Annotated in this window: 35 protein-coding genes, 2 pseudogenes and 1 riboswitch (1 of these 38 cut by a window edge); of the genes and pseudogenes, 24 read left to right on the top strand and 13 right to left on the bottom strand. The window is 42.5% G+C overall.

Going from position 1 to position 48372, the window contains the following annotated elements:
• The 5 genes and pseudogenes from V7K15_RS17480 to V7K15_RS17460 form a co-directional block, all read left to right on the top strand.
• Positions 1–123 (top strand): annotated as a pseudogene (locus tag V7K15_RS17480) (photosystem II D2 protein (photosystem q(a) protein)); the annotation flags it as partial.
• Positions 107–1498, top strand: a complete 1392-nt coding sequence (gene psbC, locus V7K15_RS17475; protein ID WP_292798601.1) for a photosystem II reaction center protein CP43 — start codon at positions 107–109, stop codon at positions 1496–1498. The pseudogene V7K15_RS17480 and the gene psbC, both read left to right, overlap by 17 nt.
• A 121-nt stretch (positions 1499–1619) precedes the next feature.
• The gene (locus V7K15_RS17470) at positions 1620–1805 is read left to right on the top strand and encodes a PCP reductase family protein (protein WP_334907085.1); all 186 of its coding nucleotides are present in this window, start codon (positions 1620–1622) and stop codon (positions 1803–1805) included.
• Positions 1806–1981: 176 nt separating this feature from the next.
• Positions 1982–2134: a hypothetical protein gene (locus V7K15_RS17465; protein ID WP_334907083.1), complete on the top strand. Its 153-nt coding sequence runs from the start codon at positions 1982–1984 to the stop codon at positions 2132–2134.
• Positions 2135–2279: 145 nt separating this feature from the next.
• Positions 2280–3797, top strand: a complete 1518-nt coding sequence (locus tag V7K15_RS17460) for a beta strand repeat-containing protein (protein WP_334907081.1) — start codon at positions 2280–2282, stop codon at positions 3795–3797.
• Between the two features lie 52 nt (positions 3798–3849).
• Here the strand turns inward: V7K15_RS17460 and V7K15_RS17455 are convergent, their stop codons facing one another.
• The 3 genes from V7K15_RS17455 to V7K15_RS17445 all read right to left on the bottom strand — a co-directional run bounded on the left by V7K15_RS17455 (position 3850) and on the right by V7K15_RS17445 (position 10625).
• On the bottom strand, positions 3850–4686 hold the full coding sequence (locus V7K15_RS17455; protein WP_334907080.1) for an SWIM zinc finger family protein: 837 nt from the start codon (positions 4684–4686) through the stop codon (positions 3850–3852).
• Positions 4687–4764: 78 nt separating this feature from the next.
• Positions 4765–9507 carry an SNF2-related protein gene (locus V7K15_RS17450; RefSeq protein WP_334907079.1) on the bottom strand — a complete coding sequence of 1581 codons (4743 nt, stop codon included), beginning with the start codon at positions 9505–9507 and terminating at the stop codon, positions 4765–4767.
• 317 nt (positions 9508–9824) lie between these two features.
• Entirely contained in the window at positions 9825–10625 is an 801-nt protein-coding gene (locus tag V7K15_RS17445) for a transposase family protein (protein ID WP_334907077.1), read from the bottom strand.
• 177 nt (positions 10626–10802) lie between these two features.
• Between V7K15_RS17445 and V7K15_RS17440 the strand changes: the two genes are divergently transcribed.
• The 3 genes from V7K15_RS17440 (at position 10803) to ovoA (ending at position 15318) form a co-directional block, all read left to right on the top strand.
• The gene (locus V7K15_RS17440) at positions 10803–11348 is read left to right on the top strand and encodes a GNAT family N-acetyltransferase (RefSeq protein WP_334907075.1); all 546 of its coding nucleotides are present in this window, start codon (positions 10803–10805) and stop codon (positions 11346–11348) included.
• A gap of 101 nt (positions 11349–11449) precedes the next feature.
• Positions 11450–13606: a polyribonucleotide nucleotidyltransferase gene (locus tag V7K15_RS17435; RefSeq protein ID WP_334907073.1), complete on the top strand. Its 2157-nt coding sequence runs from the start codon at positions 11450–11452 to the stop codon at positions 13604–13606.
• Between the two features lie 347 nt (positions 13607–13953).
• Positions 13954–15318, top strand: coding sequence for a 5-histidylcysteine sulfoxide synthase (ovoA, locus tag V7K15_RS17430; RefSeq protein WP_334907071.1), 1365 nt, complete (start codon positions 13954–13956; stop codon positions 15316–15318).
• Between the two features lie 205 nt (positions 15319–15523).
• Here ovoA and V7K15_RS17425 read toward each other — a convergent pair whose 3' ends face one another.
• A complete protein-coding gene (locus V7K15_RS17425; RefSeq protein WP_334907069.1) occupies positions 15524–16264 on the bottom strand; it encodes a class I SAM-dependent methyltransferase in 741 nt (246 codons plus the stop codon).
• Between the two features lie 260 nt (positions 16265–16524).
• On the opposite strand from V7K15_RS17425, the gene V7K15_RS17420 reads away from it, so the two are divergent.
• Complete coding sequence (locus V7K15_RS17420) at positions 16525–18048, top strand: ABC transporter permease subunit (protein ID WP_334907067.1); 1524 nt, start codon at positions 16525–16527, stop codon at positions 18046–18048.
• Positions 18049–18346: 298 nt separating this feature from the next.
• On the opposite strand, the gene V7K15_RS17415 is transcribed toward V7K15_RS17420, so the two are convergent.
• Positions 18347–19189, bottom strand: coding sequence for a sterol desaturase family protein (locus V7K15_RS17415; protein WP_334907065.1), 843 nt, complete (start codon positions 19187–19189; stop codon positions 18347–18349).
• 234 nt (positions 19190–19423) lie between these two features.
• Positions 19424–20419, bottom strand: a complete 996-nt coding sequence (gene ilvC, locus V7K15_RS17410; RefSeq protein WP_334907063.1) for a ketol-acid reductoisomerase — start codon at positions 20417–20419, stop codon at positions 19424–19426.
• A 719-nt stretch (positions 20420–21138) separates the two neighbouring features.
• Between ilvC and V7K15_RS17405 the strand changes: the two genes are divergently transcribed.
• The 6 genes and pseudogenes from V7K15_RS17405 (at position 21139) to V7K15_RS17375 (ending at position 27700) form a co-directional block, all read left to right on the top strand.
• Entirely contained in the window at positions 21139–21771 is a 633-nt protein-coding gene (locus V7K15_RS17405; RefSeq protein ID WP_334907060.1) for a DUF1003 domain-containing protein, read from the top strand.
• Positions 21772–21882: 111 nt separating this feature from the next.
• Positions 21883–22810 (top strand): annotated as a pseudogene (locus V7K15_RS30005) (DUF4349 domain-containing protein).
• A gap of 234 nt (positions 22811–23044) precedes the next feature.
• Positions 23045–24406, top strand: a complete 1362-nt coding sequence (locus V7K15_RS17390) for an NAD(P)/FAD-dependent oxidoreductase (RefSeq protein WP_334907054.1) — start codon at positions 23045–23047, stop codon at positions 24404–24406.
• Positions 24407–24585: 179 nt separating this feature from the next.
• Complete coding sequence (locus V7K15_RS17385) at positions 24586–25821, top strand: LL-diaminopimelate aminotransferase (protein ID WP_334907052.1); 1236 nt, start codon at positions 24586–24588, stop codon at positions 25819–25821.
• A gap of 122 nt (positions 25822–25943) precedes the next feature.
• Positions 25944–26582 (top strand): Uma2 family endonuclease, encoded by a 639-nt coding sequence (locus V7K15_RS17380; protein ID WP_334907050.1) that lies wholly within the window; start codon positions 25944–25946, stop codon positions 26580–26582.
• A gap of 176 nt (positions 26583–26758) precedes the next feature.
• Positions 26759–27700: a hypothetical protein gene (locus tag V7K15_RS17375; RefSeq protein ID WP_334907048.1), complete on the top strand. Its 942-nt coding sequence runs from the start codon at positions 26759–26761 to the stop codon at positions 27698–27700.
• Between the two features lie 61 nt (positions 27701–27761).
• On the opposite strand, the gene V7K15_RS17370 is transcribed toward V7K15_RS17375, so the two are convergent.
• Together V7K15_RS17370 and V7K15_RS17365 are read right to left on the bottom strand one after the other, a co-directional pair.
• On the bottom strand, positions 27762–28058 hold the full coding sequence (locus V7K15_RS17370) for a hypothetical protein (protein ID WP_334907046.1): 297 nt from the start codon (positions 28056–28058) through the stop codon (positions 27762–27764).
• A gap of 362 nt (positions 28059–28420) precedes the next feature.
• Positions 28421–29761, bottom strand: a complete 1341-nt coding sequence (locus V7K15_RS17365) for a voltage-gated chloride channel family protein (protein WP_334907044.1) — start codon at positions 29759–29761, stop codon at positions 28421–28423.
• A 95-nt stretch (positions 29762–29856) separates the two neighbouring features.
• A riboswitch (Fluoride riboswitch) is annotated at positions 29857–29943 on the bottom strand.
• A gap of 470 nt (positions 29944–30413) precedes the next feature.
• Between V7K15_RS17365 and V7K15_RS17360 the strand changes: the two genes are divergently transcribed.
• Together V7K15_RS17360 and V7K15_RS17355 are read left to right on the top strand one after the other, a co-directional pair.
• Positions 30414–31742 (top strand): M16 family metallopeptidase, encoded by a 1329-nt coding sequence (locus tag V7K15_RS17360; RefSeq protein ID WP_334907042.1) that lies wholly within the window; start codon positions 30414–30416, stop codon positions 31740–31742.
• A gap of 115 nt (positions 31743–31857) precedes the next feature.
• Positions 31858–32721, top strand: a complete 864-nt coding sequence (locus V7K15_RS17355) for a fructosamine kinase family protein (RefSeq protein WP_334907097.1) — start codon at positions 31858–31860, stop codon at positions 32719–32721.
• A 141-nt stretch (positions 32722–32862) separates the two neighbouring features.
• Here V7K15_RS17355 and V7K15_RS17350 read toward each other — a convergent pair whose 3' ends face one another.
• A complete protein-coding gene (locus V7K15_RS17350; RefSeq protein ID WP_334907040.1) occupies positions 32863–33180 on the bottom strand; it encodes a TMEM14 family protein in 318 nt (105 codons plus the stop codon).
• A gap of 86 nt (positions 33181–33266) precedes the next feature.
• Here V7K15_RS17350 and V7K15_RS17345 point away from each other — a divergent pair, with 86 nt between their 5' ends.
• The 3 genes from V7K15_RS17345 (at position 33267) to V7K15_RS17335 (ending at position 37444) form a co-directional block, all read left to right on the top strand.
• The gene (locus tag V7K15_RS17345) at positions 33267–34640 is read left to right on the top strand and encodes an ATP-binding protein (RefSeq protein WP_334907038.1); all 1374 of its coding nucleotides are present in this window, start codon (positions 33267–33269) and stop codon (positions 34638–34640) included.
• A 41-nt stretch (positions 34641–34681) separates the two neighbouring features.
• Positions 34682–36013: a tellurite resistance TerB C-terminal domain-containing protein gene (locus V7K15_RS17340; RefSeq protein WP_334907036.1), complete on the top strand. Its 1332-nt coding sequence runs from the start codon at positions 34682–34684 to the stop codon at positions 36011–36013.
• Between the two features lie 102 nt (positions 36014–36115).
• Positions 36116–37444 carry an ATP-binding protein gene (locus V7K15_RS17335; RefSeq protein ID WP_334907034.1) on the top strand — a complete coding sequence of 443 codons (1329 nt, stop codon included), beginning with the start codon at positions 36116–36118 and terminating at the stop codon, positions 37442–37444.
• A 22-nt stretch (positions 37445–37466) separates the two neighbouring features.
• Here the strand turns inward: V7K15_RS17335 and V7K15_RS17330 are convergent, their stop codons facing one another.
• Both V7K15_RS17330 and V7K15_RS17325 read right to left on the bottom strand, forming a co-directional pair.
• Entirely contained in the window at positions 37467–38141 is a 675-nt protein-coding gene (locus V7K15_RS17330; protein ID WP_334907032.1) for a response regulator transcription factor, read from the bottom strand.
• Positions 38142–38263: 122 nt separating this feature from the next.
• Positions 38264–39340, bottom strand: a complete 1077-nt coding sequence (locus tag V7K15_RS17325) for a sensor histidine kinase (RefSeq protein WP_442949683.1) — start codon at positions 39338–39340, stop codon at positions 38264–38266.
• A 521-nt stretch (positions 39341–39861) separates the two neighbouring features.
• Here V7K15_RS17325 and kdpA point away from each other — a divergent pair.
• The 4 genes from kdpA to V7K15_RS17305 all read left to right on the top strand — a co-directional run bounded on the left by kdpA (position 39862) and on the right by V7K15_RS17305 (position 46160).
• Positions 39862–41547: a potassium-transporting ATPase subunit KdpA gene (gene kdpA / locus V7K15_RS17320; protein WP_334907030.1), complete on the top strand. Its 1686-nt coding sequence runs from the start codon at positions 39862–39864 to the stop codon at positions 41545–41547.
• A gap of 432 nt (positions 41548–41979) precedes the next feature.
• Positions 41980–44085 carry a potassium-transporting ATPase subunit KdpB gene (kdpB, locus tag V7K15_RS17315; protein ID WP_334907093.1) on the top strand — a complete coding sequence of 702 codons (2106 nt, stop codon included), beginning with the start codon at positions 41980–41982 and terminating at the stop codon, positions 44083–44085.
• Positions 44086–44123: 38 nt separating this feature from the next.
• Positions 44124–44723, top strand: a complete 600-nt coding sequence (gene kdpC, locus V7K15_RS17310) for a K(+)-transporting ATPase subunit C (RefSeq protein ID WP_334907028.1) — start codon at positions 44124–44126, stop codon at positions 44721–44723.
• A gap of 249 nt (positions 44724–44972) precedes the next feature.
• Entirely contained in the window at positions 44973–46160 is a 1188-nt protein-coding gene (locus tag V7K15_RS17305) for a universal stress protein (RefSeq protein ID WP_334907026.1), read from the top strand.
• On the opposite strand, the gene V7K15_RS17300 is transcribed toward V7K15_RS17305, so the two are convergent.
• Positions 46132–47658, bottom strand: coding sequence for a carotenoid oxygenase family protein (locus tag V7K15_RS17300; RefSeq protein ID WP_334907024.1), 1527 nt, complete (start codon positions 47656–47658; stop codon positions 46132–46134). The two genes, V7K15_RS17305 and V7K15_RS17300, sit on opposite strands and share 29 nt — an antisense overlap.
• Positions 47659–47792: 134 nt before the next feature.
• Positions 47793–48372, bottom strand: the end of a protein-coding gene (locus V7K15_RS17295; protein WP_334907022.1) for a folate/biopterin family MFS transporter. Its footprint extends 836 nt past the window's final position; 580 of the gene's 1416 nt are visible here — the last part of the coding sequence; the start codon falls outside the window, past its right edge; the stop codon is at positions 47793–47795.

Genomic DNA, 48372 nt, shown 5'->3' with positions numbered 1-48372 from the left:
ACCTTCTATACCAAAAACATTTTGCTGAATGAGGGTATCCGCGCTTGGATGGCTCCTCAAGATCAACCCCACGAACAATTTGTATTCCCTGAGGAGGTATTACCACGTGGTAACGCTCTCTAATAGACCAAATATTTTAGGCGGTACTGGACGCGACCAAGAATCCACTGGATTTGCTTGGTGGTCTGGTAACGCACGCTTAATCAACCTATCTGGCAAACTACTGGGTGCCCACGTTGCCCACGCTGGTTTGATTGTATTCTGGGCTGGAGCGATGACTTTATTTGAAGTCGCTCACTTCATTCCTGAAAAGCCCATGTACGAGCAGGGCTTGATTTTGTTACCTCACCTCGCCACTCAGGGTTGGGGTGTTGGTGCTGGTGGTGAAGTCATCGACACCTTCCCCTACTTTGTTGTCGGTGTACTCCACCTAATTTCCTCAGCCGTCCTTGGCTTTGGCGGTATCTATCATGCAGTCCGTGGTCCAGAAACCTTAGAAGAATACTCTTCTTTCTTTGGTTACGACTGGAAAGATAAGAACAAGATGACCAATATCATCGGGTTCCACCTGATTATTTTGGGATGCGGTGCGCTGCTGTTAGTGCTAAAGGCAATGTTCTTTGGTGGTTTGTATGACACCTGGGCACCAGGCGGTGGTGATGTTCGGATTATTACCAATCCGACATTAAACCCTGCGGTTATCTTCGGTTATGTAATCAAGTCTCCCTTCGGTGGCGAAGGCTGGATTGTCAGCGTCAATAACTTAGAAGATGTGGTCGGTGGTCACATCTGGATTGCCTTTATCTGTATTGCTGGCGGTATTTTCCACATTCTCACCAAGCCATTTGCTTGGTCCCGTCGTGCATCCATCTGGTCTGGTGAGGCTTACCTCTCCTACAGCTTGGGCGCTCTCTCCCTGATGGGCTTCATTGCCTCGCTCTTTGTTTGGTTTAACAACACCGTTTATCCCAGCGAATTTTACGGTCCTACGGGTCCGGAAGCTTCTCAAGCTCAGGCTTTGACCTTCTTGATTCGTGACCAACGCTTGGGTGCTAACGTCGGTTCTGCCCAAGGTCCCACAGGATTGGGTAAATACCTGATGCGCTCTCCCACTGGTGAAATCATTTTCGGTGGTGAAACCATGCGCTTCTGGGATTTCCGCGGCCCTTGGTTGGAGCCTCTACGTGGTCCTAATGGTCTTGACCTGGAAAAAATCAAGAATGATATTCAGCCTTGGCAAGCTCGTCGCGCTGCTGAATACATGACCCACGCTCCTCTGGGTTCTTTGAACTCCGTGGGTGGTGTGGCTACCGAGATTAACTCCTTCAACTACGTATCTCCTCGCGCTTGGTTGGCGACTTCTCACTTCGTACTAGGGTTCTTCTTCCTAGTTGGTCACTTGTGGCACGCTGGTCGCGCACGGGCAGCTGCTGGTGGTTTTGAGAAAGGGATTAACCGTGATACTGAGCCAGTGATGTTTATGGACAACCTCGACTAGGTTGTAAAGTTTATCTCATCACTGACAACTAAATAATTTAGAGGCTCTTGCATAAAAGCAAGGGCTTTTTTTATAGGAAAATTAGTAATCTACTGAGCGACTTACCAAGGTAATTAATACTATGAGCGATTCCAATTTTATTGATGCTTTGCAATGGACATCTGAAGCTAAGGAGAAGTTACAAAATATTCCCTTTTTTGTCCGCAGTCAAGCTAAAGCCCGAATTGAACAGCTGGCTCGTGAAGCAGAGCAAGAGGTTGTGACAGCTGATTTGGTAGAACAGGCTAGGCTTGAGTTTGGACAATAAAAAGGAGTCAGAATACAGAATTCAGAATACTCTACCTATAAAAGATAGAGTTTTAATAACGAACAATGTTTAAACTTTATTTCGCTCATAAGGTTTTAGGTTTTAAGCCAGTATTCCATACAGAATTCTGACTCCTGAGTTCTTCTTTTTTATAAAACATTCTGGAGGTCGTAACAATGACAATCGTCAAGAATCGAGCAGACCGAGTAATTCTGCATGACATCAGCTGGCAACAGTTTGAAAATCTTCTAAAAGACTTAGGACATGGGGCAGCAATGTTAGCTTACAATCGCACGCACTATTTTGGAAAGTATCACACCTTTACCTGAATACGAATATTACCATTTCAAAGATGTAGTATATTAATAGGTTAGTTGAAGAAAAGTAAGTAGTCGCGCTGTCAAAAGGCAAAGCCAAGCAACAATCCAAATGAGCGAACTGACCATACTCATCTAAATTTAGGGAATTTTAATTATGCCTAAATTGACTGTTCCACCCAATTTCACAGGCACTGCTGGTGACGACACTTTAGTTGGGGAAGATTTAAATAAATTTCCAGCAATTGGGATTGATATTTTAACTGGAGGTTTCATTGATACAGGCTTAGGAAAGGACACCATTAAAGGCAACGGCACTGGCGGTAAAGGGGCTGATGGTGCTATCGGTAAGAACGTCAATGGCAGCGAAGGCGGTGCTGGAATCGGCATCAGCAATAATGGCAATCTGAATACTGGGTCGGGCAACGACGCTATCATCGGTAAGGGCATTGGGGGTCGTGGAGGCAACGGTGCAGATGATTTTGCTGCTGGCGGCTCTGGCACTTTTGGCAACAATGGCGGTTCAGGGACAGGCATCAGTAACATTGGCATCCTTAATACTGGGTTGGGCAATGACACTATCATCGGCAATGGCACTAGCGGCAACGGCGGAAGCGGCAACGGTCAATTCTCCGGTGGCGGCAAAGGTGGATATGGGACTGGCATCAGCAACAGTGGCAAACTGAATACTGGGTTGGGCAATGATATTATCACTGGCACTGGTCAGGGCGGCACTGGTGCTTACGGCCGCTATAGCGGCGGCGGTGGATATGGGACTGGCATCAGCAACACTGGGCAACTGGATACCGGAGACGGAAATGACGCGATCGCTGGCATCGGTATGGGCGGCATTGCCGACACTAGAGGGCTTGCATCCGGCGATGGCGGTGTAGGGACTGGCATCAGGAATAATGGCAGTCTCAATACAGGCTCAGGAAATGACACTATAACTGGCACTGGTCAGGGCGGCGGTGGCGGTGGATTTGGGACTGGCATCAGCAACAGTGGGCAACTGGATACCGGAGATGGAAAAGACACGATCACAGGCATCGGTATGGGCGGCAAGGGCGCTAACGGATATTCGTCCGGCGAAGCTGGTGTAGGGACTGGCATCAGCAATAATGGTAGTCTCAAAACTGGGGATGGAAATGACACAATCACAGGCATCGGTATTGGCGCTATTGGCGGCATTGGGGTCTTTGGCGGTACTGCCTATGGCATCTTCAACGACGGAGTAATTGATACTGGGAATGGTTGTGACATTCTTACCGGACAGGCTACAGCAACAATTGGTGGTACTGCCTATGGCATTTATGGAAAAGGAACTATCAAGACTGGCAATGGCAATGACAAAATTACAGCCACTAGTACCATCAATGAAGTTAAACAAAAAGTTACTATTGGTGGTGGTATCAACATTGATCTAGATGCAGGAAATGACTACTTCAAAGGGTTTGGTACTGGGACTGTGGATGGTGGAAAAGGTTTTGATACCTTAGACCTCAGTGCTTTCAATCGCTCTGAACTCACTTTTTCTGGTGTAATTTCAGGTAATGCCCTAAACCCAGCTAACATCAGTTTCAATAACAATAAAAATGTTATTACACTGTCCACAACAGGCTTTGAGAATTTTATCTTTGCAGATGGCTCTTTGTACTACAGCACTTTGGTCTGAAACTAAAATTACAACAATCTCACGAAGAATAATTACGAATTCCGAATTAATATCAACTTCTTCCCACATTCATTGCTGCTAAAAAAGCCTTCTGGCTCACATCTCTGTAAACCGTATTCAAATACTTCATTACCACATCACTCGAAGTTGAATTTACTGCATTTTCCTCTTCCTTTGCTAGGGGGATTGCTCCTAATACATCTAATACCATCTCGCTAGTGGACGGTGCAATCACTACCAAGGATGACTCTAGTGGCTCATTGTATTGCCAGAAAGAGTCAATTTTTACAGAGTATTTGTTATTAGGAATTGACTGTTGAACATCAAGCGTTTCTGGCGTATTGGGTTCAATCTTGGCACTACGTAATTGACGTAAATCGCTGATAATTTGCTCTTTGGTACGTCCGCGCAATTGAAATAGTATAAAAGGGTCTTCACTGAAGCGATCGCCTAACTGATAGTATACCGCACCAACGTGTTTGCAGGGATTTACTTTATCAGGGCAAGAGCATTTACTCTGGATATCAGCAAGGGTAAATGGAAATATGGAAAGACCATTAGCTGTGAACACTTGTTCTATATTTTGTGGCATTTCTCCTGCCAAAAGTTTCGCGGCAAAAATTGCCCTTTGGGACATGGTTTCAATTACATAACCCCACTGTTCATCACTAAAAGGTTCCAGAGAAAGGGAAACTTTATAAGGTTCGATTTCACTACCTTGCACCCTAGCCAATACTTTTGCACCTTTAAACTCAATGCTCAAAACATTTCCTTGACGAGCATAGTTTCTCGCACGTTCTAAACGCTTTTTAAAGCGATAGGAATCTAGCAAATCTAGCCATTGTTGTGACCACCATTCGCGGCTTGCTTGTAATGTGTAATTAGTCATATCTGCTACAGCAATTTTCAGAGGTTTGTAGTGAGTGATTTATCATTCAATTCAAGGACTAAAGTCCTTACTACGAATTTATTCTGCATCATCGTCAATTACTGCACTCCGGTCAAGTATTAGTAAGTTGCGAAGTTGGTCTGTATCCATTTCAGTTAACCACTCTTCACCAGCACCCACAACTTGTTCAGCCAATTGTTTCTTACTTTCAATCATGTCATGAATTTTTTCTTCTAATGTACCAGTGCAAACAAATTTATGTACTTGCACATTCCGGGTTTGACCAATCCGAAATACTCTATCTGTGGCTTGATTTTCCACGGCAGGATTCCACCATCTGTCAAAATGGAATACATGATTTGCTCGTGTTAAATTCAGTCCTACTCCGCCTGCTTTCAGAGAAAGAATCATAATCGGGGGACCTTGGGGATCGTGTTGGAAACGGTCGATCATTTCCTCTCGTTGTTTTTTACTGGTGCTACCATATAAAAAGAATATTTCTCGCCCTAGCTGTTTTTCTAAATAGGGTTTAAGTAACTTACCCCACTCAGCAAATTGTGTAAAGATTAAAGCTCTATCACTTTCTGCTAAAACTTCTTCTAACATTTCTTCTAAGCGCAGAAGTTTGGCTGAGTTATGTTGCTCTAATGTCGCCTGTTTCAAGTATTGGGCTGGGTGATTGCAGATTTGTTTGAGTTTGATTAGTAAAGCCAAAATCATCCCCCGCCGTTGTAATCCTTCAGCAGATTCAATCTCTGCTAAAGATGCTTCTACAACTTGTTGATAAAGTGCAGCTTGTTCGCCAGTTAAACCGCAAAATACGGTCATTTCTTGCTTATCTGGCAAGTCTTGAATGATCTCGCGATCGCTTTTCAATCGCCGCAGTATAAATGGTTGAACTAATGAACGTAACTGAACCAAAGAAGCTGTATCCCCATACTTTTCAATTGGCATCGCAAACCGACGTTGGAAAAATTGCTTATTGCCTAAATATCCTGGATTCAGAAAATCTAAAATAGACCATAATTCTTGCAGTCTATTTTCTACTGGTGTCCCCGTCAATGCAATGCGAAAGGTAGCTGATAATTGCCGCACTGCTTTTGATTGCTTCGCCTCTGGATTTTTCACATTTTGCGCTTCATCTAAAACTATTATCTGCCAAGAGACGCTTTGCAATGACTTGATATCTCGATGCAAAAGTGAGTAGCTAGTAACGATTAAATCATGATTTTTAACCGCTTCTAAAAACGCTTTGCCTTTTGGACGTTTGTCACCGTGATATTGCAAAATTTTCAGGCTTGGTGCAAATTTATTAACTTCCCTTTCCCAGTTACCTAAAACAGAAGTTGGACAAACCAGTAAAGTGGGATTTTCGAGTGCATCTTGTTCTTTCAAGTGCAGCAGAAAAGCGATGAACTGGATAGTGTTATGACAAATAATATTGTTAGCAACGAAATTGTGATGTTTGCTAACTTCAAAGTCGTAAACCCACCCTTCATACTCCACATCTTCAATACCCTCAATCCGGCAATAAAAGACCTCTTGATCGAGAAGACATTGCAAAGACTCTCTCGTTAAGCTCAACTGTTCTACATCTAGGTTGCCATAGGCTGACAAAGTTTGAGTTGTCCACTTGGAAGGTTTTAGTAGCTGATACTGCTCTTGGGCTTCTCCACTAATCATGCGGCTCATCCCAACTATTACTCGCTGTAAACTATCTTTAGAAAATTGCTGTGAGCCATTAATGTAAACAGTGTTGTGCATTCCAAAATGCCGCAATGGTAGTCCCGTTGCTCTGACTGTTTGGGCAACAATATCAGAAGCCGGAATTCCTTCAATATTTGTGTTGCTAACCAGTTGACAAATTTGCTCTAATTTCTGCTGCTTTTCTGAGTTATTAAAACCAATTTTTTGCCAAAATCTGCGGGCAGAATTTCCTCCAATTACACCGATATAGTAGGTGCGAAAAGTACGAGTTCCATTAGTGGCACACTTCAGTTTGGGCGATATTCGCAACCAAATGCCGAAACGACGTAACAGAGTAGAAAGTTGCTGAATTAGTAAAGCCGAAGCTGTAGAAATCTCGATACTCCCCATACTCAAAACCACAGCAGATTCAGCATCAAAATAGTTTTGTAAAAATATCCGCACACTATTCAAGTCTGCCTGCATGATGAAAGGCGGAATAGATTTTTCTGCCGACAGTTTTCCCGAAACATAACCTTTAGCTTCTAAAAATCGCCGATAGGCTTGGCTGTTAACTCGAAGACAAGGAACTCTATTAGGAGAGGTGCAGATATTAGGGCTGTTAATTTTGAGGTTATAGCGCTTTTGAATGCGTTGGCAAGTCTGGAGTAGATCGTCTAGTACTCTGGTGTCTTTTTGAGATATTGTGACTCTTCCTACATCGGGTAGTTCATGCCCTTCGGCAATCTGCCAAGCGAGAAATTTGACTAAATCAGGATCTTGCGGTTGTCCATTCCAAAGCGTTTTACCTGGTACACAAACGTAATCACCTACCTGTAAGTTATTTGTCCAACCTTTGCTTGTCAGCAGCTTGTGACGACGGGTAATGGTGATACTATTACCGTCTTCTAGCGTGACTTTTCGTAATTTCTCGCGGACTTGCTGCCGATATAACCGTCTGACATTAGCTTGGACGATTTTGCCAGTTTTTTCATCTATGGAATTAACTAATAATTGCTCTGTGGGGTTAGCCCAAAATCCTTCGCCGTCAAACTCTGTTTCTCCAGCGTGAGTTGTCCAGATTGTCTCGGCTGTGTGTAACAGTCCGTTTACATCTAGTAATGTATTATTTGCTACGCATTTACCCAATCCCATATCGTCGGCGAGACACGCACCCAAGCCCCAACGTTCCAAGAATGACAGCCAAGCTGCGCCTCGTTCTTGATAAGGTCGCAACTGTCCTTGAAAACCTGTTGGTGTGGGAAAAGGTGCGATCGCCTGATTATTTGTTAGCGCCCCAATCAACTCTTGCAATGCCCCAGAAGCCTCAAAGCTGACCACTGGTAACTTTTCAATTACCTGGGTATCCCCTGTACTGAAACGCAAGGCATCTTCTAAGGAAAGCGCCATTTGGTCTTTGCGGGTGGTAAAAAAAGTTTGGGCTGTCTTGATATCTTGCGATCGCAATTCTACCCACTCGCCGTTAATTTCTACTAGCGGACTATTTAAAGCCACAAGTTTATCAAACTCAGCTTTGGAAATAGTTTGTCCACCAATTGCCAATTGCCATTGAAAATTTAGTAGACTCTGTAACCCTAAACGTCCCTGCTTTGTCTTTGGGGTTTCGGCAGTAATTTTCAAACCCAAACGGTTCGCCCATCCTTCACGGTTCGCTAAACTGGGAGGCAAAATTACACCTAAACCACTGTCTTCCAACCTCCAAGCTACAGCTTTGATAAACTCATAAGCTTGGATGGGAGTGAGACGGCAAGATTGGGGATATTCGGTTTCTAAACTGGGTGCGTAGGCGCTTTGCGCCTTGTCGCCAGACATCGCTGGGTATAATCGGGAAGCTAGCCCTAAACCTCGCAAAAATGTTTCTTGTGGTTGCTCAATTGTCCGATTTTCATAAATTAATTGTTCAACTGGATGATTCCAAATAGTTGCCGCATCTACCAAAAACTTCGGATCGTCAGCCGCTTGCAGGAAATACGCCAATGTCCAATCTGTTTCGCCAGACTCTGGAGAACGCAGTTGAAAACAGGTACGAAATAGACTTTTAAGAGTTAATTGGTATTGTAGCGGCATAGTCCAAGCCTTCAGTGCCGCTTCCAGTCGTTCCACTTCAATTGCATCTGCATTGACTGTACCAGATGCAGTAGTCAAAGCTTGCAACCACTGTCGTACCGCAACTGATAAAGATGCGTAGGTGCTGCCCGTCGTAGACATTGCTTTAGCTTCCATTGGAGGTTGAGAACCCGCCATTTCTCGCACTTGGGCATCTATCGTACTGTTGAGAAATCCCAAAAGTAATTCTTGAGGTTCGGTTGGAAAGTCTACAGAGATTGGGCATTGGGCATTGGGCATTGGGCATTGGGCATTGATTATTAATTCTTCTCCCCCCACTCCTTCTTGATAAGTACGACAAACCAACGGCATATTCGCAGAAAATTTTTCTAGGCGGGTTCCATCTACAGCACTGTCTAGAAGTACTTGCCATTTAGTGGCAAATGCACCATCTGATTCTCGCTGAATTCTTGGTAAAAACTTACACCGCGAGATTAAATCTAAACTCCACCGGGCAACCTGCGACCAAAAGCGTAAATCTCCTCCCAAAAAGGCATCTTCGCCGTTAGTAGCATTTAGGGGAACAGCCGTGAGAAATTTTACTGCTTCGCTGGGGTTGAAACAAAAACCCTCGACTCGCCACGGTTGCAAATATTGCGGGGCGTCTGTGTCTAACCCTAAGCTGGCAGAATGCACCGGGAAAATCGCTGCTGTTCCTTCGCCACTGCCTTCTGGGATATAAGTTGGTAGGGCAATTATTTGGGAATGCGTTGGCAAACTGATCTCAGTAGCAATGGCGGCTTTGCGCGTTAGCGTAGCTCCTCCTTTGGAGGCTCGCCCAGTAGTAGCCAACGCAACTTGGGGTTGGTGGATGAAGTTGGTAATTGCCATGTTTTGCGAACGCAACCACTCACTCAATTCAACTGATGTCATTGCCAATGGATGTAGTGGTATATCTCCAGATCCACTCGGATCGAAATTTACTCGTGGCGATCGCCAAGTTTCTCCCCAAATAAATAAACAACCATTTTGATTTTTTAGTAACCAATTCCCGTGTAAAATCGCCATTTGCTAACTACTCAGATTTTCCAAAAATTAAATAGACTCATCCGCGAATCATGAAAGCTTACCAGGAGAGAGTTACAAGGATTTGCACGGAATGAGCGATCGCCATCTGGCTGTACGAGGAAATGAGGGTTTGAAGGCATCGAGAGAGAAAAAAATGGAATTAGAGCAGAAACGTAGAATCAGAATAAATGAATTTAAAAATCGCAAATTAAGTACTAAGTGTAACAGAAAATAACCGATTAATTCGTAACCTTACCAGCCCACAAACAGCCAGAATTACCTGATTATATCGATGCCGAGCTAGACGGAATCTATCACTAGCTATCTCGTTTTATTTTGACCCGACATATCATGTGTTCAACAGCGATTCGGCGTGACGAGAGTTCTTTATTCTCTTGTTTTTGTAATTCCGAGATTTCTGTATTTTTTCGTTTCTTATGAGGGGTAGTAATGGCATCATCTCCTATATAGGCTTTATCGCCAAGAAACTGTTGTGTGTCAGTAAATTTATGGCGGGTTTCTCGAAATAAATTAATATCGCTTGTCTTCCCTAACATTCCGACACAGACATCGATAATATCTTCCCCTCCAGGTAGAACAATAAATTGATTTTTCAAAGTGTGCATTTTTTTCTTGCCAGAGTAGTATCGTTTTTGCTCTTGATAGTCTACAGGTCTTGCCGTTGCTTGTTCAGCGCTATCGACAATTAATTCGTATTTAGACAGCATTCGCTGTAATTCTTGATATTTTTGACTATCTGTTGATACTTCTTCTATTTGAGATGCTGGTAAAATATCTCGCAAAATATCTACCCAATAATTGAAGGTATCATTGGCTTTAGTTTTGGAAAAGTCAAACAGCAACCCTAAAATCTCAAAAATTGGTTTTTGTCTCAGGTAAACTAGACATAAGCATATTCCTTCTTTGGCTGACATCTCTGGTTTACGCCCGCCTCCAGGAGCGATAATCCGAATTTTCTTTTTTTCAATTTCTGCCTGTTTTTCTATATGCCTTTGCTCTGCCAAGCCGACCAATGCTAAAAACTGGTCATAACTAATTCCAATTAGGCGTTTAGCTTCATGAGGATACGATTCAATTCTTTCTAAAGGACTTGTCATATTCTTTCCACATAATTTTTACTCCAGCTTTTTATTATCTCATGCTATTTATATTAAGGATAAGTCTAATAATTCAAATTGCCAATATTCTACTTTTTACATTTTTTCCGAATATCTTTCCGGCAAATGCATATAATAAGTATTTCCGCAATCAATCCGCATAAAGATTATTAATTAATGGATTTTCCCCTTGTTCAAGTTTTAAAAAGCGGGATACTAGTTGAACTAGATTATATACATCCTCAAGAACAGGAGGTTGTAAGAGCATTACTTAATGTTGTAATTGTTGAAGGTAAAACTTATCCCCAAAAGCAACCTCTATCTCCGGCAGAATTTTCAGCTTACTGGTTGAGTAAGGATGCCTTTGTTATCAGGACATCGGTTGGAGATGCTACACACAAGCCAAAAGAAATATTAGGGGCGTTTTACTTAAAACCAAACTTTCCCGGTCGGTGTAGTCATATTTGCAACGCTGGTTTTATTGTACAACCTGAGTTACGCGGTCAGGGGATAGGGCGATTCATGGGAGAAGCGATGCTTTTGATAGCAGCTAACCTTGGTTATGAGGCAGTAATGTTTAATTTGGTCTTTGAAACTAATATACCTTCAATTACACTTTGGCAGTCGTTAGGATTTGAGATCATTGGGCGGATTGGGCGTGCAGCCAAGCTAGGAGATCAACAAGTGGTAGACGCGCTGATCATGTATCGTGCTTTGGGTTGAACGACTTATCTATCTTTGTATGTACCAGAAGTCAGTCATAGTGCATAAATGTTAGGATTGCCACAGAAAGAGAATAGCGAAAGAGAAGGAAAAAAAACTGAATGGCAGAAGTTGATAAGTCAATATCCTTCGATGGTAGGGATATTCGACTGAAAGTAGGCTTACTAGCTCCCCAGGCTGGTGGGTCGGTGTTGATAGAATCAGGGGACACATCCGTTTTAGTCACGGCTACGCGATCGCAAGCCAGAGAAGGCATTGATTTTCTTCCACTCACAGTAGATTACGAAGAAAGGCTGTATGCAGCTGGTAGGATTCCCGGCGGGATCATGCGCCGAGAAGGTCGTCCCCCAGAAAAAACAATTCTCACCAGCCGTCTTATAGACCGTCCCATGCGTCCCCTGTTTCCCTCATGGCTACGGGATGACCTGCAAATTATTGCGATCACGATGTCGATGGACGAGTTAGTACCACCCGATGTGCTAGCAGTTACAGGTGCTTCGATCGCTACCCTAATTGCCCAGATTCCTTTTAATGGGCCAATGGCAGCAGTGCGGGTTGGTTTAGTGGGAGATGATTTCATTATTAACCCCACATACGCAGAAATTGAAGCTGGAGACTTGGATTTGGTAGTAGCCGGTTCACCACATGGCGTAATCATGGTGGAGGCGGGAGCCAATCAGTTGCCAGAGCGAGATATTATTGAGGCGATTGACTTTGGTTATGAAGCAGTGCGGGACTTAATCAAAGCGCAGCAAGATTTAATCGCAGAACTGGGTCTGGTAATAGTGCAAGCAGCACCACCAGAAGTAGACCAGACGCTAGAAAATTATATCCGCGATCGCGCTAGCAGCCAAATCAAGAAAATCCTCTCTCAATTTCATTTCACCAAACCCGAACGCGATGCAGCTTTAGATGTCGTCAAGGATGAAATTGCCACGACGATCACTGAACTGTCACATGAAGACCCAATTCGAGTTGCCGCAACTGCAAATAGCAAAGCACTTGGGAACACTTTTAAAGATATTACCAAATACTTCATGCGGCGGCAAATCATCGAAGATAACGTTCGCGTTGATGGTCGCAAACTCGATCAAGTGCGTCCTGTTTCTTGTTTAGTTAATGTCTTACCAAAGCGAGTCCACGGGAGCGGTTTATTTAACCGGGAACTAACTCAGGTATTATCCGCTTGTACTCTAGGTACACCTGGGGATGCCCAAAACCTCAACGATGATATGCAGCTAGATCAACACAAGCGTTATCTGCATCATTACAACTTCCCGCCTTTCTCAGTTGGGGAAACCAAGCCATTGCGTACTCCCGGAAGGCGCGAAATTGGTCACGGCGCATTAGCAGAGCGAGCGATAATACCTGTGCTACCGTCAAAAGAAGATTTTCCCTACGTGATTCGGATCGTATCGGAAGTACTTTCCTCCAATGGTTCCACCTCAATGGGTTCAGTGTGCGGTTCCACCCTAGCCCTGATGGATGCTGGTGTGCCAATTCTCAAACCCGTCAGTGGCGCAGCAATGGGTCTGATTAAGGATGGGGACGAAGTGCGAATCCTGACTGACATTCAGGGCATTGAAGACTTTTTGGGGGACATGGACTTCAAAGTTGCCGGCACGGATGTCGGGATTACCGCCTTGCAAATGGATATGAAAATCCCTGGTCTGTCGTTAGACGTTATTTCCCAAGCTGTCCACCAAGCTAAATCAGCCCGGTTACACATTTTGGAGAAAATGCTCGCCTGTATTGACCAGCCGCGTACCGAAACCTCACCTTATGCCCCACGTCTGTTAACAATCAAGATTGATTCAGACATGATTGGTCTGATCATCGGTCCTGGAGGCAAGACTATTAAGGGGATCACCGAGGAAACTGGTGCCAAAATTGACATCGAAGATGATGGTACGGTGACAATTTCTGCTGTAGATGAGAACAAGGCCAAGAGAGCCAAAAACATCATCCAAGGTATGACCCGCAAGCTGAACGAAGGGGATGTCTATGCCGGACGCATCACTCGGATTATACCCATAGGTGCATTTGTGGAATTTCTGCCTGGAAAAGAAGGTATGATCCATATTTCACAACTTGCTGATTACCGCGTTGGCAAAGTTGAGGATGAAGTTGCAGTGGGCGATGAAGTGATTATCAAAGTGCGCGAAATTGATAACAAAGGTCGGATTAATCTCACACGCTTGGGTATTCACCCAGATCAAGCAGCAGCAGCACGGGAAGCTGCGGCGGTGAATCGGTAACTCGATTTGGGATTTTAGATTAGATTAAATCTAAAATCCGCGATGCCTACTGTGAAGGCATCGCCGTATGCTTCTCTAATTAGTTGCACAACTCTTAACTTGATACAACTTTGCGGTCATCAGATATAGTTGTTAGGTTTTTTAGACTCTAGTTAACGTCAATTCATTATTTATATTATTCTGTCAATCCGTAGGTTGAGTATTTTAAAATACATATTTTATCTATTTACAAATTGAGCAAATTGCCCGATCATGGCGACACAGAAAAAATGTGATCAAAAACACTTTTTCTTGTAATCAGTCATAATTTATGTAATTTGTGCAATTAATCTTCGGTCAAAAATATCATGAGTTTAGTTTCAACGATAAATAAACTGAAATCAAATCAAGTTCCCACACTCAATGATTGCAGTTCACAAAGCCTTCTCAACTACTTTGAAAATTCTTGGGAACTTGAAGAAATACTCATGAAAAGTTTGGTCGGGGAAGAAACTTTTTATCTTAACCCTGATCCTTTAAGAAACCGGATAATTTTTTATCTTGGTCACTCAGCAGTTTTTTTGATCAACAAGTTAATTGGCGTTGGTTTAATAAAAGCTCGAATTAATTCCCAATACGAAACCCTATTTGAAATCGGAGTTGATCCAGAAACACCGACGGAACTTGACGCAGCGATGAAAGGGGTTAGCTGGCCTGATGTCGAAAAAGTTTGGCAATATCGGGACAAGGCACGAGAAGCGATCGCAAATCTAATTCAAAATACTTCCCTGGATCTCCCAATTCATCAACAGCATCCCTTCTGGGCTTTGCTGATGGGAATAGAACATAGTCGGATTCACTTTGAAACCTCTTCGATGCTAGTGCGTCAATTGCCTAGCGATCGTCTAAAACGTCCCTCAGGCTGGAATTACGCACCTAGTAACGGGAACATTCCCAACAATGAAATGCGCCGGGTTCCAGGTGGTGTGGTGAAACTAGGAAAACCCCAGGATGATCTTACCTATGGTTGGGATAGCGAATATGGCGATCGCACTGTTGAAGTTAAACCGTTTTTAGCTAGTCAACATCTAATCACTAACGGAGAATATCTGAAATTTGTTCAAGCTGGTGGTTACAAAAATTCCGACTATTGGGATAGTGAATCTGGGAATTGGAAGCAACTCTACAACGTAGAACATCCCAAATTCTGGATACCCTTCGAGGATGGCTACCGTTATCGAGCCACATTCAACGAGATAGACTTACCCCTAGACTGGCCTGTGGAAGTTAATTACTACGAAGCGATCGCATTTTGTCGCTCTCAAGGCTCAGAAATACGCTTGATGACTGAAGCAGAATGGAATCAAGCCTTACTTACCTGTGAGGATAACCACTCATCAACTAACTATAATCTCAACTTACAATTCATTTCCCCTAGCCCAGTGGGAATGTTCAAACCAGCTAATAGTAGTTGTGGGCTTTATGATCTTAGAGGAAATGTTTGGGAATGGCTAGGGGACACTTTCAACGCCCTACCAGGATTTGAACCTCATCCGCTTTACGAAGACCAAGCAGCACCCTTTTTTGATGGCAAACATCAGATGATGCTCGGCGGTTCATGGGCAACTAATGGTTCAATGGCATTACCAACCTATCGCAACTGGTTTCGTCCCTACTTTCATCAACACGCTGGTTTTAGAATTGCTCAAGATTTGAAAGGAGATTATCGGTAGTCTAGGAACAATGGGGTGCTAATTTTTCAAACAGAATTCAGGAGTTAGGAATAAAAATTAAATAACATATAATTTATATCCCTGGCTTACCTCACCCTCAATCCCTCTCCTTATAAAGGAGAGGGAAGCTAGAGACAGGATGAAGTTTTGCATTTTATTTAATCCACATTCCTTAGGAGTCAGATGACTCACCACTCAGGACTCTTCATTTGCTTGCTACGACAATCATTCGGCGGCTATCAAGTGCGAACGGTTCCCCATCGTAACCATAGCCCTCTACTTCGCAAAAGCCCGTTTGCAGGAGCCAATCCCGCATTTCGGGAAAGGTAAAATTACGAACAAAATATTGACCGCGCCGCACTTGTCCATCACGAATGATAATCCGCTCGGTATGGGTACGATTAGTCAGCGCATCGTAGTGCGTGCGTGCAAGCATATAATTCCCCTCACGCTCAGTAATTAACTCCGGCCTAAATTCTTGCAAGACGCGGCTAAAATTCTGAACATCAATTAGTAATTTGCCACCTACTTTTAGAGCGCGATACGCTTGGGTTAAGACCGATCTATTTTCATTGTCATCGAAGTAACCGAAGGCTGTGAAGCAGTTTATGATGCAGTTGAAGCGATCGCTAAAGGGTAAAGAACGCATGTCGCCTTGCAGGTACTCTACCTTAACACCGTTGCTAACCGCATCTTGATTTGCTTTTTCTAAGAAGAAAGCTGTTGCATCAAGTCCAATTACATGATAGCCACGAGCCGCTAGCTGATTAGCAATCCGTCCATGCCCACAAGCTAAATCTAAAATACTCATCCCTGCTTCTAAATGTAGCAATCGGCAAATGAGGTCAACTTCGTGTTGAGTACGTTCTGGTGTCAACAACGTTTCATAAAAGTAAAGATAATCTTCCTCGAACACACTGTTAATATCAAATGTATTTGCAATCATTTTTAATCTAATTTATAAAGTGAATTTTCAATATGAATGGGATGATACTTTTGAAGCGGATTTACTGAAGTTGCGAGCATCAGTTGCCAACGCATTCACAGAAGTGTCTTTGGACAACTCTTTACCGCAACAAAGTGTCCATTGTTCTACGATTTACTATTATTACAGTAATATTACAGGAATTGTGCTTAACTGGATTTTTGATTTTGGAAAACCAGTCATAGTCTAAGCTTGGGTATTTTTGGAGAAGTCTAAAGAATATGACTGGATTAACTGTTGTCCTTTGGTTACGTCAGCTAGTTTTTGGCTTAAGCTTAAGCTGTCTACTTTTACTTTCAGGTTGTATTACAGGTGGTTCCACTGCTGGTAACACACTTACGGTTGCTACAGAACCTACGTTTGCGCCTTTTGAGTTTCAATCTGCCAGTGGTGAGTTGCAAGGCTTTGACATTGATTTGATGAATGCGATGGCCCAATCTGCTGGCTTTAAAGTTAAGTATCAAAATATGCCCTTTGCGGGGATGATTCCAGCATTGCAAGGGCAAACTGTAGATGCTGCCGTTGCGGCAATGACGATTACTGCCGAACGGGCGAAGACAATTTCCTTCTCGCGTCCTTACTTCAAATCAGGGCTAGCGATCGTCACCCGCACAGATAATCAAAACATTACCAATTTCGATCATCTTAAGAACAAAATTATTGGCGTGCAAATTGGGACAACTGGCGCACAGAAGGCTAAAAGTATTCCAGGATCGGAAATTCGCACTTTTAATGATTCACCTTTAACCCTTCAAGCATTAATCAATGGTAATGTCGATGCCGTTCTTAATGATCAGGTCGTTATGTTATATGGCATAAAGAGCGGCAACCTTAAAAAACTCAAAGTGGTCAGCAGTCTGCTCACAGAAGAATTTTATGGCATTCCTACACCTAAAGGATCGCCCAACTTGCAAGCGATTAACCAAGGTCTAGAAACGGTGCTGAAAAATGGTATTTACGCCAAAATCTACCAAAAGTGGTTTGGTATCCAACCGCCACAACTACCAGAAAAATCACCCATCGAAAACCAGGCTGCCGAAAAAGGCGTATCCCAACTATTTACCTCACTAAGCATTATTTTTAAGTCCCTACCCACCTTGCTAAGTGGAGCTTTAGTAACACTTGAACTCACAGCCATCTCAGTCTTCCTGGGTATGATCGGGGGTACACTGATTGGAATTGTTCGCCTTTTCCCGACTCCGCCTTTGCCCTGGATTGCTAGGGCGTATGTAGACTTTTTCCGGGGAACGCCGTTGCTGGTACAGATTTTTATGATTTACTTTGGGTTGCCTGCTTTAGCCCAAAATTTTGGTTTTACCTTCACTTTAAATCGTTTAGCAGCAGCGGTGATTGCATTGAGCCTGAATAGCGCTGCTTACATTGCTGAAGTTGTCCGGGCAGGTATTCAATCAATTGAGCCTGGGCAAACAGAAGCCGCCCAATCACTAGGTTTAAGCTCAGTGCAAACGATGCGCTATGTAATCTTTCCTCAAGCCCTCCGGCGGATGCTACCACCTCTAGTAAATCAGTTCATTAGCCTGCTCAAAGACACCAGCTTAGTCGCTATCATTGGGTTTGAAGAGTTGTTCCGCAAAGGACAGCTGATTGTAGCTGACAACTATCGTTCATTTGAGATTTACGCCACTGTCGCCTTGGTTTATTTATTCCTGACCGTGCTTTCTTCTCAAGCGTTTAGTCGCTTAGAGCGATCGCTCAATCCCGTTAATAAAAAGACCAAAAGATAGGGGGGCAGGGCAAGGCTGTTTCATTTCTAGATCCAAATTATATCAAGTTCGGGTGATTACTTATTAAATTCAAAGAACCCCAAAGAGCCAAAGCTATGCTTTGTCTCCCCTCCCGAAGATCGGGGAGGGGATTAAGGGGAGCCTAGCGCGAAAAACAAGGTTATCTCTCAATAGGGTTAAGACAATCGTAGGTTGGGTTGAGGAACGTAGACCCGAACGGGCTTCCCGCAGGGGAACCCAACATTTACCGAGATTTGTTGGGTAACGCTTACGCTCTACCCAACTTACAATTTCTTACTCAATCCAAATTACTAGACGACTTCATGGTGATATGCTCCAAAGAAGCTACAGGAAACATAATTCCTGGCTTCTTTGTAGGAGGATTTAGTGTATTGAATAACCTGTCCCAAAATCCTTGAATCCCATAGTTTCCCTTGAAACAACTGTGGTGAAGATCGTGAAAATCTGATGGGACAAAAAATATTGATAAGGAACTATGACCTTCTAGGTTGTAAGCATTGCCTATAATAGTCCAAGCACATAACTGGGTTATATTATACCCAAATATAAAAATAGGCAAAAGGTCTGTAATAGTAACAATAATATATTCAGTTAAACTCTTATGCCCAGCCACAAAACTTGATGAGTCGGCGAACTCATGATGTTTTAGATGTATTTTCTGCAAGAATTTTCTGTGAAGTAGCGAATGGGAAACGTAAAAACAGAAATCAGCAGCAATTATTCTCATCAAGAACCATCCAAAGTTTAAGAGTAAACTATTTCCTCTATTTACCTGTGGCGCTAAATAGAGTATAATTAAAGCTGCTATGAGACTTTTAAATTCTCCAGTAATAATGCCTTTGGCCGTAAAGGAAGGAAATGGTTGTTTTTTTACTTTCTTAACTCTGGCAGTTAGTTTCTCTTTCAAATTATCATTGTTTTTAATTACCTTTTCGATGAAAAGACCAATGCTATAAAATGACATAGAACCAACAAGCCAATATAACAAAACCTGAGTGATAAGGTTAAGTTCTATATTGTGTAATAGCCAATAAAATATTTGCTGAACAATTGTGCAACTAATAGCGATTTTTAGATAGAATTCAACCTCAAAACAGAAATTAAAAAACTTTTTTATCACTGTGTCCTTGTAATAGGGCTTTAACCCTCTTGTTGTATGGAGCCTCACAGCTAATCAGTATAAGTTACAGCCATTTATCTGAAAATAGCTGTAAGAGGATGTTTTAAAAGTATTATGCGAAACATCAAAGTCATCAAAGACCTAACCCCCTGACCCCCTTCCCGACGTGGGAAGGGGGAAGACCTTTCGCGGAGAGGAATGGAAGCGGGGTTTGGATGATTGTCTTTCTTTTGCTTAAGCTTTTTTCAACCAGCTAAACATAGCACGTAAATCTTTGCCAACTTCCTCAATTTTGTGTTCAGCTTCTTTGCGACGCAAGGCGGTAAATCCTGGTTTACCAGCTTGGTTTTCTAGAACAAATTCCCGTGCAAATTGCCCAGATTGAATTTCACTGAGAATTTTCTGCATTTCAGCTTTGGTTTGTTCAGTCACAATCCGCGGACCACGGGTATAATCGCCATATTCGGCTGTGTTAGAAATACTGTCGCGCATTTTAGCTAAACCGCCTTCCACAACCAAGTCAACAATCAACTTGACTTCATGCAGACATTCAAAATAAGCCAATTCTGGTTGATAACCAGCTTCCACCAAAGTTTCAAATCCGGCTTTGATTAAAGCACTCAAACCACCGCACAATACCGCCTGTTCACCAAATAAATCAGTTTCGGTTTCTTCACGGAAAGTAGTTTCCAGGACACCAGCGCGAGTCCCACCGATACCTTTAGCATAAGCCATCGCGCGATCGCGTGCCTGACCACTGGCATCCTGATAAACTGCAAACAGCGCTGGTACGCCTTCACCCTGTTCATAAGTCCGCCGTACTATATGTCCCGGTCCTTTGGGTGCTATCATCACCACATCTACGTTATCTGGTGGTACAATTTGCCCAAAGTGAATATTGAAACCGTGGGCAAAGGCTAAGACATTCCCTTCTTGCAGATTTGGTTCAATCTCGTTTTTGTAAATCGTTTTTTGGACTTCATCAGGTAACAAAATCATGATGAAGTCAGCAGCATTGGCAGCATCTGCAACATTCTTCACAGTTAACCCAGATGCTTCAGCTTTTGCGACTGATTTACTACCCGGATATAATCCCACAATCACATTCAAACCACTATCTTTTAAATTGAGAGCGTGGGCATGACCTTGGGAACCATAGCCGATAATAGCAATAGTTTTTCCAGCCAAAAGGTCTAAATTGGCATCTTCGTCATAATACATCCGGGCCATAGAAGCATCTCCTGTCAGCAAGCATCGTCAATTAGCAGACTTTTGATTTTACCCCAAATTGAGTAACCACAGATGAACTGTTACCCGGATTTCTCACAATATTGCTCAAAGCCTGATAAAACCTAGATTCAGAAGTTTCGCACTGCATTAAAATTTTTAGCCGTCATAAATGTCCGAAAGATACCCTGGGTAAAGGTTTTGCATCAGGCACTGACAAATAAAAAAATACTCAACTACTTCTTGTGGGGTGTTGGAAATCCCTAATGCGATCGCTAATTCTCAAATCGGGAATATATTCAAAAAACCGAACGTACAGGGCAACGCGATAATTTAGTAGTTAATTTGAGAGGTTACACAAATAATTTACTTAAATTACCCAAAATTATTAGCACCGTCCCCTAGAGTCATAATAGTGTTTCCCATCAGGGAAGCTTCGTTGTTAAAAATTTGAAATCGGAAGTTTTACCCTAGTATGGGGTTAGTAACGCTGGTGATTGCTTGAGAGGAAAGGCATTCTAGACTTTGGCATAGCGAGAGTGCGATCCTGGTTGCCACATCACCTTGAAACTTACCGCCGGTAAGGTTTCCAGTAGACACTATAACGTTATTATCTCCAATTTTAGTTCAAACTTGATTGATTAATCAAACATATAACAGTCGAATTGCGGTTTAAATTGAGTTAATAAATTGAAATAATCATTTATCAAGTCAGACTACCAATGCTCTCCCAAGATAAACCAAATCCAAAAGATTCACCGCAAGGATCGTGCGAAATACCTCGTCAAAACATTCTGCCCACTGCCCCATTACCGGAATCTATTAGTAAAAATATCGAGACTATCATCGCATTGCACAGACGTTCTGAAAAAGACGTACCACAACACCAGCGTGTTGTAGAAACGGTAACTGCCTTTTTTGGTCGTCCTGCATTCCTGTATAGCATCGTCCTTGCGATTATTCTGTGGGTAACACCCAATATCTTACCACGACGTTTGGGCATACCAAGATTTGATCCTCTTCCATTTCCTTGGTTACAATTTTCACTGACTCTGGGTTCATTGTTGGTGACAACAGGGGTATTGATTAAACAAGAGCGACAAGAAAAGTTAGCAGAGCAACGGGCGCAGCTTAGTCTTCAACTTAACCTGCTCTCTGAGCAGAAAATCGCTAAACTCATCGGTTTGCTTGAGGAATTACGTCAGGATATTCCTAATGTCAAAAATCGCTCTGACCCGGAGGCTGAAATGATGAAGTCCCCTACTGATCCGCACGCAATTATAGATGTATTAGAAGAGACTTTAGCATCCGAGTTAGCAAGTTTCTCTCAGCAAAAAACATCAATTGAAGAATGATAATTGGACTTTGGAGAAAACTTTAACCCTGTTACATAAATCGCAACAATCCAGGCTTTGAGTTTTCCTTCAGTAATACTGGGTTTAACTTCATCCATCTGGGGATAGATTATGTATACTTCGATGAAATTGCCGCGCACATCTGCTTTATTTGTGAGTGCGTTATTAGGAGGGGTGATTTTCACCAGTTGCGCCGCTTCCCATCAGTCAGCAAATCAGGCTTTACCTCAAGTTGCAGCCGATGGCGCGGCAAATAAAGCAATGGCACCTGCTAGTGAAAGCAGTATTTCCCAAAAGACGGAAGCTGCACCAATAGCCCGTTCTTGTCCCCAACTCATTAAGAAAGCAGCAATGTCTTTGACTGTCAACTCCGTAGATCAGACTATTGATGCTGTTTCGCAAATTATCAATAAACAGCAAGGGGATTTGATCGGGTTGCAAGAACAACAACCCAAAAACGACAGCCGGCGTTACACAGCAACAATCCAATTGCGGATACCAGAGAATCTGCTGGAACCTACCCTAGAACAAATAGCTAAATTGGGCACTGTCGATACTCGTAATATCACGGCTGAAGATGTGGGCGATCGCCTAGTAGATTTCCAAGCTAGATTAACTAATTTGCAAAAAAACTGAAGTCAATTTGCAAAAAATTATGGATCGGGCTGGTTCGATTAGAGATGTGCTTAGTGTTGCCCAAGAATTGAATAATGTCCGCCAAACAATAGAACAAATTAATGCCCAACTCAAAAGCCTACAAAATCAAGTTGCATATTCCACTATTACGCTGAACCTAGAAGCAGCAGTTTCTAGCACCAGTCCCCAACCTGCCTTTGGTTTGCAAGTTCAGGAAACTTGGAACAACTCCACCCACTCCTTGAGTGGATTTTCCGTTGGCTTACTCAAGCTGGGTATTTGGTTAATCGTTTACAGTCCCTATTTGTTAATTTTTGTTGCTCTTGTCTATGGCTTTTCCCGTTGGCGGCGAACTCATTCACCACGTTTGACACAAACACCAGAACCAACTAGTTCTGAGTGAAGTTACATAAATACAACATCTAATTTTGACAAATTTACACAAGTAAAGAGCAATTTAAATATTCCCAACTCTTATTGTCTGCATCTCTATTTTGAAAAGTTCTGTTTATCCTGTAGTTTTGATTACTTTAATCATTTTTCAAATGTAAAAAGCAATACAAAATATATGATGACAAGTTTGATACAAATTTGTTAAGAATAGTTACAATAGTCAGAATACAGGATAATATTTCTTATGGTAAATTACCTTGACAATAATCCACCCTATCAAGTAGTAATTGTTGGCGGTGGTTTTGGTGGACTTTATGCGGCAAAAACACTAGCTAAAGCCGCAGTAAACATTACTCTGATTGATAAACGCAACTTTCATTTATTTCAACCCCTGTTATACCAAGTCGCCACAGGTGCGCTATCTCCTGCGGATATTTCTTCGCCGTTGCGTTCTGTACTCAGCAAGAGCAAAAATACGAAAGTGTTGCTGGGAGAGGTGAATAATATTGATCCAGAAGCGCAACAAGTGATTGTCGGCGACAAAGCAATAGCTTACGATACGTTAATTGTCGCCACAGGAGCCAAGCATTCCTACTTTGGCAAAGACAACTGGGAAGAATTCGCCCCCGGCTTGAAAACTGTAGAAGATGCCATAGAAATGCGTCGCCGGATTTTTACGGCCTTTGAAGCCGCAGAAAAAGAAACAGATCCAGAAAAACGCCGTGCTTGGTTAACTTTTGTAATTATCGGTGGTGGCCCAACAGGTGTAGAATTAGCCGGTGCGATCGCCGAATTGGCAAATCAAACTCTCAAAGAAGATTTCCGCAACATCGACACATCCCAAGCCAAGATTTTGCTATTAGAAGGTCTGGATCGGATTCTGCCACCCTTTGCACCAGAATTATCACAAGAAGCGGAAGCATCCCTGACGCGGTTGGGGGTGATTGTCCACACAAAAACATTGGTAACGAATATTGAGAATGATCTTGTTACCCTCAAACAAGGCGATGAAGTTAAAGAAATTGCTTCAAAAACGGTATTATGGGCAGCAGGTGTGAAAGCTTCAGCAATGGGAAAAGTGCTAGCAGAACGCACAGATGCTGAGTGCGATCGCGCTGGACGGATTATCGTCGAATCTGACTTGAGTATTAAGGGACATCCGAATATTTTTGTAATTGGCGACTTAGCAAATTTTTCTCATCAAAATGGGAAACCGCTACCTGGTGTTGCACCTGTAGCGAAACAACAAGGAGAATATGTAGCAGAACTAGTCCAGCATCGGCTTGCAGGTAACAGTTTGCCACCCTTTTCTTATATTGACAACGGTAGTTTAGCGATGATTGGGCACAATTCTGCTGTGGTAGATTTGGGTTTTATCAAGTTGAAAGGTTTCTTTGCATGGCTGTTTTGGCTGTTGATTCACATCTACTTCTTAATTGAATTTGACAATAAATTAGTAGTGATGATTAAGTGGGCGTGGAACTATTTCACCCGTAATCGCGGAGCTAGATTGATTACAGGACAAGAATCCTTACCCACTCAGGAATTGGCGATCGCAACAGTTATTACAACATCAGAAAATAGTAAACAGGCGGTAAATATCTAATTGGGCATTGGGCACTTGTACTGAGCGAAGTCGTTGGCGCAGCCTCTCGTAGAGAAGTATTGGGCATTTAGGAAAGAATTCTTATAATTCCTAACTCCTGTACAGACGCGATTAATCGCGTCTCGCCGCCCTCATAAATTAGCAGTAAGCTGTTTGAGGGCGTTTTTCATAATCTACACATGGCAACTATTAACGACAACTACCTGAAACTGAAAGCGGGTTATCTGTTTCCAGAAATTGCTCGGCGGGTGAATGCCTTTGCTGAAGCGAATCCTGATGCTAAAGTTATCCGGTTGGGCATTGGCGATGTTACTGAACCTCTGCCGGAAGCTTGCCGCACAGCGATGATTAAAGCTGTGGAAGAAATGGGCGATCGCAATACCTTCAAAGGCTACGGCCCAGAGCAAGGCTACGCTTGGTTACGGGAAAAAATTGCTAGTCAAGATTTCCAAGCACGGGGAGCCGCGATCGATGCCTCAGAAATCTTTATCTCCGATGGTTCCAAGTGCGACACGGGCAACATTTTGGAAATCTTTGGTCATGATAACATCATCGCCGTTACTGACCCCGTTTATCCGGTGTATGTAGACACTAATGTAATGGTGGGTAATACGGGGAATATCAACGATAAAGGCGAATTTGAGGGTTTAGTTTATCTACCAATTACGGCTGAAAATAACTTCACCGCCGAAATTCCCTCAAAGAAAGTCGATTTAATTTATCTCTGCTTTCCTAATAACCCCACTGGCGCAACTGCAACCAAGGAATATTTAAAGGCATGGGTGGACTATGCCAAAGCTAATAACTCGATTATTTTCTTTGATGCAGCCTACGAAGCTTACATTACCGATGCGTCGATTCCCCACTCAATTTATGAAATTGAAGGTGCAAGAGAAGTTGCGATCGAATTTCGGTCTTTCTCCAAGAATGCAGGTTTTACGGGAACTCGCTGTGCGTTAACCGTGGTACCGAAGACACTCACAGCAAAAGCCGCCGATGGTTCCGATGTGGAACTCTGGAAACTGTGGAATCGTCGCCAGACTACCAAATTCAACGGCGTTTCTTACATCGTCCAACGGGGAGCCGAAGCGGTTTACTCTGAAGAAGGACAGACACAAATCAAAGGATTAGTTAGTTTCTATCTAGAAAACGCCAAAATTATCCGCGAGAAACTCACAGCCGGCGGATTATCAGTTTATGGTGGCGTGAATGCACCTTACGTTTGGGTAAAAACGCCTAATGGTTTATCTAGTTGGGAATTCTTTGATAAGTTGCTGCAAACTGTCAACGTTGTCGGCACACCTGGTTCTGGCTTTGGTGCTGCGGGTGAAGGTTACTTCCGCATATCAGCGTTTAATAGTCGGCAAAATGTCGAAGAGGCGATGAAGCGGATTACCGAGAAGTTTAAAATGTAAAGCGATCGCTTTTAGCCGCTTTTGTTAAACTCAATCTATTAGTCTAAAGGTTACGGTGGGCTGTATTATCCACCGCAACCTGATAGATAATTATTGAGATTCAGCTTACTTATATTTTGGTTATGACTGCTGCTATCCCTGTTTTCAAACCTGTTAGCCAGATGCAGTTAGCACCTGGTAGCACGGTGACTATTCCAGATGTTAGCTGGGAAGAATTTGAATCTATTTTACAAGAATTGGGAGAAAAAAGAACTATACGAATTGCCTACAGTCAAGGGACTTTAGAAATTATGGCTCCTTTACCAGAACATGAAATACCCAAAGATTTAATTTCTGATATTGTCAAAATATTGCTGAAGGCTAAAGATATTAGATACCAACCTTTTGGTTCCACCACCTTTAAACGGCAAGGTGTAGCAGGAGTTGAACCTGATGCTTGCTTTTATATTCAGAATTATCAACAGATGATTGGTCATCGCCGCTTACAACCTGATGATCCGCCGCCAGATTTAGCGATTGAGACTGATGTCACATCGAAAACTACTCTCGATGCTTATGAAGCCATTGGAGTCCCAGAATTATGGGTTTACGATAGTGGAAGCCTTTCTATTTATTTGCTGAGAGATGGGAAATACATAAAATCTAATAGCAGTTCTAATTTTGAGGATATAGCTATTACTCAGATTATCCCGGCTGCTGTGGAACGTAGTTGGCAAGTAGGAAGTTTTCAAGCTTTGGAAGAATTGGAAGCGATGATTTAGTAAATAAAATATAGACATTAGGAAGTGCGATCGCATTTCAGTAAATAGTGAGAGAAATGGCAAATTAAACAGTTTAGCAGATTACAGAAAAGTTTAAGGTGTAGGTTTGTTGGGCATCTTAAAGGTTGTAGTTGAAGTTACCCAACGAGCGATACTTAGAGGAGTAAGATTAGTAAATGCCAAGTAATCATTTACCAAAAACAAGATCCGAAATAGCAGACAAACCTAAACTTAGACCCTATGGTTCAAAGGTTGATATTATTCTTGGTGACACCCATCAGTTTGGTTTTGATGGAGAAAGTTGTCTCATTTTGGGTAATGATCTGATTGTTCGTCTGATTCCTCACCAAAACAAGAAGTTTGAATTTCAGAAATTTACAGCCCATTTAGAAGGTTTTGCTAGTGCTAGCGAAGCAGAGGAGGCTGGTTTAAAGTTTGCGATGTCAGTTTTGTGGGCAGCAGTTTCATTGAAATGTCCACTGCGGTTAGAATATCACACTCCACTGCCATGTGTAGTATATGATCGGACTCAAGACGGAGGGATACTGATGGGGATGTCATTTCGTGGTATGTTGACTAGTGGAGCAAGTCTAGTTGTTGAAGTATTGGAGCAAACTTTCATTTCTAATATCCCAATTAATAATAAACAGCTACTTATCTCAATGGAGCTTTTTGCCGCCGCTCGTTTAGAGGCAACAGAACGTGCAAGATTTGTTGGGCTAATATCAGCACTTGAGCCATTAGCTGAACAGAAAAAATTTGAATATCCAGATTTAAAAAAGATTGTCAAAGATACCTTAAATAAGGTGCAAGATTCACTGGAATTACCTGATGATATAAAGCGATCGCTCGAAGGGAGTATCAGGAATCTAACACGCGAATCTGTATCACACGCTATTAAATGCCTTATTACAACTCATTTAACTGAGGACAAAATGGCATTAGAAATTCTGGAAGAAGCTTATACAATCCGCAGCAAGATTCTACATGAAGGGGCTTTCTATCCAGATTTACGCGATAAAAGTTATAAAATTGAAGACGTTATACGCCGTCTCTACTCTGCCATAGTCGGATACGAACTTCGTTCCCCAGCAATCACATATACAAATAATGATTAGCCTTGAGATGAGCAGTTAAATTCAAGGTTCGATTTTACAGGTTAGACAAAGTGCGATCCCTTCATGTCTTACTTGTCATCTTAGCATTTTGGGTAAGTTTTGCAGAATTAGTTTCTGGCTCTGAATACATAGCAAATAACTCACTAAAAACCTCTTCCCCATTAATCTCTCCACTACTAACAAATCGTTCCACCTCAACCGAACCATCCTCAAAAAATTCCACTTCCCATCGTTCCCCAGCCACGGACACATTCACCATAATGGTTTCATCCCGATGATGGGCTAAAGTGTAACTAATTCTCTCTTGTTCTAATTGATTTAAAAAGGTAACTAGTTTGCTAAATCCATGATTCTTCATTTGTCAAACCTCTTATCGCTTAATAACTTGCGAACAACTTTAAAACCCGGTTGATTTACCTCTGCTCCCGCTTCAATCTCCTCCCATAACATTTCACAAAACTCATCCCAACTGGGCGATTCCTCCGGGAGTGGAGCCTGTTTTATACTACCCTTCTTGTACTTCAGGATTTCAGACACCTTTTGCCCAGCAAATTTATGTACGATTTATCCCTCTCCTTTTGATTGAGTGCCTACTTTACTTTATACAAATACAATTGCAATGCATACGATGGTCACTGAGCCTGCCGTTGGCGTAGCCTCTCGTAGAGAAGTGCGGTAAACTACGAGCTTTCCCAATTATCCATTAATTGCATAAAAAAATTATTTCTGAGAATTACTTCCACCTTCTTCGCTATCATCAGATAAATCGATTTTTGGCTCAACTTTTTGTCGTCCATAATTAGCCAAAGTCACCCCTTCTTCTAAATATACAGCAGAGTATTTACTTAACCCGATACGCTGTGATGAGTAAATTCCGGAATGACCTGAAAATAAATAGCTCACTACACAGCCAATAGCAATAAATACCCCTGATTCCAAACCAAATAGTTCAATTCCCATTAAGGTTGATGCCAAAGGTGTATTTGCTGCACCCGCAAACACACCTACAAATCCCATTCCTGCTAACAGTGGTGCAGGTAATGCTAAAAGCAACGACAAAGCATTACCTAAAGTTGCACCAATAAAAAACAAAGGGGTTACTTCTCCTCCTTTAAATCCTGCTCCTAGAGTTAGAGCAGTCAGACCTAATTTTGCTGCAAAATCCCAAGGAGGTAGCTGAGTGTGGAAGGAATCAACGATAGTAGGGATACCAAGACCAATGTACTTAGTTGTGCCACTCAAACCAACAATTGCTGCTATCAGCGCACCGCCTATCAAAGGACGCATTGGAGGATAAGATATCTTTGCTTTAAAGAAGTGACTGATTTTGTGAGTTACTTGAGCAAAAAATCGTGCAATTATTCCAAAGATTGCACCTGCAATAATCGCAGAAATCAGCCCCCAAATTGTGAGCGTCGGTATAGACGGCGCGTGTTGGTATGCAGTATGATGCAAACCCAATAACAAGGTTAGTTGATTTCCAACGATCGCAGCAATTAAAGAGGGAAAAAGAGCATCATAATTAATTTTACCAATCGCTAAAACTTCCAGACCAAAAACAGTTCCAGCTAAGGGAGTACCGAAAACTGAAGCGAATCCTCCACTGATACCTGCCGTTAACAGAATTCGCCGATTGGCTCCTTGAAAATGTAATATTCTAGTTAGCTGGTCTGCTAAAGAAGCACCCATTTGCAATGCTGTACCTTCACGACCGGCTGAACCTCCAAATAAATGTGTAAGGTCTGTTCCTAGCAAAACAAGAGGAGCCATCCGAAAGGGAATAACATTTTTGGGGTTATGAATTTCTTCCAGTAAAAGATTATTTCCGGCTTCTACAGTCTGACCAAATTGATGATAAATCCAACCACTCAAGAAGCCGCCAAGGGGCAGTAAGGCGATGATCCAGCGATGCGATTCTCGCCAATCTGTTGCCCATTCCAATGATGCTAAAAGAGCCGCAGAAGCCGTTCCAGCAAGAATGCCAACCACAAAAGAAATAGGCAACCACTTGATCAGATGTGGTAATGCAATAAATGGTTCAAATTGACGAAAGTGTTTCATACCATGACTCTTTGAGGTGCGATTTGTAGAGTTACACTTTCTACAGGAGAGTCAGGTAATGCATTTAGCCAAGCCCTACTCTCCCGCAGTCAGCGAGGAAAGTAGGAGCCATCAGCCTTCCAGTTATGAATTTAACCTGTACTGAAAAGGCAGTTTTGGCGAGCTCCATCGCCATTGATTTGATTTTAAATCAAGGATACCATTTTTGCTTTTGGTTGAATTTAATATTTGTTTCTTTGACACAGATCAAGAATATCAAGAGTTTTTGGGGCAATGTCGGGATTTGCATAGCGAATTGAGCGAGGAACGGAAAATAGGTAAAGATGGTAAAGCGTTTCATAGTTTTCTTATATATCAGACGAAACAGCATCGTTGGTTATGACAAGTAGATCATCCGATTAACATATATTGTTTATTCTAAAGATGTGAAACTTGACTTCTATATATTTATTGGCATCAGGGAATCAATATTATGCAACGGCCTTGTCGCACGAATAGGGGCAGATACAGCAGAATACAGAATTCAGGAGTCAAACACGCTGTTATACCTGGGTAACAGACTTGGCAAGTGCTTAAAAGCAGGGGTTTGCGCTCTTTGATTTTCTCTGACGGATAAGATAAAGAAGTAATATAGCTCCTCACACAAGTAGCAATGACTTCAACCCTGCGGAAATTTCCACGTCTTAATACCCCAACCCTGCATCAGTTGCCCAATGGTTTAACAATCATCGCGGAGCAGATGCCAGTTGAAGCTGTAAACCTCAACTTATGGATTAAAGTTGGTTCAGCTGTAGAATCTGATGCGATTAACGGCATGGCTCACTTTTTAGAGCATATGATTTTTAAGGGGACAGAACGACTGGCTAGCGGCGAGTTTGAACGTCGAATTGAAGAACGGGGTGCTGTTACCAATGCCGCGACTAGCCAAGACTATACACATTACTATATAACCACTGCGCCCAAAGATTTTGCCGAGCTTGCTCCACTACAAATAGATGTAGTATCTAATGCTAGTATTCCTGATGATGCTTTTGAACGTGAGCGATTAGTAGTTTTAGAAGAAATTAGGCGTTCAGAGGATAATCCCCAGCGCCGGACATTTCGACGCGCAATGGAGACAGCCTTTGATGAGTTACCTTATCGCCGTGCGGTATTAGGGCCAGAATCGGTGATTGCTGAACTTAAACCCCAGCAGATGCGAGATTTTCATGCTAATTGGTATCAACCCCAGTCAATTACTGCTGTCGCTGTGGGCAATTTACCTGTAGAAGAATTAATTGCAACCGTTGCTGAAGGATTTACAAAACTTAGCACTTCCCACTCCCATTCGGTTACGGCCTTCGACTACGCTCAGGACAAGCTCACGGCAAGCCCAGTACAGACGCGATTAATCGCGTCTCTGCCTACTGAATCACCATTTACAGAAATTGTCCGTCGAGAATTTAAAGATGAAAGTCTCCAGCAAGCAAGGCTAGTGATGGTTTGGCGGGTTCCAGGAATGACTCAGTTAGATCGCACCTATGGACTGGATGTTTTAGCAGGAATTTTGGGACACGGGCGGACATCAAGACTGGTGAGGGATTTACGAGAAGAACGGGGATTGGTTTCTTCAATTTCTGTGAGCAATATGAGCAATCAGCTGCAAGGGACATTTTATATTTCAGCTAAATGTGCAGTGGAAAATTTAGCAGAAGTAGAGGATGCGATCGCACAACACATTCGCCAAGTCCAAACCGAGTTGGTAACAGAATCAGAAATTGCCCGTGTGGGGCGGCGAGTCGCTAACAGATTTATTTTTGGCAATGAAACACCAAGCGATCGCGCTAATTTGTATGGCTACTATCAGTCTTTGGTGGGAGATTTGGAACCCGCCTTTAACTACCCAGCGATGATTCACAGCCAAGATGCAACTGACTTGATGCAAGCTGCCAAAGAGTATCTTTCCCCAGATGCTTATGGTGTAGTTGTCGTCAAGCCCTAAATTAGAAAATGGGGCATGGGGCATCGGGCATTGGGAAGACGAGAATAATCAATAACCAATACCCAATGCCCAGTTACTAATCCAAAATCCAAAATCTAAAATCCAAAATTGCATGATGTGGACTCAAATTGATGCTCATATTACCCAAGTGACGGGCGAAAAATTCCAGAGTCAGCAACAGCGATCGGTTGGTGGCGGGTGCATCAACCAAGGTTATGCTGTTTCCAGTACTCAGATCACCTACTTTGTCAAGCAAAACCTTGTATCCCAAGTTGCGATGTTTGAGGCTGAGGCATTGGGTTTAAAGGAAATGCTAGCAACCGCTAGTATTCGCCTCCCAAAACCTATTTGTTGGGGTGTAGCTGGGAATTCTAGCTACATCGTGCTGGAATGGTTAGAACTTGGTAGCGGTAACAGCAATTTATGGGAAGAGATGGGGCGCAAGTTGGCGGCAATGCATAAAGCTAGCAGTAGCGAAGGTTTTGGTTGGAAAATTAACAATACCATTGGTTCAACGCCCCAAATCAATACTTGGACAGCAGACTGGGTAGAATTTTATATTAAACATCGCCTGGGTTATCAATTTCAGTTGGCAAGGCGACGGGGAGGAAATTTCCCCCAGCAAGAAAAATTACTCGCAGCTATCCCTGAACTATTGGCGAATCATCAGGTGCAACCTTCTTTAGTACATGGCGACTTATGGGGTGGAAATGCTGGGTGTACTGCCTCAGGAGAACCCGTGATTTTTGATCCAGCAACTTATTTTGGCGATCGCGAAGTTGATATTGCCATGACAGAATTGTTTGGTGGGTTCCCCGCAGCATTTTACAAAAGTTATAACGAAGCCTTTCCCTTAGATGCAGGCTATGAGCAGAGAAAAACGCTCTATAACCTATATCACATTTTGAATCACTTCAATTTATTTGGTGGCGGTTATAGTTCTCAGGCAAACCGGATGATTGACCAGATTTTGCGCTAAGTACAGGATTGCCTAAGTTTGTAGCGACTAACTCAAACAAACTTTGCGTACCTTTGCGCTTCCCTCTGCGCGACGGCAGTCGCTACAACGGGGGGAACCCCGGCAACGCGCTGCCTCCCCTCTGCGTTTAAACTTAAACCCTCAATTCCCCACCATTTGCTTCACCATCACCGCCAATGCCAGCACACCCAAAATCGTCATTAATCCCGCAGGCATAAACTTGCGTGTTTTAGCCAGTCGAAATGCAAAGACTACCACCAAAACACCAGTAACTAACACTGCTAAAATCGAACCCCAGGTTTGTCCTTGAAGTTGAAAATAAGCCGCAAATATGAGTAATAAACCGCTAATGCTACCACTTAGAAGTGAAACCCTACTTCTAGCCTGAATGTAGCCAATAATGCCACCAACGATCGCTAATATGCCATAGGCAAAAGCAGCAATTATACTTAAATTCATTGTTAAAACCTATTTATATTTTGACTTTACTGCCAGGTCAGCAGACAATTTACCATAGCTATTTAGCTATACCACACAGTTAATTGATGGATAATCAAGCGATGCCAATGCCAAGTACTTCCTCATATACAAAGATTCACTATCTCCAGCGCCAAGCAGCCTCACTTTTACTCTACCAATCTGTTCTGCAATGCGAAGTGGGGATAGCATTTCTGGAACTGTTGCAAGCTATACGTTACACTGATACCGATGCACGGGGTTGTCTCCAAGCCTACGGCAATTACTTCCACGCTTTGGCTGCTAGAAATCAAAACTGGGAAGACTATTTAATTACTCAGATTCTCTTTTCTGAGAATCCCTTTACAAGGCTAGCCCAACAGCGAGAATTTGAAGATTTGCCCTCGGCTTTAGTAGCAGGAGTTCAGCATGATTTACAAGTATTGCAAAGTCTCTATGAATGTAGCAGCGCTTGTTTGAGTGAGTGGATACAAGGCGTAGCTGATATGCCGATTTCACCAGTAGTGTGGTATAAAGAGCAAGAATTTGTAGGAGTAGAGACAAAGTTCGCTACATATCTACAAGAATTAGACAATTGGGGTGATGCTGTAGAAGAGTTAGCAACTTATTATCGGCAATGTGGCTCTGGTTTATTTGCAGAATATCACGCTTTACGCTGGCAAGCTGGGCAGTTTATCGGTATTCGGTATTCTGATCCGATTCAGCTGAGTGCGCTTGTAGGTTACGAGTCTCAAAGAGATGCTTTGCTAAAAAATACAGAGTTTCTATTAGCAGGAGAAATGGCACTGCATGTATTACTTTATGGTAGTCGCGGTTCTGGCAAATCTTCTTTAGTGAAATCTTTGTTGAATGAATATAGCAATGCCTCCGTCAAGGGCAAAGCCCAACGCAGTCTCCGCTTATTGGAAGTGGCAAAATCTGATTTAAAAGACTTACCAGAAATCGTGGAACATTTACGGGGTGTGTCACAAAAATTTATTATCTTTGTCGATGACCTTTCATTTGAAGAAGATGATGATGCTTTTAAAGCCCTCAAGGTAGTTTTAGAAGGTAATTTAACCGCGCGTCCTCAAAATGTAGTTGTGTATGCTACTTCTAATCGCCGTCACCTAATTCGGGAGTTTTTTGTGGATAGACCTACCCCTAAGGATAACGAAGAAATCCATGCGTGGGATACGATGCAGGAGAAGCTTTCGTTTAGCGATCGCTTTGGTTTAACCTTGACCTTTGAACCAGCCGACCAGAAAACTTACTTGAAAATTATACAACATCTAGCCGCACAAGCCGAAATTAATATTACCCAAGAAGATTTGGAATTTCAAGCATTACAATGGGCAACTCGTCACAATGGTCGTTCTGGACGTACAGCACGGCAGTTTATTGATTTTTTAAAAGCAGACATAACACTTTCTCATGCAAATAACAATATATCCAACACCTAGCATTAAGGATTTTCCTATATGTATTTTAATTAGAAATTACGATGAAAGCTACTTATTCTGATAATTTAACTACGCTAAAAACCAGCAATATGCAATCAGTAATGATCAGCAATAGATTAATCTTAGGCATAGTTGCCTTTAGTGTGAGTTTTGGACTTAGCCTTGTCCCAAACTGGGATTTTAAGAAAGCCTTTCTCACAGGTATAATTACGGCTGTTACTATCTATACAGCAGTATTATTCGTAGATAAGCGACGCAGAAATTATGAAATGTTTGTTTTAGGTTCTCTCCGCAAGCGTATTAAAGATATGGAGGGATTGAAGGCTCGTGTTGTCAGAGAAATCAATCAAATCGAAGAACATCATAATTTATTATATGCTGAGTCACAACAACTGCAAAATCAAGTAACAGAAAGCCGTAATCAAAGGGATAGTTTACATCGAGAATTAAGAACATTTGCCGGGCAAAAAAAGCAGTTAGAAACCGAAATCAGTAGCCTGCAAACTGAAATTCATAACTTGCATAATAATCAGGCAGAATTGAACAATGCTTTTTCTGTCCTCACAGCAGAGAAACGGCGTCTAGAGTCGAATTGTAATGTATCTCGCAGTGAAATCACCCTATTGCAAAGTCAAATTTCCGAACTCCAGCAGGAGAAACAAGAAGTTGAAAGCAATTTAACTCTTTTAGGCAGACTCAAACCCCAATTAGAAGAAAAACTATACGAACTGCGAATTGCAATTCAAGAGCTAGAAGTTGAGACAAATCAAAACAATCAATTGCTTGTAGCGACAAAAACCGAAAGAGAAAATATCCAAACTATCCTGAATTCTTCACAAACCCAACTAGCAGAACAAAAAGCTGAGTTACAGCAGTTGCAAGGGCAAGTTTCATTATTACAAGAAGAACGAGACTCATTGCAAAATCAAGTATGGGAATTACTCCAACAAATAGAAACATTCAATCCCGAACCTTTATCTGATAACTTAAAAGAAGATGATATTGAATTATTTCCTTTTTCGGAAATAATTGAATCTTCAGCAATCATCGATACTTCGGAGGTTGATACATCAGAGAATATACCCGAAGAATGGACTAAATTTCTAGAAAATTTACCACTATATGAGTTACAAGTATTAAAAGTTATAGTTGAACAAGATAATCCCAAGGCTGCTATTAAAAAAATTGCTGAAGCAAATATCACTATGCCGAATCTATTAATCGATTCTATAAATGAACAAGCAAGTGATACTATTGGTGAATTAATAATTAATTCCGATTCCGAAAGTCCAGAAGTTTACCCTGAGCATATAACGCATGTCAAAAAAATAATTGCAATGTATGAATACCTCATGGCTAGACATACTTCCTGAAATTAAATTATTATTGCTGTCGTCAGATTAGTAGTAAGGTGAATATGTACCTTACCTACTTACTGCGTGCTTCTGCGTTTAAAATAAAGTCAAGTGTAATTCATGGCAAAGCTCAAAATCTCAAGAAAAATCTCCACTGCTTTAATCAATTCCCTTGGTGCGGGGGTAGTACCAAGAGTAGGAGTTGAATATATAGCAGTAGGCCGAGAAAAAGAACTCAAAAGCCTATTACAAAATCTCGATGATATTGCAGAAGGTGTAGCAGCATTTCGCTTTATAATTGGTAACTACGGTTCCGGGAAAAGTTTTTTATTGCAACTAATTCGCAACCGCGCTATGGAACAAGGTTTTGTAGTAGCTGATGCTGATTTCTCCCCTGAACGCCGATTAGCAGGAAGCAACAATGAAGGTGTAGCCACCTATCGAGAATTAATGAGCCACCTAGCTACAAAAACTCGTCCTGATGGTGGTGCTTTAGTCTCTATTTTAGAAGGATGGATTAATAAAATTCAACAAGAAGTGGTTAAAGAAAGTGGAATGCGTCCGAATGAGGATGGTTTTGATGACCAAGTTGAATCGAAAATTAGAGAAGTAGTTCAATATATTGAAGATTTAGTTCACGGTTTTGATTTTGGGAGCGTGATTATCGCTTATTGGCGTGGCTACCGATTGGATGATGATAATTTAAAAAGTGCAGCAATGCGCTGGTTACGTGGAGAATTTACTACTAAAGTTGAGGCGAAAGCAGCTTTAGGAGTGCGCGTCATTATTGATGATGATAGTTGGTATGACTATATCAAACTGTTTGCTAAATTTGTCGCTGACATTGGCTATAAAGGACTGTTAATTTTAGTTGATGAAGCCGTACATTTATATCAAATATCTACTACAGTCACGCGGGAAAAGAATTATAATCGACTACTGGCAATGTTTAACGATACCATGCAGTGTAAAGCAGAACATCTTGGTATTGTTGTTGGTGGAACAACTAAGTTTTTAGAAGACCCTAAACGGGGACTTTTTGCAGACCAAGCTTGGCAAAGACGCACAAAAGAAAGCCGTTTTGTTGCACAATCTGGCGTTCAGGAGTATTTGGGGCCAGTAATTCGATTGAACCCGTTGAGTGAAGCAGAAATCTTGACGCTTTTGCAACGTTTAGCTGAGATTCATGCACTTAATTTTGGATATGAACAGACTTTGACAAATCGTGAGTTGAAAGAGTTTGTCCAAGAAATTATTAATCGCTTGGGTGCAGAAGCATTACTTACACCAGGGGAAATTGTGCGAGATTTTATGAGTGTGCTAAATATTCTTCACCAAAATTCAGGAATTGCGTTTGGTGAATTAATTCATGGCTCTAAATTTAAACCTACTGCTATGGGTAAGGATGCAGAAGTTGATGAGGATGCCGCAGCGGAATTTAGTTTGTAGTTTCCTCTCTAGTAAAATGAATCTAATTAATCAATAATTCTGGTGCTACCAATCCTTTTTGAATAGCTAAAACTGCGGCTTGGGTGCGATCGCGTACTTCTAGTTTCTGTAAAATAGCATGAACATGAACCCGCACTGTACCAGGGGCAATGTAGAGAATCTCAGCAATTTCTTGATTGCTTTTGCCAGTTGCTACCAGTGCCAAAATTTCTTGCTCCCGCTTCGTTAAGGGATTTTCTAAGGATTCCTCAGTTTTTGTAGGCAGCAACACAGTAGGATTGCCCTCAAAAGCGGCTCTAATTTCTGTTGTTGCCGTTTGATCCCACCAAGAAGCGCCTGCTGCAACCGATCGCACTGCTAATATTAAAGACTCAGATGGAATACCTTTGAGACAGTAACCTTGCGCCCCGACAGCAATTAACCGTGAAATCAAGGGTTTTTCAGAACGAGACGTTAAAACCAGAATTGGTAAAGTTGGGTGCTTCTGCTTGATTTGGCGACAAGCCTCAATCCCGCCAATCCCCGGTAAACCTATATCCAGTAAGACCAAATCCAGGGGATAGCGATTTGCTAACTCTACAGCTTGTTCCCCATCTTCTGCCTCTGCGACAATCTCCAAACTAGTTTCTTGTTGCAACCGCATCCGCAGACCAAGCCGAAATAATTCATCATCTTCAACGAGCAAGATTTTTGTCATTGGTCATTTGTCATTGGTCACTTGTACTGAGCGTTGTCGTTGGCGTAGCCTCTCGTAGAGAAGTATTGGGCATAGGGTATTCTCCTTATCTACATTGTCTCCCTTATCTCCCTCATCCCCTCTCAACTCCCCGGCGGTGGACAAACAGGGAGTCTGAAACCAAACAGTGCGCCTCGTGGTGAGCGATTCTCTGCCCAAATTGTACCCCCATGAGCAGCAATAATTTGCCTAGTCAAATAAAGCCCCAGTCCAGATCCTGAGACGTGGCGATCGCTATGTCCTTGATAAAACCTTTCAAATAAGTGGGGTAACTCTTCTTCGGTAATGCCGGAACCAGTATCGAGTATTTTTACTACTTGATCGCTAGAATAACCTTCAAGTACTACTTCCACTTTACCGCCACGAGGGGTATGATTAATGCCATTACTCAAAAGATTGGTGAACACTCGCCCAAGTTGCAAAGAATCGCCATTTACCCAGAGAAAGCTCCGAAAATCTGATTCGCCATAGTGCAGAGAAATATAAACCTGACGTGTTCTCGCTAGTTCCGCCAGGGTAGCAATAATCTCCTCCGCCACTGTCACCAAATTAACGGGTGATATCTGTAGTTTCAGCCCTTCGGCATCATTGCGGTATACATCTAAAAGAGTTTGGACTAATTGTAGTGTACTGCGATGACTACGAGCCATTGTTTGGAGAACTTTTGCCTGCATTGGCGTGATTTCACCAAATTGCTCATTTTGAAAATATTTCAGCGTTTCAATTGCTCCTAATAGGGGTGTTTTCAAATCATGCGTTAGGGTAGAGACAAAATCTTCACGCATGATAGCTAGTTGTTCTTGGGAGCGTAATTGTGCTTGCGTATAAGCGATCGCTTCTTCATTGCGGTGGTTGCGATCGCTTAACCAACCCGTTACCAACAACGCCAACACTGCAATCAACCTATTTGCCAACGTTGAGGGATGAATCATTTCTCCGCCGGGAACAACCAAATTCAATAATGTTAATCCTGTAGCTGCAAGAGTGACTCCTAATACTGCTCCCCGATTCAATCGATAATCAGCTAACAAAATCGTCCCTGTGTAGAGGTAGCCAAATACGTACTCAGCTGGTGTCAAATATTCCAAGCTGATCACGATAGCAAAGGCGATCGCTATTAGCCCGTATGTCTCGCCACGCTCACTTATAGCTTCTTTCATAGTCACTAATCGACTTAACATCGTCATTTATCATTTACTAAAAAATTGTGATCATCCAATCTGTATAACTATTTAATTCAGCAATTATGGTTTATCTCCAATCTATATCTGCAAATGCCAACTTGAGAATTAATCCTAAAATTACGTTTATCCAGATGCAGTCAAGGTAACTGGGAGCAATCGTTACTGGGGACAGGGTAGTTTGCCCACAAGAAGCGGGGTATCTACCACAATCTTCCCAATCCCTAATCCCATTAATAAAATCCTCTGGGATATTTCTATTCTTTGAAAGTAGCAAACTTGGAAAATGTATTGTATAAACAAATAATCCTAACTAGTTGAAATAGATGAATTAAGAGTAAAAATTAAATATTCTTAACAAAAACTTTAGCAAGTATCTAGAAAATAGTCAGAACTGAAAATAGTAAATCCCTCGAAATCAAAAACTCCAACAGTTAATCTATTATTTCTAAGAATTGGCTTGCTAGCACTTAACCTAAATTTAATTGAGCGCAAAATCTATGGAACAAGGTTTTTTGCAAATTGGCTTAACGCTGTGTATTGTCATAGCAATCACTCCGCTATTCGGAAGATACATAGCGCGTGTCTTCTTGGGAGAAAGGACACTGCTTGATTTTTTAATGAACCCCATAGAGCGAAGTATGTTCATACTAGCGGGTGTTCGGAGGAAGGATGAGATGACGGGTTGGCAATATATCCGGGCTGTACTATGCAGCAACTTCCTTATGGGTATTTCAGTGTATTTACTGATATATTTCCAGAGACTCTTACCCTGGAATCCTAACGGCTTCGGTGCTACCACCTGGGATGTATTATTGCACACAACCATTTCCTTTGTGACGAATACCGATCAACAGCACTATGCTGGTGAGACAACCTTAAGTTATTTTAGCCAAGTAGCGGCTTTAGGCTTTTTGATGTTCACCTCCGCAGCCACCGGTTTATCTGTGGGAATTGCCTTTATTCGCGGGTTGACGGGTAGAGGATTGGGAAACTTTTACGTCGATCTCGTCCGTGGAATTACGCGAATATTGCTACCGATTTCGATTATTGGTGCGATCGCCTTACTTCTAGCAGGTGTACCACAAACATTAGCTGGGACTCTGGATTTAAAAACCTTGGATGGCGGGACGCAATATCTTGCCAGAGGTCCAGTGGCATCCTTTGAAATGATCAAACTTTTAGGCGACAACGGCGGAGGCTTTTTTGGCGTAAACTCAGCTCATCCCTTTGAAAATCCCAATGGCGCTTCTAACTTGATAGAAATGATCGCTATGATTTCTATACCAGCAGCCTTGATTTACACTTACGGGATATTTGCTAACAACCTCAAACAAGCTTGGCTACTTTTTTGGATGGTGTTTGTAATTTTTGTAGTTCTGGTGGGAGTAACATCTGTGGGAGAACTGCAAGGTAATTCCCTTGTTAATAACGCCTTGGGATTAGAACAGCCCAATTTAGAGGGTAAAGAAGTTCGATTTGGCTGGGCACAAACGGCATTTTGGGCAGTGACAACTACTGCTACTATGTCTGGTGCTGTGAATGGGATGCACGATTCTTTGATGCCGCAAGGAATATTTTCGACTCTCTTCAACTTGTTTATCCGCGTTATTTGGGGTGGTCAGGGAACTGGAACAGCTTACTTATTTATTTACTTAATTCTCACAGTATTCCTAACTGGACTAATGGCAGGACGCACCCCAGAGTTTTTAGGACGCAAAATTGAAAAGCGGGAAATCGTCCTCATCGGCATCGTGCTGTTGATTCACCCAATTCTAGTTTTGATTCCCAGTGCGATCGCCTTGGCTTATCCCATCTCCCTATCTGGAATTAGCAACGCTGGCTATCATGGTGTTTCGCAAGTAGTTTATGAATACGCCTCAGCAGCAGCAAATAATGGCTCCGGCTTAGAGGGGTTGAGGGATAACACCCTCTGGTGGAACTTGAGTACTTTAGTTAGCTTAATAGGAGGACGCTACATTCCGATGATTGCCATCTTGTTGTTAGCTGACGGCATGGGGAGCAAACAACAAGTACAAGAAACCCGTGGTACCCTCAGAACTGATTCTCTGATATTTACTAGTATCACGGCTGGAGTCACACTAGTTTTAGGAGTGTTGACTTTCTTTCCCGTTCTGGCTTTAGGCCCCATAGCGGAGGGTTTGAAACTAGCATCTGGCGGTTAGGAAAGTTATGAGTTATGAGTTATGAGTTATGAGTTTGGAATTAAGAGAATACCAAAAAATAAATAAATTATCCGGTTTCGTAGTTTCGTAGGGTATGTTAGCGATCGCGTAACGCACCATCCGATGAAGGTGAGTTAAGCTGTTAGACATTTAACTTGCATATTACCTGGAAGTAAAAATCTTGTGGGGTGGGCATCTTGCCCGCCCTGGTTATGCAAATTAAAAGTACATTAGCTTAGTAACGCACCCTACAGGTTGGATCTATTTTTTATTGTAAGTTCCTAATAACTCCTAACTCCTGTACAGACGCGATTAATCGCGTCTCTACTCCTAACTCCTGTACGATTAATCGCGTCTCTCCTAACTCCTAACTCCTGTACAGAAGCGATTAATCGCGTCTCTACTCCTAACTCTTCACTCCTAACTTTATTTATAAATCAAGTGGCAACTAACTTCAAAGCTAGACGCCCAAATTATCGTCCTGGCGATCGCCGCCAAGCACGTAAAAAGGCTAGGGCAAGTAATAAGTGGCTGTACTTCAGGGCAATTAGAGAGGCTTTTGTCAAGCTAAACCCTAAGTATGCAATTAAAAATCCCGTGATGTTTGTGGTTTGGGTGGCGACAATCATCACCCTATTGCTAACAATTGATCCCGATCTATTTGGCCCACCCCTGCAAAAGAACCCGCAAGTTTTCAACGGCTTGTTGTCGGGGATTTTATTCTTTACAGTTTGGTTTGCCAATTTTGCTGAAGCATTGGCACAAGCACGGGGTAAAGCCCAAGCCCATGCCTTGCGTTCAACTGTGGCAGAGGCGATCGCTAAAAAACTTGCTTCCGACGGCACAATTAGCGAAGTTTCCTCCACCAGCCTCAAACAGGGCGATACCATCTACGTAGTTGCTGGCGATATCATTCCCGCCGACGGCGAAGTAATCATGGGTGTCGCCTCCGTAGATGAAGCGGCAATTACTGGGGAATCCGCACCAGTATTAAAAGAATCAGGCTCCGACGTTGCCAGTTCTGTCACTGGGGGGACACGGATTATTTCAGATGAACTAATTATCTACATCACATCTGACCCAGGCAAAGGTTTCATTGACCGGATGATTGCCTCTTTAGAAGGGGCAGAACGCAGCAAAACACCCAATGAAAGTGCCTTAACGGTATTGTTGGCAGTTCTCAGCTTAATGTTTTTGTTTGTCGTGGTAACTCTACCCGCACTTGCTTACTATGTCAACAGTCCAGTCAGCATCCCAATTTTGATTGCCCTCTTAGTGGCGTTAATTCCGACGACCATTGGCGGCTTACTAACTACCATCGGCATTGCTGGTATGGATCGAGTTGCCCAATTGAACGTCATTGCCACCTCAGGACAAGCAGTCGAAGCCTGTGGTGATATCAACACTTTAATTCTCGACAAGACAGGTACAATTACCCTCGGCAACCGCCAAGCTGAAGAGTTTATTCCGATTAACGGTTATTCAATTTCGGAAATTGCTAATGTTGCGTGGGCGGCTAGTCTCTTTGATAATACACCAGAAGGTAAATCCATTGTCCGACTGGCAGAAAATTTAGTAGCACGGTTTGATTTTGACTCCACTCAGGCAGAAGCAGTCGATTTTTCTGCCAAAACACGCATGAGTGGCACTAACTTACCTGGTGGACATGAGGCCAGGAAGGGGGCAGTCGGAGCCATTAAAGGATTTGTCCGTTCCCGCAACGGACACGATACCCCAGAATTGGATGCTGCCTACGAACGAGTTTCTCGCCTGGGAGGTACACCCCTAGCAATCAGCCTAGATAACGAAATCTACGGGATTGTTTATCTTAAAGATATTGTCAAACCTGGTATCCGCGATCGCTTTGAGCAACTGCGACGGATGGGAGTGCGTACCATCATGCTAACTGGAGACAACCGAATTACAACTTCTGTCATTGCCAAAGAAGTTGGGGTGGATGACTTCATTGCCGAAGCCACACCAGAAGACAAAATCAGTGTGATTAAAAAGGAACAAGCAGCAGGTAAACTGGTTGCCATGACCGGAGATGGGACTAACGATGCTCCAGCATTAGCCCAAGCTAACGTCGGTGTCGCTATGAATACAGGGACGCAAGCTGCAAAAGAAGCCGCTAACATGGTCGATTTGGACTCCGATCCCACAAAGCTGCTCGATATCATTAGCATTGGCAAACAATTGTTGATTACTCGCGGCGCATTGACGACATTTTCGATCGCTAATGATATTGCTAAATACTTTGCAATTATCCCAGTGATATTTGTCGCTGCTAACCTGCAAAGCCTGAATATTATGAATTTGACTAGCCCTAAGTCTGCTGTCCTATCAGCGCTGATTTATAATGCTTTGATTATTCCAGCTTTGATTCCCTTGGCATTGAAAGGTGTGCGGTTTAGACCCCTGACAGCTAATCAGCTAGTCCAACGCAATCTCTTAATTTATGGCTTAGGTGGGGTGATTGCGCCGTTTATCGCCATTAAGTTGATCGATATACTAATTACAGTTGTGGGCTTGGCTTAAGTTAAAAATAAAATATTAGCAGCAATTGGAAAATTTTTATGGCTATTATTCGAGAAACCATCAGAGCAATTTTCATAACTCTGATGCTTTGGTTGTTGACTGCAATCATCTATCCTCTGATAATCCTTGTAGTGGGTCAAGTTTTTTTGCCTTATCAAGCTAACGGCAGCATCATGCTGAATCTAAATAATCAACCAATTGGTTCGGCTTTAATTGGTCAGGTGTTCACATCTGAGCGATATTTCCATTCTCGTCCCAGTACTGTTAGATATAGCCAAGGAAAAAAAGCCAAGCCAACTGGCATATCTGGAGCCAGCAATCTCGCTGCTAGCAATCCAGAGCTACTAAAGCGAATTTTAGAACAGGCAAATCAATTGCGAGACGAAAATCTTAACCCGCTCGCTGATATAATTTATACTTCTGGCTCCGGTTTAGACCCGCATATTTCCTTGAAAGCAGCACGGCAGCAATTGACGCGGGTTGCTGGTGCACGGGGAATAAAAGACAATGAAATCCTACCTTTAATTAATAAGTATACTGATGAAAGATTTTTAGGGATTTTTGGCGAGCCGGGAGTCAATGTTCTCCGATTGAATTATGCTCTTGACTTGCAAGATATTAATCGTCAGCAAAATTAAGAAATGGGGAGTGGGGAGTGAGGAGTTAGGAATAAATAGATAACTTTTTCGTTACTTTCTGGGAATATGCGTGAACCATAATAGGACTTACGCAAAATATGTCTCAAACTCTGATTTCTCTGTGCCCTCTGTGGTAGCCTGCGGCAAACCGAAGCGTCTACGTTATTCCGTAACTTGTGCGTAAGTCCTCAAAGAGTCATAAAAATTTCTTTTCCCTACTCCCTATTCCCTATTTTCAAGGCAGGTCTAATGTCAGATAATACTAATGCTGGTTCGCCTGGCACTCCTTTTAATTCTGCATGTTACTCGCTTTATCCGCCACGACGACGGGGCAAGCATAAAATATTTATTGGCATGGCTCCTGGAGTAGGCAAAACTTACCGGATGCTGGAAGAAGGACATGCACTCAAACATGAAGGAATTCATGTCGTCATTGGGCTTTTGGAAACCCACGGACGCAAGGACACAGTTGAGAAGGCAAAGGGAGTGGAGATTTTACCCCGCAAGCAATATCCTCAGGATGGGTTGATGTTAACGGATATGGATACAGATGCTATTTTAAAGCGATCGCCCCAATTAGTCTTAATCGATGAACTTGCCCATACTAATGTCCCTGGTTCACCACACGAAAAACGCTATGAAGATGTAGAAGTAGTTTTGGCAGCAGGTATTGATGTCTACTCCACAATGAATGTACAACATTTGGAAAGTCTCAATGACCTAGTAGCCCGAATTACAGGTGTAGTAGTTCGTGAGCGAGTTCCTGACAGGATTCTGGATGATGCAGATGAAATAGTACTAGTAGATGTCACACCCGAAACGCTACAAGAACGTTTATTAGAAGGGAAGATTTATGCACCCGACAAAATCCAACAATCCCTCGATAATTTTTTCCACCGCCGAAACCTGATTGCTTTGCGGGAGTTGGCTTTGCGCGAAGTAGCAGACAACGTGGAAGAAGATGCGATCGCCACTATCCGTAACGGCCAATCCTGTAATATTCACGAGCGGGTTTTGGTATGTATATCCACTTATCCCAACTCAGTCCAGCTGTTACGCCGGGGTGCGAGGCTGGCTAATTATATGAACGCCCCACTTTATAGCTTGTTCATTGCTAATCCAGAACGCTTTCTCACCAAGTCCGAAAGCCTACATATTGACACTTGTGAGAAACTCTGTAAAGAATTTGAAGGTACTTTTCTTCATCTTACCAACAGTAACATAGCCAATGCGATCGCTGAAGTTGCCAAAAAATATCGGATCACCCAAATTGTAATTGGAGAAAGTCAGCGATCGCGCTGGCAAATGTTCCTCAAAGGATCTTTGACGCAAAAATTAGTCCGCTTGCTCAAAAATATAGATTTGCATATCATTTCCAGTGAAAAAATGGTTTCACCCAAAGAGGGGATCAAATTTCTCCAAAAACGTCAGAAGTAAAGCTGCCATGCAGACCGTAGGGGATATGATGCTTGAGATGTAGCCGCGCGTAGGCGCGAAGCGACTTGTCGTCAGACATCGCTCCTTTAGAGAAGTCACTAGCATCCAAAATTACCAAATCTGAGCGGTGATGAGCAGCATCATAAACCAAAGCTAATACCCAACCATCATCTTCCTTTTCGGAATCTGGACGCGGCACAAAAATCGGCTCACCAACAAAACCACGGGGTGCAGCACTCCAAAGTTGTTTTTCACCAGACTCTAAATCAATTTTCAGCAATGCTTGTAAGGGAGCATTACCAGTCTCTGCATGAGCCGCAGCTATATATAGATATCGATAAGGGTGTCCCACATTCGCCGGATGTATGCTGGGAAATTCACAACAACGGCCATCAATCAATTCCCGCCGGACTGTCCCATCCTTTAGATTCAGATAAAATCGCCAAAGTTGCCCAGGTGAAAGCGCCTCAAAATCAACTTGTCGAAAATCGCTTTTAGGTTCGACTTCTGGTAAAGATTGGTAGCAAATGGAGTCAATCAAAACTTCCTCTTCTACCTCAAAAGCATTAACGTGGTGGAAGACAAAACCCGACTGAGTTTCTAGGATTTTTATCTTTTCTTGCCCTTCTTTGGGGAAGCGGGGAATAATTAGAATTTGAGTTGGCTGATTTGGCTTAAATTTGATACATTCTCCCGCCGCACGTATTCCCAATGCGAAAGGTATGGGATTAAAGGTGACAGGATTTTGAAAGAAGATGCAGTAATTGCGAGTAATGACAAAATCGTGGATGAAAGAGAAACCTGGAACCTTATAAGCGTGCTGTCTGAGAATTTCACCCGCTTGGTTTAGCTCAAAAATAGTAATTGTGGTAGATAACCCCGGCTTAATCGAGAAATTTACTAGGCAAGGTGCGCCGCCATCTTGATCACAATTCTTTTCCAAGCGGGGATGTGCAGCGAAAGCTTCACCTGCTGACAAAGCACCATTAAAATATTCATTACCTAAGGTTTCAAGAGTGTGGGGATCGAGGCGATATGCTTCAGAAGCTTCCCACAGTGCTAGCAGTTTACCACCCCAATAAATAACATTTGTATTGGCGATATTTTTAAGTTTGAAGTCAAAGATATTCGCTAGCCAACCACCGGGTTTTTGAGTCCCAAAAGTACCGCGATAGAGAATTTTCCCCGCTTTTTGCTCTGCACAATAGCCAGTTGTGCGGACAAAGCGGTTGCGAAAATGAGCGCGGCCGTTGGTAAAGGTAATTTTGCTAATCATCCCATCCCCATCAAATGGATGATGAAGAAGTTGCCCATTCACATCCAATAAACCGGGGCCATTTCTAAACAGCGTACCTTGTAATTCTCTGGGAATTTCTCCTTCTATATCATCAATCCAATAATCAAACTCTTGCGTGAGCGATTGATATCCTCCTTGCCAGTCTCCACGAGTATAGGATTTTTCTGTAACTGGGCTTTCTTGACTTTTAAAACTCTGCATGTACTTTCTTTATTATTGTTACTTTGCACGAAAATACATAGCCGCTAGAAAAGAATTTATTTACGACTCTGCTAGCGTCTCCTTTCCCTTGGCAGAAGACCGCACAGACTCAATTTTGCGTAATATTTATTACACTATTCAACGATTTTTGACTCTGATTCTCTCAGTACCAATTCAGACATCAAATCAGGCAAAAACGATTGTTCCCCATCTTTGGGTGTCTCAGTTTGCTCCTGGGCAGCAGGTAGCCAGTTGATGAATGGTAGGGGTAACAGCGTACTGAGGTTAGTAATTACCACCAATATCCAAAGTGACTCAAAGTTCGTTGCGGTAATCCCCAGCCAATAGGTGATTAATGCCCCCAATGCATGGGAAACCGTTGCTGCTGAATTAAACACCGACATTAACAAGGCAAATAATGTTGCTTCCACACCAGAGGGACAAAGCCTTGCTGCTAACACCATCACTTGCATAAAGGCAATTTTGCCCATCACAGAGAGAATAAGACTATCACCCAAACTAAACCAGTGGTCATCTATATTTAACAGCCTGTTTGTGTGAGTCACTAACAACAGCATCGTCATCCCCAAAATTGAGGAAAGGACAGTACTCCAAGCAAAAATCACGCGAAAAGGGATGCTTTTGAGGTAACGTTGAAAAATCCAAACACCTGCTAAAGAAGCGAAACTTGTTACCAAATGCACCCGTCCCAAA

The sequence above is a fragment of the Nostoc sp. genome, from assembly GCF_036919815.1.
In the GTDB taxonomy this organism is placed as follows: Bacteria; Cyanobacteriota; Cyanobacteriia; order Cyanobacteriales; family Nostocaceae; genus Nostoc.
The sequence above is the reverse complement of the archived record's forward strand: the minus strand, read 5'-3'. Positions and strand labels throughout refer to the sequence as shown.

Bases quoted from the DNA above. Each gene is read 5' to 3' on its own strand.
- V7K15_RS17425 (WP_334907069.1), bottom strand. From the start codon at position 16,264: ATGATTGCAAATACATTTGATATTAACAGTGTGTTCGAGGAAGATTAT.
- V7K15_RS17340 (WP_334907036.1), top strand. From the start codon at position 34,682: ATGAAAGCTACTTATTCTGATAATTTAACTACGCTAAAAACCAGCAAT.
- V7K15_RS17470 (WP_334907085.1), top strand. From the start codon at position 1,620: ATGAGCGATTCCAATTTTATTGATGCTTTGCAATGGACATCTGAAGCT.
- V7K15_RS17370 (WP_334907046.1), bottom strand. From the start codon at position 28,058: ATGAAGAATCATGGATTTAGCAAACTAGTTACCTTTTTAAATCAATTA.
- ovoA (WP_334907071.1), top strand. From the start codon at position 13,954: ATGAGTTTAGTTTCAACGATAAATAAACTGAAATCAAATCAAGTTCCC.
- V7K15_RS17345 (WP_334907038.1), top strand. From the start codon at position 33,267: ATGGATAATCAAGCGATGCCAATGCCAAGTACTTCCTCATATACAAAG.
- V7K15_RS17445 (WP_334907077.1), bottom strand. From the start codon at position 10,625: ATGACAAGTCCTTTAGAAAGAATTGAATCGTATCCTCATGAAGCTAAA.
- V7K15_RS17435 (WP_334907073.1), top strand. From the start codon at position 11,450: ATGGCAGAAGTTGATAAGTCAATATCCTTCGATGGTAGGGATATTCGA.
- V7K15_RS17405 (WP_334907060.1), top strand. From the start codon at position 21,139: ATGCTCTCCCAAGATAAACCAAATCCAAAAGATTCACCGCAAGGATCG.
- V7K15_RS17380 (WP_334907050.1), top strand. From the start codon at position 25,944: ATGACTGCTGCTATCCCTGTTTTCAAACCTGTTAGCCAGATGCAGTTA.
- V7K15_RS17450 (WP_334907079.1), bottom strand. From the start codon at position 9,507: ATGGCGATTTTACACGGGAATTGGTTACTAAAAAATCAAAATGGTTGT.
- V7K15_RS17335 (WP_334907034.1), top strand. From the start codon at position 36,116: ATGGCAAAGCTCAAAATCTCAAGAAAAATCTCCACTGCTTTAATCAAT.
- V7K15_RS17375 (WP_334907048.1), top strand. From the start codon at position 26,759: ATGCCAAGTAATCATTTACCAAAAACAAGATCCGAAATAGCAGACAAA.
- V7K15_RS17305 (WP_334907026.1), top strand. From the start codon at position 44,973: ATGTCAGATAATACTAATGCTGGTTCGCCTGGCACTCCTTTTAATTCT.
- V7K15_RS17360 (WP_334907042.1), top strand. From the start codon at position 30,414: ATGACTTCAACCCTGCGGAAATTTCCACGTCTTAATACCCCAACCCTG.
- V7K15_RS17390 (WP_334907054.1), top strand. From the start codon at position 23,045: ATGGTAAATTACCTTGACAATAATCCACCCTATCAAGTAGTAATTGTT.
- V7K15_RS17325 (WP_442949683.1), bottom strand. From the start codon at position 39,340: ATGAAAGAAGCTATAAGTGAGCGTGGCGAGACATACGGGCTAATAGCG.
- V7K15_RS17300 (WP_334907024.1), bottom strand. From the start codon at position 47,658: ATGCAGAGTTTTAAAAGTCAAGAAAGCCCAGTTACAGAAAAATCCTAT.
- ilvC (WP_334907063.1), bottom strand. From the start codon at position 20,419: ATGGCCCGGATGTATTATGACGAAGATGCCAATTTAGACCTTTTGGCT.
- V7K15_RS17440 (WP_334907075.1), top strand. From the start codon at position 10,803: ATGGATTTTCCCCTTGTTCAAGTTTTAAAAAGCGGGATACTAGTTGAA.
- V7K15_RS17460 (WP_334907081.1), top strand. From the start codon at position 2,280: ATGCCTAAATTGACTGTTCCACCCAATTTCACAGGCACTGCTGGTGAC.
- V7K15_RS17420 (WP_334907067.1), top strand. From the start codon at position 16,525: ATGACTGGATTAACTGTTGTCCTTTGGTTACGTCAGCTAGTTTTTGGC.
- V7K15_RS17330 (WP_334907032.1), bottom strand. From the start codon at position 38,141: ATGACAAAAATCTTGCTCGTTGAAGATGATGAATTATTTCGGCTTGGT.
- kdpA (WP_334907030.1), top strand. From the start codon at position 39,862: ATGGAACAAGGTTTTTTGCAAATTGGCTTAACGCTGTGTATTGTCATA.
- V7K15_RS17465 (WP_334907083.1), top strand. From the start codon at position 1,982: ATGACAATCGTCAAGAATCGAGCAGACCGAGTAATTCTGCATGACATC.
- V7K15_RS17355 (WP_334907097.1), top strand. From the start codon at position 31,858: ATGTGGACTCAAATTGATGCTCATATTACCCAAGTGACGGGCGAAAAA.
- kdpC (WP_334907028.1), top strand. From the start codon at position 44,124: ATGGCTATTATTCGAGAAACCATCAGAGCAATTTTCATAACTCTGATG.
- V7K15_RS17365 (WP_334907044.1), bottom strand. From the start codon at position 29,761: ATGAAACACTTTCGTCAATTTGAACCATTTATTGCATTACCACATCTG.
- V7K15_RS17350 (WP_334907040.1), bottom strand. From the start codon at position 33,180: ATGAATTTAAGTATAATTGCTGCTTTTGCCTATGGCATATTAGCGATC.
- V7K15_RS17455 (WP_334907080.1), bottom strand. From the start codon at position 4,686: ATGACTAATTACACATTACAAGCAAGCCGCGAATGGTGGTCACAACAA.
- V7K15_RS17385 (WP_334907052.1), top strand. From the start codon at position 24,586: ATGGCAACTATTAACGACAACTACCTGAAACTGAAAGCGGGTTATCTG.